The 57420-nt window shown below is 65.7% G+C and carries 51 protein-coding genes and 1 pseudogene (2 of these 52 cut by a window edge); 30 read left to right on the forward strand and 22 right to left on the reverse strand.

The window, feature by feature from the left end; translation table 11 throughout:
- The 8 genes from AC3RCC_RS23650 to AC3RCC_RS23685 form a co-directional block, all read right to left on the reverse strand.
- Positions 1–314, reverse strand: the 5' portion of a protein-coding gene (locus AC3RCC_RS23650; RefSeq protein WP_452116829.1) for an RraA family protein. 361 nt of this gene lie to the left of the window's left edge; the window shows 314 of its 675 coding nt (coding positions 1–314); the start codon lies at positions 312–314; its stop codon lies off the left edge, out of view.
- 53 nt (positions 315–367) lie between these two features.
- Positions 368–1018: an RraA family protein gene (locus tag AC3RCC_RS23655; protein WP_492256797.1), complete on the reverse strand. Its 651-nt coding sequence runs from the start codon at positions 1016–1018 to the stop codon at positions 368–370.
- 57 nt (positions 1019–1075) lie between these two features.
- On the reverse strand, positions 1076–2143 hold the full coding sequence (locus AC3RCC_RS23660; protein WP_291636733.1) for an ABC transporter substrate-binding protein: 1068 nt from the start codon (positions 2141–2143) through the stop codon (positions 1076–1078).
- 65 nt (positions 2144–2208) lie between these two features.
- Positions 2209–4008: an ABC transporter permease subunit gene (locus AC3RCC_RS23665; RefSeq protein ID WP_492256798.1), complete on the reverse strand. Its 1800-nt coding sequence runs from the start codon at positions 4006–4008 to the stop codon at positions 2209–2211.
- Positions 4005–5123 (reverse strand): ABC transporter ATP-binding protein, encoded by a 1119-nt coding sequence (locus tag AC3RCC_RS23670; RefSeq protein ID WP_492256799.1) that lies wholly within the window; start codon positions 5121–5123, stop codon positions 4005–4007. Before AC3RCC_RS23670 ends, AC3RCC_RS23665 begins: the two co-directional genes overlap by 4 nt.
- Positions 5124–5132: 9 nt before the next feature.
- Complete coding sequence (locus AC3RCC_RS23675; protein WP_291636739.1) at positions 5133–5927, reverse strand: HpcH/HpaI aldolase family protein; 795 nt, start codon at positions 5925–5927, stop codon at positions 5133–5135.
- 39 nt (positions 5928–5966) lie between these two features.
- On the reverse strand, positions 5967–6980 hold the full coding sequence (locus AC3RCC_RS23680; RefSeq protein ID WP_492256800.1) for a hydroxyacid dehydrogenase: 1014 nt from the start codon (positions 6978–6980) through the stop codon (positions 5967–5969).
- A gap of 45 nt (positions 6981–7025) precedes the next feature.
- Entirely contained in the window at positions 7026–8474 is a 1449-nt protein-coding gene (locus AC3RCC_RS23685; RefSeq protein ID WP_492256801.1) for an FAD-binding oxidoreductase, read from the reverse strand.
- 255 nt (positions 8475–8729) lie between these two features.
- On the opposite strand from AC3RCC_RS23685, the gene AC3RCC_RS23690 reads away from it, so the two are divergent.
- Positions 8730–9461, forward strand: coding sequence for an IclR family transcriptional regulator (locus AC3RCC_RS23690; RefSeq protein ID WP_492256802.1), 732 nt, complete (start codon positions 8730–8732; stop codon positions 9459–9461).
- Positions 9462–9557: 96 nt separating this feature from the next.
- A pseudogene (locus AC3RCC_RS23695) lies at positions 9558–9725 on the forward strand (IS630 family transposase); the annotation flags it as partial.
- Between the two features lie 140 nt (positions 9726–9865).
- On the opposite strand, the gene AC3RCC_RS23700 reads toward AC3RCC_RS23695, so the two are convergent.
- The gene (locus AC3RCC_RS23700; protein ID WP_492256803.1) at positions 9866–10969 is read right to left on the reverse strand and encodes a LysR substrate-binding domain-containing protein; all 1104 of its coding nucleotides are present in this window, start codon (positions 10967–10969) and stop codon (positions 9866–9868) included.
- A gap of 29 nt (positions 10970–10998) precedes the next feature.
- Between AC3RCC_RS23700 and AC3RCC_RS23705 the strand changes: the two genes are divergently transcribed.
- From AC3RCC_RS23705 to AC3RCC_RS23735, 7 genes are all read left to right on the forward strand, one after another.
- Positions 10999–12006, forward strand: a complete 1008-nt coding sequence (locus AC3RCC_RS23705; RefSeq protein ID WP_492256804.1) for an ABC transporter substrate-binding protein — start codon at positions 10999–11001, stop codon at positions 12004–12006.
- Between the two features lie 60 nt (positions 12007–12066).
- Positions 12067–13140, forward strand: coding sequence for an ABC transporter ATP-binding protein (locus tag AC3RCC_RS23710; protein WP_291636751.1), 1074 nt, complete (start codon positions 12067–12069; stop codon positions 13138–13140).
- A complete protein-coding gene (locus tag AC3RCC_RS23715) occupies positions 13106–13993 on the forward strand; it encodes an ABC transporter permease (protein WP_492256805.1) in 888 nt (295 codons plus the stop codon). Before AC3RCC_RS23710 ends, AC3RCC_RS23715 begins: the two co-directional genes overlap by 35 nt.
- On the forward strand, positions 13990–14784 hold the full coding sequence (locus tag AC3RCC_RS23720) for an ABC transporter permease (protein WP_291636754.1): 795 nt from the start codon (positions 13990–13992) through the stop codon (positions 14782–14784). Before AC3RCC_RS23715 ends, AC3RCC_RS23720 begins: the two co-directional genes overlap by 4 nt.
- Before the next feature lie 40 nt (positions 14785–14824).
- Positions 14825–15946, forward strand: coding sequence for an NAD(P)/FAD-dependent oxidoreductase (locus tag AC3RCC_RS23725; protein ID WP_492256806.1), 1122 nt, complete (start codon positions 14825–14827; stop codon positions 15944–15946).
- A 10-nt stretch (positions 15947–15956) separates the two neighbouring features.
- Entirely contained in the window at positions 15957–17009 is a 1053-nt protein-coding gene (locus AC3RCC_RS23730; protein WP_492258824.1) for an NAD/NADP octopine/nopaline dehydrogenase family protein, read from the forward strand.
- 326 nt (positions 17010–17335) lie between these two features.
- Positions 17336–18700: an FGGY-family carbohydrate kinase gene (locus AC3RCC_RS23735; protein WP_492256807.1), complete on the forward strand. Its 1365-nt coding sequence runs from the start codon at positions 17336–17338 to the stop codon at positions 18698–18700.
- Here the strand turns inward: AC3RCC_RS23735 and AC3RCC_RS23740 are convergent.
- Positions 18689–19504: a DeoR/GlpR family DNA-binding transcription regulator gene (locus AC3RCC_RS23740; protein ID WP_291636762.1), complete on the reverse strand. Its 816-nt coding sequence runs from the start codon at positions 19502–19504 to the stop codon at positions 18689–18691. The genes AC3RCC_RS23735 and AC3RCC_RS23740 overlap by 12 nt on opposite strands.
- A gap of 198 nt (positions 19505–19702) precedes the next feature.
- On the opposite strand from AC3RCC_RS23740, the gene AC3RCC_RS23745 reads away from it, so the two are divergent.
- The 5 genes from AC3RCC_RS23745 to AC3RCC_RS23765 all read left to right on the forward strand — a co-directional run bounded on the left by AC3RCC_RS23745 (position 19703) and on the right by AC3RCC_RS23765 (position 27068).
- The gene (locus AC3RCC_RS23745) at positions 19703–21817 is read left to right on the forward strand and encodes a bifunctional rhamnulose-1-phosphate aldolase/short-chain dehydrogenase (RefSeq protein WP_492256808.1); all 2115 of its coding nucleotides are present in this window, start codon (positions 19703–19705) and stop codon (positions 21815–21817) included.
- 3 nt (positions 21818–21820) lie between these two features.
- Positions 21821–23119 (forward strand): L-rhamnose catabolism isomerase, encoded by a 1299-nt coding sequence (gene rhaI / locus AC3RCC_RS23750; protein ID WP_492256809.1) that lies wholly within the window; start codon positions 21821–21823, stop codon positions 23117–23119.
- Positions 23120–23197: 78 nt separating this feature from the next.
- A complete protein-coding gene (locus AC3RCC_RS23755) occupies positions 23198–24208 on the forward strand; it encodes an extracellular solute-binding protein (RefSeq protein ID WP_291636767.1) in 1011 nt (336 codons plus the stop codon).
- Positions 24209–24291: 83 nt separating this feature from the next.
- Positions 24292–25374, forward strand: a complete 1083-nt coding sequence (locus AC3RCC_RS23760; RefSeq protein WP_291636768.1) for an ABC transporter ATP-binding protein — start codon at positions 24292–24294, stop codon at positions 25372–25374.
- On the forward strand, positions 25374–27068 hold the full coding sequence (locus AC3RCC_RS23765; protein ID WP_492256810.1) for an ABC transporter permease: 1695 nt from the start codon (positions 25374–25376) through the stop codon (positions 27066–27068). Before AC3RCC_RS23760 ends, AC3RCC_RS23765 begins: the two co-directional genes overlap by 1 nt.
- A 109-nt stretch (positions 27069–27177) precedes the next feature.
- On the opposite strand, the gene AC3RCC_RS23770 is transcribed toward AC3RCC_RS23765, so the two are convergent.
- A complete protein-coding gene (locus AC3RCC_RS23770) occupies positions 27178–28362 on the reverse strand; it encodes an MFS transporter (RefSeq protein WP_492256811.1) in 1185 nt (394 codons plus the stop codon).
- Between the two features lie 9 nt (positions 28363–28371).
- A complete protein-coding gene (locus AC3RCC_RS23775) occupies positions 28372–29406 on the reverse strand; it encodes an aldo/keto reductase (protein WP_492256812.1) in 1035 nt (344 codons plus the stop codon).
- Positions 29407–29493: 87 nt separating this feature from the next.
- On the opposite strand from AC3RCC_RS23775, the gene AC3RCC_RS23780 reads away from it, so the two are divergent.
- Complete coding sequence (locus AC3RCC_RS23780; protein WP_492256813.1) at positions 29494–30396, forward strand: LysR family transcriptional regulator; 903 nt, start codon at positions 29494–29496, stop codon at positions 30394–30396.
- Positions 30397–30588: 192 nt separating this feature from the next.
- Here the strand turns inward: AC3RCC_RS23780 and AC3RCC_RS23785 are convergent, their stop codons facing one another.
- The 7 genes from AC3RCC_RS23785 to AC3RCC_RS23815 form a co-directional block, all read right to left on the reverse strand.
- Positions 30589–31170: an amino acid synthesis family protein gene (locus AC3RCC_RS23785; protein ID WP_492256814.1), complete on the reverse strand. Its 582-nt coding sequence runs from the start codon at positions 31168–31170 to the stop codon at positions 30589–30591.
- Between the two features lie 33 nt (positions 31171–31203).
- Positions 31204–32118 (reverse strand): NAD(P)-dependent oxidoreductase, encoded by a 915-nt coding sequence (locus AC3RCC_RS23790; protein WP_291636780.1) that lies wholly within the window; start codon positions 32116–32118, stop codon positions 31204–31206.
- 18 nt (positions 32119–32136) lie between these two features.
- Positions 32137–32877 carry a branched-chain amino acid ABC transporter ATP-binding protein gene (locus tag AC3RCC_RS23795; RefSeq protein WP_291636782.1) on the reverse strand — a complete coding sequence of 247 codons (741 nt, stop codon included), beginning with the start codon at positions 32875–32877 and terminating at the stop codon, positions 32137–32139.
- A gap of 1 nt (position 32878) precedes the next feature.
- A complete protein-coding gene (locus AC3RCC_RS23800) occupies positions 32879–33586 on the reverse strand; it encodes an ABC transporter ATP-binding protein (RefSeq protein ID WP_291636783.1) in 708 nt (235 codons plus the stop codon).
- A 13-nt stretch (positions 33587–33599) separates the two neighbouring features.
- A complete protein-coding gene (locus AC3RCC_RS23805; RefSeq protein ID WP_291646487.1) occupies positions 33600–34481 on the reverse strand; it encodes a branched-chain amino acid ABC transporter permease in 882 nt (293 codons plus the stop codon).
- 11 nt (positions 34482–34492) lie between these two features.
- On the reverse strand, positions 34493–35482 hold the full coding sequence (locus AC3RCC_RS23810; RefSeq protein WP_291640433.1) for a branched-chain amino acid ABC transporter permease: 990 nt from the start codon (positions 35480–35482) through the stop codon (positions 34493–34495).
- A 162-nt stretch (positions 35483–35644) separates the two neighbouring features.
- A complete protein-coding gene (locus AC3RCC_RS23815; RefSeq protein ID WP_291640435.1) occupies positions 35645–36520 on the reverse strand; it encodes a LysR family transcriptional regulator in 876 nt (291 codons plus the stop codon).
- 114 nt (positions 36521–36634) lie between these two features.
- Here AC3RCC_RS23815 and AC3RCC_RS23820 point away from each other — a divergent pair, with 114 nt between their 5' ends.
- Both AC3RCC_RS23820 and AC3RCC_RS23825 read left to right on the forward strand, forming a co-directional pair.
- The gene (locus AC3RCC_RS23820) at positions 36635–37858 is read left to right on the forward strand and encodes an amino acid ABC transporter substrate-binding protein (protein ID WP_492256815.1); all 1224 of its coding nucleotides are present in this window, start codon (positions 36635–36637) and stop codon (positions 37856–37858) included.
- Between the two features lie 54 nt (positions 37859–37912).
- Positions 37913–39307, forward strand: coding sequence for an amidase (locus AC3RCC_RS23825; protein WP_492256816.1), 1395 nt, complete (start codon positions 37913–37915; stop codon positions 39305–39307).
- 378 nt (positions 39308–39685) lie between these two features.
- Here AC3RCC_RS23825 and AC3RCC_RS23830 read toward each other — a convergent pair whose 3' ends face one another.
- Positions 39686–40414 (reverse strand): IclR family transcriptional regulator, encoded by a 729-nt coding sequence (locus AC3RCC_RS23830; protein WP_492256817.1) that lies wholly within the window; start codon positions 40412–40414, stop codon positions 39686–39688.
- A 245-nt stretch (positions 40415–40659) separates the two neighbouring features.
- Here AC3RCC_RS23830 and AC3RCC_RS23835 point away from each other — a divergent pair, with 245 nt between their 5' ends.
- The 8 genes from AC3RCC_RS23835 (at position 40660) to AC3RCC_RS23870 (ending at position 49291) form a co-directional block, all read left to right on the forward strand.
- Positions 40660–41955, forward strand: a complete 1296-nt coding sequence (locus AC3RCC_RS23835) for an ArgE/DapE family deacylase (RefSeq protein WP_492256818.1) — start codon at positions 40660–40662, stop codon at positions 41953–41955.
- Between the two features lie 57 nt (positions 41956–42012).
- On the forward strand, positions 42013–43257 hold the full coding sequence (locus AC3RCC_RS23840; RefSeq protein WP_291640444.1) for an ABC transporter substrate-binding protein: 1245 nt from the start codon (positions 42013–42015) through the stop codon (positions 43255–43257).
- A gap of 109 nt (positions 43258–43366) precedes the next feature.
- Complete coding sequence (locus tag AC3RCC_RS23845) at positions 43367–44095, forward strand: ABC transporter ATP-binding protein (RefSeq protein ID WP_492256819.1); 729 nt, start codon at positions 43367–43369, stop codon at positions 44093–44095.
- Entirely contained in the window at positions 44088–44807 is a 720-nt protein-coding gene (locus tag AC3RCC_RS23850) for an ABC transporter ATP-binding protein (RefSeq protein WP_291646493.1), read from the forward strand. The genes AC3RCC_RS23845 and AC3RCC_RS23850 overlap by 8 nt, the downstream gene beginning before the upstream one ends.
- A 10-nt stretch (positions 44808–44817) precedes the next feature.
- Entirely contained in the window at positions 44818–45693 is an 876-nt protein-coding gene (locus tag AC3RCC_RS23855) for a branched-chain amino acid ABC transporter permease (protein ID WP_291640449.1), read from the forward strand.
- Positions 45694–45742: 49 nt separating this feature from the next.
- Positions 45743–46735, forward strand: a complete 993-nt coding sequence (locus AC3RCC_RS23860; RefSeq protein WP_291640451.1) for a branched-chain amino acid ABC transporter permease — start codon at positions 45743–45745, stop codon at positions 46733–46735.
- A gap of 17 nt (positions 46736–46752) precedes the next feature.
- Positions 46753–48042, forward strand: a complete 1290-nt coding sequence (locus tag AC3RCC_RS23865; protein ID WP_291640453.1) for an ArgE/DapE family deacylase — start codon at positions 46753–46755, stop codon at positions 48040–48042.
- Between the two features lie 25 nt (positions 48043–48067).
- The gene (locus tag AC3RCC_RS23870; protein WP_492258825.1) at positions 48068–49291 is read left to right on the forward strand and encodes a Zn-dependent hydrolase; all 1224 of its coding nucleotides are present in this window, start codon (positions 48068–48070) and stop codon (positions 49289–49291) included.
- 2 nt (positions 49292–49293) lie between these two features.
- Here AC3RCC_RS23870 and ggt read toward each other — a convergent pair whose 3' ends face one another.
- Positions 49294–51012 carry a gamma-glutamyltransferase gene (gene ggt / locus AC3RCC_RS23875; RefSeq protein ID WP_492256820.1) on the reverse strand — a complete coding sequence of 573 codons (1719 nt, stop codon included), beginning with the start codon at positions 51010–51012 and terminating at the stop codon, positions 49294–49296.
- Between the two features lie 551 nt (positions 51013–51563).
- On the opposite strand from ggt, the gene AC3RCC_RS23880 reads away from it, so the two are divergent.
- The 3 genes from AC3RCC_RS23880 (at position 51564) to AC3RCC_RS23890 (ending at position 54559) form a co-directional block, all read left to right on the forward strand.
- Entirely contained in the window at positions 51564–52532 is a 969-nt protein-coding gene (locus AC3RCC_RS23880) for a tripartite tricarboxylate transporter substrate binding protein (RefSeq protein ID WP_492256821.1), read from the forward strand.
- 61 nt (positions 52533–52593) lie between these two features.
- Positions 52594–53064, forward strand: a complete 471-nt coding sequence (locus AC3RCC_RS23885) for a tripartite tricarboxylate transporter TctB family protein (protein WP_291640457.1) — start codon at positions 52594–52596, stop codon at positions 53062–53064.
- Positions 53065–53068: 4 nt separating this feature from the next.
- Positions 53069–54559 (forward strand): tripartite tricarboxylate transporter permease, encoded by a 1491-nt coding sequence (locus AC3RCC_RS23890; RefSeq protein ID WP_465247535.1) that lies wholly within the window; start codon positions 53069–53071, stop codon positions 54557–54559.
- A gap of 102 nt (positions 54560–54661) precedes the next feature.
- Here the strand turns inward: AC3RCC_RS23890 and AC3RCC_RS23895 are convergent, their stop codons facing one another.
- Positions 54662–55771: a mandelate racemase/muconate lactonizing enzyme family protein gene (locus tag AC3RCC_RS23895; protein ID WP_291640459.1), complete on the reverse strand. Its 1110-nt coding sequence runs from the start codon at positions 55769–55771 to the stop codon at positions 54662–54664.
- 92 nt (positions 55772–55863) lie between these two features.
- Between AC3RCC_RS23895 and AC3RCC_RS23900 the strand changes: the two genes are divergently transcribed.
- Both AC3RCC_RS23900 and AC3RCC_RS23905 read left to right on the forward strand, forming a co-directional pair.
- Positions 55864–56820, forward strand: coding sequence for an NAD(P)-dependent oxidoreductase (locus AC3RCC_RS23900; RefSeq protein WP_492256822.1), 957 nt, complete (start codon positions 55864–55866; stop codon positions 56818–56820).
- Between the two features lie 8 nt (positions 56821–56828).
- Positions 56829–57420, forward strand: the 5' portion of a protein-coding gene (locus tag AC3RCC_RS23905) for a mandelate racemase/muconate lactonizing enzyme family protein (protein WP_291640463.1). 524 nt of this gene lie beyond the right edge of the window; 592 of the gene's 1116 nt are visible here — the first part of the coding sequence; it begins with the start codon at positions 56829–56831; its stop codon lies beyond the right edge, outside the window.

Genomic DNA, 57420 nt, shown 5'->3' on the forward strand with positions numbered 1-57420 from the left:
TGGGCGACCAGGTCGCCCATGGCACAGCCACCGATATCGGTCTGCACCTCGACCACGACGACCGCGCCTTCCGGAGCCTCGTCATAGGCCCGCAGGAAATCCTCGCGGTTGCTGGTCGAGCTGTCGCTCGCCCGGCGCAGCCGGATCGTATAGGCCGGGCCGATCGCATGATCGTCCGGGCGCAGCGCGCGCACGCTTTCGACAGTGCGATGGGCCAGTGTCCACGGCCCGTGAATCTTCTCGGCGGCATCCCAGAACACGGCGGTGCCGATCTCCGCGGACATCGCCGCAGCTGCATTCTTCTCGCTCGACATGGATCCTGTCTCGTTTGTGGGGGAATATGGAGCGGCTCGGTGCAGCCGCCTGCTCAGTTCGTGGGCGCGCGCAGGGTCTCAAGGAGCGATCGGCCCTCGGCGAGGCTGCGATGCCACTGCTCTTCACGCGCCGTGACGCCGGCGGCGATCGGCGTAAGCGCGGCCATCGTCGCCTCCGGTACGACGAAGGCCCCGTCGATATCGGCGAAGACGAGATCGCCCGGCGCGACGCGCGTCCCACCGACCGAAAGCTCGATCTGCACCTCGGTGGCGGTTTCCGCCATTTCGAGGCCGAGCATCGTCGCCTGCGCGTACCAGATCGGCGGGCCGAACTCCTCGAGGCCGATGAGGTCCCGCACCGGCCCGGCAACCACGACCCCGGCCACGCCGATCGCCTTCAGGCGATGGGCGATGATGTCGCCGAGTACCGCGCCACCGACCTCGTCGACAACGTCGACCACCACGACGGAACCGGCGGGTGCGTCGTCATAGGCCTTGAGCAGTGCCTCGACATTCGTCGAGGCCTGCTTCGCGGCGCGCCGTAGCCTGATGGTGTAGGCCGGGCCCCGTACTGCATCGCCGCGCCGGAGCGGCACCATGCCGTGCAGGGCATGGGCACCCGGCGACCAGGGGCCTTCGAGGCGCTCCACCGCATTTGAAAGCACCGGCGTCGCAATCGTCGCCATCGACTCGTCTTCAGCCATATCCATCGTCCCGGTCAGGAAAAGCCCGCGGCACGAGCACGCCGCGGGCGGGAAGCATCAGCTCAGCAACCACTTGTTGAAGCGGTCGGCGATCGCATCGCGATTGGCCGCCCAGAACTCGTCGTTGATCTCGATTCCGGTCGCTTGATAGGGCGGGTTGGTCGCGAGGACGGTGGCCCGCTCAGGGCTGATGAACTTGAAGGCGTTCGGATTGGTCGGCGCGATCGCAACCTGCCGGCCGACGGCCGCCTGACGCTCGCCTTGCAAACAGAACAGGATGAATTGCCGGCAGGTTTCGAAATTGTCGGTGCCCTTGAGGATCGTGAACATGTCCGTCCCCCAGATGTTATTCTGCCAGGCGAGCGCGAGTGGCGCCCCCTGCTCGGCAGCGGCCGTGGGGAAGTTCGACCAGACCGGCACCATGTCGACCTCGCCATTGGTGATGAGCTGGATCGCCTGGACCGGACTCGTCCACCAATGGGCGACATGCGGCTTGATCCGGTCGAGGGACTTGAAGGCGCGATCGACATCGAGCGGATAGAGATCCTTGGGCGCGACGCCGTCGGCGAAGAGCGCGATCTCCAGGGTGTCGACCGGGTTCTTGCGCATCGCCCGGCGTCCCGGGAAGGTCTTGACGTCGAAGAAGTCCTTCCAGTTCTTCGGCGGTTCCTTGAACTTGTCCTTGCGATAGGTCAGCGGCGTCGCGTAAACGCCGTGGCCGATCGCATATTCGTTGCGGAACGAAGCCGGGATCTCCTTGACCACCGCCTCGTTTTCGAGGCCGTGCTTCAGCAGGAAGTCGCCATCCTTGAGCAGCTGGCGAATGGCAGCGCGCGACAGCGATGCCGCCATGTCCCAGGTCTTGGACTTCGACTCGACGATGGCCTTGATCTGGCTGACCGGCTCGTTGTTCGAGGTCGCAGGCACGATCTCGATGCCGGTCGCGGCCTGGAACGGCTCATAATAGGCCTTCTTCATCGCCTCGGCGGTCGGGCCGCCCGGCGTGCGAACGATGAGCCGCTTGGTCTGAGCGCGGGCACTGGTCCAGATGCTCGGAGCCGCGACGGCGCTGGCGCCGATCAGCAGCGTTCTGCGGGAGATGGCCGACTTCCTCGTATCGCTCATGGTGATATCCCCAATGTCCTGTTCTTCTGGTGGGTGTCGCTTTCAGGGATCGAGTGTTCCTCGATTCATTTTTGCTCTTTGGTCTGCAGGCGGTGGATCAGCAGGGTGATCACCGCGACGAAGACGAGCAGCAGCGTGGAGGCCGCTGCCAGGATCGGCGTCGCAACGTTGATCGCGTCGTCCCACATCTGCTTGGGTAGGGTGGTGGTCAGCCCGCCGGTCACGAACAGTGCGATGGTCAGTTCGTCGAAAGAGGTGATCAGGGCGAAGAGGAAGGCCGAGATCAGCCCGCCCTTGATCAGCGGCAGCGTGACGAAGCGCAGCGTCTGGGTCGGCCGCGCCCCGAGATTCCAGGCGGCCTGATCATAGCGGGTGTCGTAGGACTTCAGCACCGCCATGACGGTGATCACGACATAGGGGATCGCCAGCACCGCATGGCCGACGATCAGGCCCGCATAGCTGCCGACCAGCCCGATCTGCGCGTAGAAGTAGAACAGCGCCACCGCGATCACCATGCGCGGGATGATCAGCGGCGAAAGCACCAGCGACAGGATCAGGGTACGGCCCGGCAGCTTCTGGCGCGCGATCGCGAAAGCTGCCGGCGTGCCGATCAGCATTGCCAGCGCGGCTGCGCCCAGCGCGACGATCACCGAGCGCGTCGCGGCCTGCAGCCAGACCGGCGAAGCCAGCAGGCTCTCGTACCAGCGCAGGCTGAACCCCTCCGGCGGCCAGTTGATCCGCGAGCCGGCGGTGAAGGAGACCGGCACCATGATCAGCGCCGGCAGGATGAGGAAGGCCAGGATTGCGAGCACGACGGCCCATTCCAGCCCTCGCCCGCTGCGACGCGGCTTCCCGGTCCCGCGATCGCCCAGGACACGATTAAAGACGCTGAACAGCATATCCGAGACATGGCCGAGCCCGGCGCAGATCTTGAGCCCGAGCAGGCCCACCCAACCGGGGCCGCCCCCCGCCTTCGCGCTGCGATCGACACTGCCGGTCAGGGTCGAGATGCCGAGCAAGCGGTCATAGATCGTGAAGATGACCAGTGCTGCGACGAGCAGCAGCAGCGAAAGCGCGCCGGCGAACCCCCAGTTCAGATATTCCTGCACCTGCTCGATGATCAGCTGCGTGATCATCGTCTCATGGCGCGAGCCGAGGAAGGCCGGCACGATGAAGAAGCCGAGCGAGGTGATGAAGACGAGCAGGGCTCCTGCCGTCACGCCGGGCAGCGAAAGCGGGAAATAGATGCGCCAGAACACGCTGCCCGGGCGGCCGCCGAGCGTCATCCCGGCCTTGGAGAGGTTCTCATCGATCCCCTCCATCACCGGCACCATGGTCAGGATGCAGAGCGGCACCATGGCATGGGTCATGCCGACGATGACGCTGGGCGCTGAATAGAGAAGGTCGATCGGCCCGTCGACGATCTGCAGATACTGCAGGGTCTGGCTGATGAAGCCGTTGCGGTTGAGCAGGACCATCCAGCCAAAGGTGCGGATCAGGAAGCTGCACCAGAACGAGAGCTGGACCCAGAACATCAGGCGGTTGCGGGTCGCACCGGGCAGCCGCGCGATGGCCCGCGCCACCGGATAGCTGATCGCCACAGTCGCGAGCGTCGTCCAGAATGAGATCTTGAGCGTCACGACCATGACCTGGACGTAGACGGATGAGGCGAACAGGCGCTCATAGGCCTGCAGGCTGAAAACGCCGCCTGGCCCCTGGAAGCTCAGCGAGAGCAGCTTGCCGACGGGATAGAGGATCAGCACCAGGAGGAAGAGGAGCGCTGGCGTCAGCTTGCCCCAACGCCCGGCGAAACGCTGGAACCAACCTGGCCGGGCAGCGTCCCGTGTGGAAACGGCGAGGCTCATGGCGCGCTGCCTGCGCCGGCTGCGAGAACCGCGGTGGCCTGGACCGGCCAGGTCGCGAAGACCCGCTGACCCTGCGCGGGAGGCGGCGTCTTCCGATCGGTCAGCTCGAGCGCAACGATGCTGCCCCCCGCGGCGAGGTCGATATAGTGGCGGGTGACACCGCCCACGAAGATCGTCTCCCTCACCGTGCCTGGCACGGCGTTCCAGCCCTCGCTCGGGGCATGAGCGGTCCTGATGCTCTCGGGTCTGACCATGAGCTTGACCTCCGTGCCCGTCGCGAAGGCTCCAGCGCCGCGGATCGAGCCGCCGCCGGCATCGATCGTCAGTCCATCCGCCGAAGCGGAGCGGACCGTGCCGTCCAGGAAGTTCGACTCGCCAAGGAAATCGGCAGCAAAGACGGTGGCCGGCTCGAAATAGAGCTCGGAGGGCGTGCCGAGCTGCTCGATGCGTCCGCCATTCATCAGGCAGATGCGGTCCGACATCGTCAGCGCTTCCTCCTGGTCGTGCGTGACGTAGAGGATCGTGATGCCGAGCGACTTGTGCAGATGCTTGATCTCGAGCTGCAGCTGGTCGCGCAGCTTCTTGTCGAGCGCCCCGAGAGGCTCGTCCATCAGGATCAGGCTCGGCTGGAAGACGAAGCAGCGGGCGAGCGCGATGCGCTGCTGCTGCCCGCCCGACAGCGCCCGGGGCAGGCGCTGCGCCGTATGCGGCAGCTGCACGATGTCGAGCACCCGCATGACTTCGCGCTTGATCTCCGCCTCCGGCCGGCGCCGCATCCGCAGCGGGAAGGCGATGTTCTCGAACACGGTTAGATGCGGGAACAGGGCGTAGTTCTGGAAGACCATGCCGATGTCGCGCTCCCAGGGCGGCGCGTAGGTCGCCTTGCGGCCATCGATCGCGAGTTCACCGCCATCGGCCTGCAACAGGCCGGCGACCATCATCAAGAGCGTCGTCTTGCCCGAGCCGGAAGGCCCGAGCAGCGTCATGAACTCACCCGAGCGGAGCGTCAGATCGGTCGGATGCAGCGCCACCGTGGTGCCATAGGTCTTGCGCAGCCCCGAGACGACAAGCTTGGGGGGAGTGCCGGCAGTCTGTTGCAGGGTGAGGTCCGTCATGCCGCTACCTCAGGCAATCTTCCGGCCGAGAGCCGGCATCAGGTTGTGGATGGCGTCGAGTTCGTTGCCGATGCGGTTGGCCAGCATCGCCGCGTCCGAGCCGATGGCGAGGAAGCGGAAGCCCTGCTCGCTGCGCGAGCGGACGTCGTCCGGCCCGACGCCATAGGTCCCGAGCGTGACGTTCGCCGTCCTGGCGCTTTCGACGATCTGCCGGATCTTGTCCGAGACACCCGGTCCCTCCCAGGCTCCGATATGGCCGAGGCTGGCCGACAGGTCGCCCGGACCGACAAAGGCGAATTCGAGGCCGGAGACGGCGCAGATCTCGTCGATGGCTGCGGCCGCCTCGGCGGTCTCGATCATCGGGATGACCATGATCTCTTCATTGGCGGTCGCGATGTAGTCCGCGACGCGCAAGCCCCAGCGCTGCGCCCGCTCGCCGCCGAGTCCGCGCTTGCCGGCCATGGGATAGCGGGCGAAGTCCAGCGCAGCCTCGACATCCCGCGCCGAGCGCACGAGCGGCACCACGATCCCATCGGCCCCGAGGTCGAGGCAGCGCTTGATCGAGTCAATCGCGATCGAGGGCACGCGCACCAGCACGGCGAGGTCGCTGCCGCGGGCCGCCCGGGCGTGCTCGACGACATCACGGTAGTCGGTCGCGCCGTGCTCCATGTCGATGCACACCCAGTCGAGGCCCGCCTCGATCGCCAGCTCGGTCATCGTCGCCGTGGCGAGCGTCACCCAGAGCCCGAAGGTCGTCCTGCCTTCGGCGAGCTTGCGGCGGAGAGGATTCTTGTAGCTTTTCATCTGCTGTTTTCCGTTGTCGCTCGCGCCTTGACCGGGCCGTCAGCCGGCTTGCGAAAGGGCTTTGCCGAGCCGGTAGTTCGGCCGGGTCAAGACTTCCGGATTGACGATTCCGGCCAACTCCCCGCCTGCCAGCGCCGCCAGCACGCTGCCGGCGATCGTCTCCGAGCAACGCGCCCGGGCCGCGACCGTGTCGCCGGCATAGTGCGGTGAAAGAACGAGGTTCGGCGTGGTGTTGATCGGGTCGTCCGCCGGCACCGGTTCGGGGTCGAGCACGTCGAGGCCAGCCCCGAGCAGATGGCCCGAGCGTAGCGCTTCGATCAGCGCGCTCTGCACCACGACGGGTCCGCGCGAGGCATTGATGAAGACGCTGCCCGGCTTCATCCGCGCGAAGGCGGCCGCGTTCATCATGCCGCGCGTATCGGCCTTCAGCGGCACATGGATGGTGACGAAATCGGCCTCGGCCAGGCCCTGCTCGAAGGAGACACGTTCGATGCCGCGCGCCGCCATCGCGGCCTCATCATAGACCGGATCATAACTCATGATGCGCATGCCGAACGCCGCCTGGCATTTGCGCGCCATCTCGGAACCGATCCGCCCGAGGCCGACGACGAAGAGCGAGCGGCCCTCGAGTTCCATCGGCAACTGGCTGTTGCGGAACTCCGTGAAGCGCCCGTCGCGGACGGCGCGGTCGCCCGACATGATGTTCTTGGTGACCGCCATCAGCAGCGCCAAGGCGTGCTCCGAGGTCGACTTGAAATTGACGAAGGGCGTGTTGAGCACGACGATCCCGTGCTCGGTCGCCGCGTCCAGGTCGATCGCATCCGTGCCGACGCCGTGCATCCCGACGACCTTGAGCGCAGGCGCCTCGGCAAACATGCGGCGCGTCGCGGCCTCGACGCGCACGATGATCGCGTCGGCGCCGGAAGTGTTGAGCTGCTCGACCAGCGTGTCCTCGCAGCCATCCGGCGCGAGCGTGATTTCGGCCCGTGCTTTCAGAATGTCGACGCCGACCGGGCGGATGGTCGGATGGATCAGGAGGATGTTGGGCCGCATATCGGCGTCCTTGTCGTGAATTGGCAGGGTGGCGCGGGCGCGCTGCTAGAGCAGGACGCCAGGGTTCATCAGGCCAGCGGGATCGAAGACGCGTTTGATCTGGCGCATGAATTCGAGCTCGACCGGGTCCTTGTGGCGCTGCAGGCGGGCTCGGTTGCTGCGACCGATGCCGTGCTCCGCGCTGACGCTGCCGCCGAGCGAGACGGTGACCTCGTCGACGAGCGCATTCACCTCGCCCGCCAGCTCGGCAAAGCGCAGCGGATCTGAGAATTTCTCCCGCGGAAAGATCGCGATCGCGTGGATGTTGCCGTCGCCGATATGGCCGACGAAGTAGCTCTTCGCGTCGGGGAACTGCGTCCTGATACCGTCCTCGACACCGGCCACGAACTCCGGGACACGGGAAACCGGAACCGATGTGTCATGCGACACCGCCGCACCGGCCTTCAGATTGGCCTCGGTGACCGAATGGCGGATGTGCCAGATGTTCTCCGCCTGGGCGCCACTCTCGGCCAGCGTCGCATCCGTGATGCCGCCTGCTTCCATGACCTCGCCAAGTATTTCGGCCAGCGCCGTCTGCAGGTCGAGCGTTTCGATCGCATCGGTGAGCTCGATGAACGCGTACCAGGGCGCCTGCCCGGCCAGCGGGCTGCGCAACTCGGTGCGCAAGGCCAGGACGAGCTGGTATTCGCTGTCCGACATGATTTCGAAGGTGGTGACGCGTTCGCCGAAGTCGCGGCGAATCCGCTCCAGCAAGGAGAGCGCTGCGCGGACATCGGGTAGCGCGACCAGGGCGACCGCGCTCACCGCCGGTTGCGAGAACAGCTTCAACACCGCGCCGGTGACGATGCCGAGCGTTCCCTCCGAACCGATGAGGAGCTGCTTCAGGTCGTAGCCGGTATTGTCCTTGCGCAAGCCGCGCAGCCCGTTCCAGATCCGGCCGTCCGGCAGCACCGCCTCGATCCCCATGACCAGATCGCGCATCGGCCCGTAGCGCAGCACGGCCGTGCCGCCGGCATTGGTCGCGATGTTCCCGCCTATCTGGCAGGCTCCTTCGCTGCCGAGCGAGAGCGGGAAGAGCTTGCCGATCGCGCTTGCCGCCTCCTGCACCGCCGCCAGCGGGCAGCCGGCATCGACCGTCATCGTGCTGTTGGCCGGGTCGACCTCGCGGATGCCACGCATCCGCTCGAGGCTGATCACGATAGAGCGCCCCTGCGCGCCCGGCGTCGCGCCACCGCACATGCCGGTGTTTCCGCCCTGCGGGACGATCGCGATCCCGGCGCGAGCGCAGATCGCGACGGTGGCGGCGACCTCGGCCGTATTGGCCGGGCGGACCACGCACAGCGCCGCTCCCCGATAGCGGCCGCGAGCATCGACGAGATAGCGCGCCATGTCCTCCGGCGCAGCCAGCAGGTTGGCGGCACCGACGACTCCCTCGATCGCGTTGAGGGCTGGGTCGGATTCCGGGGCGTGACGGTGGCTAGCGTCTTGGCTCATGTTGCGATAATTGATACTTTGGTGTGAAAGATGATAGACTGTTGCGCCCGCGACGGAGGTTGTCAATCCGCTTCGAACCTGTGACGAGATTCACCGGGGCGTACGGCGAGGCTGTTCGTCGGAAGAAAGCGGCTGCGGCCTGCGGGAGAAGCGTGCGATGCCGCGCTCCCGTCAGCAGCGATGTGCGAAACCGGAAGGCAGGAGCCGATGACTGAGACGCGCCCGAAACTTTTCAGCACATCGCTGGAAAGAGGCTTGCTGGTTCTGGCGGCGTTCGATCAGGGCGAGCAGACGCTCGGCCTGACGCAGCTCGTCGAGCGCACCGGGATCGAGAAGACCGCGGCCCAGCGCTTCCTCTCGACCCTGGTCGCCATGGGCTATCTGCTGAAGGATCCGGTCACCAGGCGCTACAGCCTGACCGCCCGGATGCTGCATCTGGGCTCGAGCTTCCTGCGCGGCAACCCGCTGATCGAGCGCGCGACGCCCTATATGCTGAACTGCAACAAGGAGCTCGGCGAGACGGTGAATCTCGGCGTGCTGGACGACGACGAGGTCATTCTCGTCGCCCGCATCCCGAGCCGCGAAGTGGTCAGTCCCAATGTCGGCCTCGGCTCGAGCTTCCCCTGGCACGTATCCGGGCTGGGGCAGTCAATCGTCGCCTATCTGCCGGATGAGCGGAGGCAGGCGCTCGTCAGCCAGGTGAATTTCGTCCGCCGGGCCAGCAACACGATCATGGATGCCGAGGCTCTGCATGCCCGCCTCGACCAGATCCGCAGTTCGGGCTCAGTGCTGGTCGTCAACGAGAACTTCGACGGCGACATCACGGTCGCGGCGCCGGTCTTCGATGCAACCGGCGAGGTCACTGCAGCCGTCAACATCGTCGTGACGCCCCAGCGCTGGTCGACCGACAAGGCGGAATCCCTCCGGCCAACCGTCGTGGTCCTGGCCAGCGCCCTCTCGTCTCACTATCCCAGTCGCGCGAAGTAGGTCGCAGGACTGGGCATCATCGGACGTGATGTCTGACCGACGGGCAAGCGCAGCGGCGAAAGCGCGCAAGTTCAGGCTGTCCATGGCCTCTTCTGGAAGATCGCACAGCTTCCAGAAGAGGATCGCCCCAACATCCTGAAGCGCCGGCAGGGCTGGTTTGAGAGCCAGCCCGATCTCGTTTCGGAATTCCTCGGCTTCATCGACGGAACCTGGGCCTCGACCAACATGGCGCGCCGCAATGGCCGCGGTTTGCGTGGCGAGCGCCAAAACCCAAGAGGCAACTCCGCCACCCTTGGCGGGAGCTAGTCGGTCAGCACCGGCACGTGAGCGCTTGCACTCCGCAAGGCCAAACTCAGGGAGCCGGTGACTGCTTCTCGGCCGCAGCCCTGCTCCCGCTCTTGGCGCTATGCGGGCCTCCAATTCAGGCTTTCGCTTCGCAGAAAGTGCATGAACGCCTCGACGAGATCGGTCCGTTGGCTGTGGGAGGGAAACAGCACGCCGAAATTATAGGGCACATCCGGCTCGAAACGGCGCCAGACGAGGCCTCGCGAAGTAAAGGCACCCGCAGTGAAGCGATCGGTGATCGTCACCCCGACGCCATTGGCGACCAACTCGCAAGCTACGGCGGCGATGGGAGTGTCGACGCGAATGTCCGGCATGGAGCCGGCATCATCCAGAGCGCGCTGCAGCGGCAGATGGGCAAAGCTGTCCCGTCCCTTTCCGACGAAAGCCAGCCCGTGCAGGTCTCGCGGAGTGACGACGTCGCGCGCCGCAAGCGGATGGTCGGGGAGCATCACGCAAACCCCGATCGCCGGATCGAACAGCTCGATATCGACCCCCGGCTTCTCCATCGGCAGCATCGCGAAGCCGATGTCGAATTGGCGGGTCGAGACCCAGGATGCGATCGTCTCTGAGCGCTGGACCTGAAGGGCGGCCGCGACACCGCGGTGCTCCTTCAGGAAGCGAGCGAGCGCCGCCGGGAGGAACTGGTGGGCGAGCGCCGGCATGCTGACGATCCTGAGCTGCTCGACACGCTGGTCCTTGATCTGGGCGGCCCGCTCAGCGATGCGCTCCAGCCCGACGAAGCTGCGCTCGACCTCATCGTGCAGGGCCAGTGCCTCAGCCGTCGGCCAGCTGCGTCCATCCGCCCGCGTGAAAAGGGCGAAGCCCAGGCGCTCCTGCAGTTCCTTCAACAGCCGGGAAATTGAGGGCTGCGAGGTACGCAGCAGCCGCGCCGCCTGCGTGAAGCTGCCGACATGCAGGACGGCATTGAAGGCTTCCCAGTGCTTGTGGCCTATTTGCGACAAATCAAAGTACTCCGGGACGGAACGCCTCATAGTCCGGTCGAAGGGCGCTCGGCGAACGGCAACGTTCGCCGGACGAAAAGTTGCGCCCATATCAAATCCGGATCGACCGATCCATACTTCGTCAATTGACAGATAGCCCCTCCAATCGGAACCCTGACGGCAATCAGGAAAAGAGAGGGGTTGCCGACATGAAGTCTCCACATCATGGAATCTGCTCGATAGCACTGGGCATGGCCCTGTCGGCGACGGGCTGGATGGCGCCCGGCGCCCTTGCGCAGGACACCATGTATGTCGCCGGCTATGGCGGGTCGTTCGAGCGCCTCATGCGGAACTCCGTGATCCCGCCTTTCGAGAAGGCCAACAACGTCAAGATCGAATATGTCGCCGGGCAGTCGACAGCGACGCTCGCGAAGTTGCAGGCTCAGCGCAGCAAGCAGGAGATCGACGTCGCGATCGTCGATGACGGACCGATGTATCAGGCCGTGCAGTTCGGCTTCTGCGCGCCGATCCAGAAGGCGCCGGTCCTGGATGACATCTATCCGATCGCAAAACTCGCCGATCAGGCGATGGCGTTCGGCATCGGTGTCACGGCGCCGGTCTATAACACCAAGATTTTCAAGGAGAAGGGACTGCCCGTCCCGACATCCTGGGGCGACCTCGGCAACAGCGCCTATAAGGGCCAGCTGGCTCTTCTGGGTGCCGCGAGCACGACCGGTCTGCATGGACTGATCATGGTCGCGCGGGCCAAGGGCGGCGGAGAGGCCGCCATCGACCCCGGCTTCAAGGCCTTCAAGGACGAGATCCGCCCGAACATCGTGACCTTCGCCCCCTCTGCACCGAAGCTGGAGGAACTCCTGCAGAGCGGCGAGATCGCGATGACGGTGGTTGCGCGCTCACGCGCCGTCGCACTGAAGAAGGAGGGGCTGCCGCTGCAGGCCGTCGAGCCCAAGGAAGGTGCGGCGGCGCTGATGGTGTCGATGTGCCCGGTCGTCGACAGCGACGTGTCGGCACAGGCGCAGAAATTCATCCAGCACATGCTGTCGCCCGAGATCCAGAAGATCTTCGCGCAGGCGGGCTACGGTCCCGTCAATCGAAAGACCGAGCTGAGCGAAGCCGAGAAGGAAGGGCTCGCCGTCGGTGACGAGGCTGTGGGCAAGCTTGCCAGGATCGACTGGCCGACCGTCAACCAGAACCGTGCAGCCTGGACGCAGCGCTGGAATCGCGAAGTCGAACGCTGAGCCATCCTGATCCGGCCGGTCTTGCCCGGCCGGACACCTCCCGAACGAGTTCTCCTATCAATGGCCAAAATCGTGCTCGAGGCGCTGACCAAGCGCTTCGCAAGCTTCACGGCGCTCTCCGGCATCGACCTTTCGATCGAGCCGGGCGAGTTCGTCGGGCTTCTCGGGCCCTCCGGCTGCGGCAAGACCACGACTCTGAACATCGTTGCCGGCTTCGAGGAGCCGAGCGGCGGGCGCGTCCTGCTCGACGGCCGCGACCTTGCGGGTGTGCCGGCGAACCGGCGCGGCATGGGCATCGTCTTCCAGAGCTACGCGCTCTTTCCGCACATGACCGTGGCGGAGAACATCTCCTTTGGGCTGGAGATGCGCGGAATGGGCCGCGCCGAGCGGGATCAGACGATCCGCCGGGCGCTGGACCTCGTGCACCTATCGGCCATGAGCGAGCGCTATCCACGCCAGCTCTCCGGCGGCCAGCAGCAGCGCGTTGCGCTGGCGCGGGCGCTCGCCATAGAACCCGCTCTGCTCCTGCTCGATGAACCCTTGTCGAACCTCGACGCCAAGCTGCGCGAAGAGATGCAGGTCGAGATTCGTGCGATCCAGCGTCGCGTCGGCACCACGACGATCATGGTCACGCATGACCAGGCGGAAGCGCTCGCGACCTGCGACAAGATCGCCGTGATGGATGCCGGCCGCATCGTGCAGCTCGCCGACCCGCTGACGCTTTACGATGCCCCTGCGAGCCGGTTTGCAGCGGCCTTCGTCGGGCGTTCCTCGCAATTGCCGGCCACGGTCACTGCGGTGGACGGCTCGATCGCGCGCATGCGCATCGACGGACTCGCGGCCGAGGTTGGCGGGCGGCTTCATCGTCCCGTGCCGGTCGGCCAGGCCGTGCTGATCGCGCTGCGCCCGGAGAAGGTTCAGCTCGGGGCTCCGGGTACGGGCGCGGTCGACGGCCGTCTGCAATCGCGCGTCTTCCAGGGCAGTTCCTGGCTGTTCTCGATCCAGACGGAGCTCGGCAGCGTGCTGGTCTCCGAGCCGCATCGCGGCATACCCCATTTCCGGGAAGGCGACGCCGTCTCGATCGCCTGGATGCCGGAAGATGCCGCCGTGGTTCCGGAGGCGCCCCGTGGCTAGCCGCAAGCGCCGCGCTCCCTATCTGTTGAGCCTGCCCGCGCTGCTCGTCTTCGCAGCGCTGCTGGTGACGCCTCTCGCCATGATCGCGGGTCTGAGTTTCCAGGCCTTCGACCTGAACACTGGACAGATCGGCGGCCTGACACTCGGCAATTACGCCGACACCCTGGGCGATCCCTACTACCATGCGATCTTCCTGCGCACGGTCGGCATCGCGCTGGCGACGACGGCAATCTGCATCCTGATCGGCGCACCGGAAGCCTATTTCCTGTCGCGCATGCGCGCCCCATGGCGCTCGATCTTCCTGATCGTCACCTTGAGCCCGCTGCTGATCTCGGTGGTGGTCCGCACGCTGGGCTGGGCCCTGCTGTTCGGCCGCAACGGCGTGATCAACCAGGTCCTGGCGGCGCTCGGCCTCGCCTCGGGCCCGATACCGATGCTCTATACGGTCCAGGGCGTCGTCATCGCGCTGGTCCATGTCGCGGTGCCGTTCATGGTGATCTCGGTCTGGGCCGCGCTCCAGCGCCTCGACCCCAAGGTTATCCGCGCCGCGAGCTCGCTCGGAGCGAGCGAGTTCACGATCTTCCGCCGCATCGTGCTGCCGCAGATCATCCCCGGCATCCTCTCGGGCTCGCTGATCGTCTTCGCTCTCGCCGCCAGCGCTTTCGCGACGCCGGCGATCATCGGCGGGCGCCAGCTCAAGGTGGTCGCGACCGCGACCTATGACGAGTTCCTGGGCACGCTGAACTGGCCGCTGGGCGCCGCCATCGCCATCGTCCTGCTGATCGTCAACGCGGCCATCATGCTGACCTACAACCGTATCGTCGAGCGGCGCTATGCGAGGTTCGCACAATGAGCCGAAACGGAACCTTCGCGATCGCGTTCCACACAGTGTTCGTCGCCTTCATGCTGGCGCCGCTGGTGGTGGTGATGTGGATGTCGCTGACGCCCTCGAACCTCTTGTCGCTGCCGACGACCTCGTTCTCGCTGCGCTGGTTCTGGGCGATCCTGCGCCACAGCCAGTTCATCGACGCCTTCTGGTTCAGCATCCTGCTCGGCGTCCTCTCGGCAAGCCTGGCGATGGTACTGGCCGTGCCCGCAGCGCTCGCCTTGGCGCGCTACCGTTTCCCGGGGCGGGACGGCTTCGTCGCGCTCTTCCTGTCGCCGCTGATCATCCCGCATGTCGTGCTCGGCGTGGCATTCCTGCGCTTCTTCACCCAGATCGGCACGACCGGGACCTTCATCGGGCTGCTCGGCGCCCATGTGCTGGTGATCTTCCCCTATGGGCTGCGGCTGGTGCTGGCGGCGCTGACGACGAGCGATCCGGCGATCGAGCGGGCGGCGATCTCGCTCGGAGCCTCGCAATGGACTGTGTTCCGGCGCGTGCTCTTCCCGCTGATGATCCCAGGCGTCGCCGGCGGCTGGGTCATCTCCTTCATCCAGAGCTTCGACGAGGTGACGATGACCGTGTTCGTCGCGACCCCATCCTCGATGACGCTGCCGGTGCGCATGTACCACTACATCGAGGAGTCGATCGATCCGCTGGTGGCCTCGGTCTCGACCGTCGTCATCCTCCTCACCTTCCTGCTCATGGCCATCGTGGACCGCATCTACGGGCTGGACCGCATCCTGGTCGGCAAGGGCTGAACGCCCGGCCGGCGCATCCTGACCTTTCGGGGATTGGACAATGAAAGCAATCGTTGTGGGGGCCGGCGTCGTCGGCTCATCGGTGGCCTATCGCCTGGCGCAGGCCGGAGCCGAGGTCACCATCGTCGAGGAAAGGCGGCCGGGCGGCGGCACCTCCAGCGTGACCTATGCCTGGGTCAATGCCTGCGAGAAGCTGACCTCGGAGGCCTATTTCCGGCTGAACTTCGCCGGCCGCCAGGCGCATGAGGACATCCTGGCCGAGTTTCCGGGCGCGGACTGGTACCACCGGCCCGGCGTGCTGCAATGGCAGGACGCGGAAGCCGAAGCCGGCGGCCGCGACGGCACCGATCCGCTCGCCAAGCTGCAGCAGCTGATCGCCTGGGGCTATCCGGCCGAGGTCCTCAGCCTCGACGACGTCCGCAAGCTCGAACCCGAGATCAATCCCGACGCGATCGGGAACGCCCCGGTCATCCACTATCCCCAGGACGGCTGGCTCGACCCTGTTCCCTATTCCGGCGCGTTGATCGCTGCTGCCGTGGAGCGGCATGACGCAACCGTCATCGAGGCCCGCGTCGACCGCCTCGCGCTGGCCGGCGAGCGCTGCACCGGCATCGTGCTGGCCGATGGCCGGACGATCGAGGCAGACGTCGTGGTGAATTGCGCCGGCCGCTGGCTCAACGACGTCGTCCAGACGCCCCAGCATCGCATCCCGCTGGCGCCGACACTCGGCATCGTCGCCTATACCCCGCCGGCGGGCACGCCGCTCAGAAGCGCGCTGCGTACGCCCCTGGTGAACATGCGGCCCGATGGCGGCGGACGCTTCCTGTTGCGCTCGAACGAGCTCGATCGCCTGCTGACCTCCGACGAAGGCGCCGTGCCGTCCCACCCGCAGGCGCAGGAGCTGATGCGCCGCGCCATCAAGACCGTTCCGGCGCTGAAGCATGTCGAGGTCGAGGCAGTCCGGATCGCGACGCGGCCGATCCCGAAGGACTCCTATTCCGCCGTCGGCCCGGTGCCCGGCCTGTCCGGCTATTATGCCGTGGTCAGCCATAGCGGTGTCACGCTCGGCGCCTTCCTCGGCGAGGTCGTCGCCGACGAGCTCGTCCATGGGCGTGAGCGCGACGAGCTTATCGAATTCCGCCCGAGCCGCTTCTTCAACTGAGGATACCCCGATGCGTGTCGCCATCATGGGCGCGGGCGCAGCCGCCTTCGCCGCCACCGCATTTCTCGCCGAGAACGGGCATGAGGCCGTGCTCTGGTCGCCCTCGGGCAAGAGCACGGAGGCGCTTGCCGCCGGCGCTCCGCTTGTCAGTGAAGGCAAGATCGCAGGAGAGTTCCGGCCCAACGTGGCGCCGAGCTGCGAGGCTGCTGTGATTGGTGCCGACGCCGTCCTGATCGCCCTACCGGCGAACGGGCACAAGCATGTCATGGATGCGATGGCGCCGCTGCTGTCGCCCGGGCAGCCGGTCATCATCTCCTCGCACGCCTCGCTCGGTGCCTTCTACCTGTCGCGTTTGCTCACCGCGCGCGGCGTGGAAGTGCCGATCATCGCGCTCAGCACGACGATCCTGCGCTCGCGCCGTACCGGACCGAACACGGTCAAGATCGCAACCATCCGCAGCAAGGTCGACATCGCCACCTTGCCGCGACGGCTCGCCGATCAGGGCCTAGATCTCTGCCGCACGTTGTTCGGCGATCGTTTCCGTGTCGTGGATGGCTTGCTCGCCGTCTCCCTGAGCAACGTCAATCCGCAAAGCCACATGGCTCTAGCGCTTGCCAACTTCACTCGGATGGAGAAGGGCGAAGCCTGGGGGCAGAGCGAGAATCTGACCATGGCGGTCGGCCGGTTGCTCGAAGCCATCGACGCCGAGCGGCTGGCTCTGTCCGCCGCGTTCGGCCTCAAGGTGCGGACGATGCGCGAGCACTATTCGCTGACCTATGGCGTGCCGGACGCACCGCTCGGCGAGACCTCGCGGATGCTGGCGGAGACCCAGCCGACAACGCTCGGCCCGGCCACCATCGACACACGCTACACGCTGGAAGACGTCCCGTTCGGGCTCTTGCCGCTCGCCGAGCTCGGACGGCTGGCCGGCGTGCCGATGCCGCTGCATGAGGCCGGGCTTGCCATCTTCTCGGCGCTCTATGGCCGTGATCTAGCGCAGGACAATGACATTCTGCCCGAACTTACAAGGAACGGTCTTTCGCGCGAGCAGTTGCTGGCATGAGCTTCATGGCATTCGAGGCCCGGATCGAGGTCGAGGCTGGCAAGATCCGCTTTCGATGAACGTCCGTTTCCGACTTCGCGGACTGTCGGATGCTCCGTTTTCGGACGAGCTGATCGATCGACGCCAAGGCGAAACTCGCTAGCGCGTTTCAATCCTAGATCGCGGCGCGCCCGTTCGGACGCGGTCACGATGATCTATCTCATTGTTGCCGCATCGGAGTTCTCCGAAAACCGGAGTTCACTTTTCGGAAAACTCCGATGCTATGGGAATAGCCTTCGCAGCATGGATGGTGCGATGTTCGTCTCGATGTCGCGGGGGGAACGACGATGACTTCCGGTGTCACCGCCGTGTTGGATATAGGCAAGACCAACAGCAAGATCCTCGCTGTCGATCGCGATCTGAACGTCGTCGCCACTCATGGCATGGCGTCCATCAGTGATGGCCGGCACCTCGACACGATGCGCTGCTGGACGTTCATTCTGGCCAGCCTGAAGCAGATCGCGAGGCGCTTCGACCTTTCCGCCATCGTGCCGACCACACATGGAGCTGCCTTCGCCATCATGGGCGAAAGCGGGCTTGCCCATGGGATCGTCGACTACGAACAGCGTGTGCCTGACACCATTTCGGCCGAGTACGACATTCTGCGGCCGGATTTCACGGAGAGCTTTTCGCCGAATCTGCCTTTGGGTCTCAATGCCGGACGGCAGCTCTTCGCGCTCGATCGTTCCACGCCGCGTCTCTTCGACGAGGCTCGGGCGCTGATCGCCTATCCGCAGTACTGGGCCTGGAAGCTCAGCGGCGAGTTGGTCTCGGAAGTCTCATCGCTCGGCTGCCACACCGACCTCTGGGCGCCCTTGAAAGCCGGCCCCTCCTCGCTGTCCAGCGCAATGGGCTGGGACCGCCTGTTGCCGCCGATCGCCCCCGCCTGGGCGGTGCTCGGCAAGGCCGCGCCTGCGCTCGGCCTGCCCGCCGCATGCCGGGTCCTGGCCGGCGCGCATGACAGCAACGCCGCCTTCCTGCGCTATCTCGCCGGCTCGCGGGACCCCTTCGCGCTCGTCAGCACAGGCACCTGGTTCGTCTGCTTCAACACCCAGGGTAATGTCCCCGGCCTTTCGGCCGAGCGCGATACGCTGGCGAATATCGATGTGCTCGGGCGCCCCGTGGCCTCGGCTCGCTTCATGGGCGGGCGGGAATATGCCGCGCTGGCAGAGTTCAGCGAGCAAGCGGATCTCGAGGATCTGCGCGCGGTCGTGGCGGCGCAGATCTTCGCGCTGCCTTCCTTTGCGGCGGGCGGGCCGTTCGGTGGAAGAAGCGGGGCTATTCGCGGAACACCATCCGGGCCGGCGCAGAACGCGGCGCTGGCGGCGCTCTATTGCGCTCTGATGACCTGCGAAAGCCTCGCCCTCACCGGCCGCGTTTCCAAGCTCTATGTCGACGGGCCCTTCGCCACCAATCCGCTCTATCTCGGGGCGCTCGCCACGCTTCTGCCGGACGTGCGCGTCCTCGCCTCGCGGGACCAGCACGGAACCGGCGTCGGCGCGGCGCTGCTCGCGCATTGGCCGTCGCAGGCCGGGCAGCTGCCGGACTACGCGCTCGCCGCGCAGGAGATCGCCGCGCTCGACCTGAATCTAGAAGGCTATCGCAACACCTGGCAGGAGATGATCGCCGAAGCCCAGGATTCAGGACGCTGAGCGCAGGCTCGGCGGCTTGGTCGCAGTCGCTGCTTCCATGACACGGACATCGGGGCACAGACTGCGGAGCAGCTCGATCTCGGCCGCGCCGGCACCGCTATCGGTGATGATGATGTCGATCTCCTCGAGCGGAGCGACGATCATGGAAGAACGGACCTTGAGCTTCGCGCTGTCCGCCAGCACTACGACGCGCTCGGCCCGATGCGCCAGCTTCTGCGCCGCGCGGGCGATGAGCGGATCCCTCTCGGTCGCTCCAGCGCGGCCAAGCCCGTAGCAGCTCGTGAACAGCACCTCGCCGGCGAAGCTCTCGGTGCCGTCATGCTCGAAGGAACTCAGGATGATGTTGTGCTCGGGATAGACCGTCCCGCTCGGAATCGTCACGCGGCAGCCCGGGCGCACCGAGAGCAGTTCGCCTGCGATCGAGAATGAATTGGTCAGGACGTCGAGGTTGCGCCCGCGCAACAGGCGCGCCAGTTCGAAGGTCGTCGAGCCGGCATTGAGGATGACGCTCATGCCGTCCTCGACCAGCCGGGCCGCCTCGCGCGCGATCGCCTGCTTTTGCGCGACATTGACGTCGCGGCTCATGGCGAAGGGCACGCCCGCGAGCTGGTGCTGATGGCGCGGCCGCAGCGCCTCCGCCCCGCCGCGAACCCGGCGCAGCTCGCCATTGCGGTCGAGCGCCGCGATATCCCGCCGGATCGTCGCCTCCGATGCATCCAGCATGTCGACGAGATCGGAGAGCGCGATGATCGAGCGCTCGTTGGTCAGCTTGACGATTAGCCGGTGCCGTTCGCGTTCGAGCATCTGTTTCCGTTTCCCCGCCTTGGCCCGGCGCCGGTCGCTGCCGGCTGCATCCTTCATTTTTTCAGGCGCATCGCAATGCCGCTTGCAAGAAAATGACAGAACTTGATCGAACTTGACAATGATTGAGAGTTCGCGATGAATTTATGAAAAGGCGGTCGATACGAGCCGCTCGCCGGAAACGCCGAAGTCGAGGATCTCATGGCCGATCACGCCGTTGCGGGCGGTTTGTCGCGTCTGCTCACCAGCTCATGGGATGAGAGGCTGGCGGAGACGCTCTCGCCACAGGATCTGCTGGTCTATCGCTCGAACCTGCTCGGCGCCGACAAGCGCATCACGAATTTCGGCGGCGGCAACACCTCCTCCAAGTTCGACATGCCCGATCCCCTGACCGGCGCCCCGGTCGAGGTGATGTGGGTCAAGGGCTCGGGCGGCGATCTCGGCTCGATCCGGCTCGACGGTTTCGCGACGCTCGACATGGCGCGTTTTCGCAGCGTCCGGCAGGCCTATACCGGTCCGGAAATGGAGGACGATGCCGTCGCCCTCTATCCGCACTGCACCTTCGGCCTGAACCCGCGCGCCGCCAGCATCGACACCCCGCTTCACGGCCTGATCGACCGTCCGCATGTCGACCATGTCCACCCCGATGCGATCATCGCCATCGCCGCCTCGGTCGATGGCGAGGCGATCGCGCGCGAGATCTACGGCGACGAGATCGGCTGGCTGCCCTGGCGGCGGCCGGGCTTCGAACTCGGGCTGATGCTGGAGCGCTTCGTGCGCGACAATCCCCGCGCGCGCGGCGTCATTCTCGGCAGCCACGGGCTCTTTACCTGGGGCGATACCCAGCGTGGCTGTTATGAGACCACGGTCGAGGTGATCAATCGCGCGATCACCTGGCTGGTCGAGCAAGAGGCTGGCAAGCCGGCTTTCGGCGGTGCAGCCGTGGACATGTTGGCACCCGAGCAGCGCCGCATGACGGCGGCCCGCCTGATGCCGATCCTGCGCGGCCTCGTCTCGGAAGGGCGCGCGAAGGTCGGCCATTTCGACGATCAGGCGGCGGTACTCGATTTCGTCTGCAGCCGCGACCTCGCCGCATTGGCGCCGCTCGGAACCTCCTGCCCCGATCATTTCCTGCGCACCAAGATCCGCCCGCTGGTGCTGGAGATCGATGCCTCGCGCCTCGATGGCGAGGAACTGCTGCCGACGCTACGACAGGCGATCGCAGCCTATCGCACCGACTATCTCGGCTATTACGAGCGCTGCAGGCGCCCGGACTCGCCGCCTGTGCGCGATACCAACCCTGTCGTCATCCTCGTGCCTGGGATCGGCATGTTCACCTTCGCCGCCGACAAGGCGACGGCACGGATCGCCGGCGAGTTCTACGTCAACGCCATCAACGTGATGCGCGGCGCCAGCGCGGCCTCGACCTATGTCGGGCTGCCGGAGCAGGAAGCCTTCGACATCGAATACTGGCTGCTCGAGGAAGCCAAGCTGCAGCGGCTGCCGAAGGGCAAGCCGCTCGAGGGACGGATCGCACTGGTCACTGGCGGGGCCGGCGGCATCGGCCTCGCCACGGCCCGAAGGCTGCTCGGCGAAGGCGCCTGCGTCGTGATCTGCGACATCGACAGGGCGGCGCTGCGCGAGGCCGAAGCTGCGCTGGTCAAGAGCCACGGCCGTGACCGTGTCGCGGCCTTTCCCGTCGACGTGACCGATGAGCGGACCGTCATCGCCCTGTTCGGCGAGGCGGCGCTCGCCTTCGGCGGGCTCGACATCCTCGTATCGAATGCCGGAATCGCTTCGGCCGCGCCGCTCGAGGAAACCAGCCTCGAACTCTGGCAGCGCAATATCGACATTCTCGCGACCGGTTACTTTCTGGTCTCTCGCGAGGCGTTCCGGCTGATGAGGGCGCAGGCGCGCGGCGGCTCCATCGTCTTCATCGCCTCGAAGAACGCGCTGGTCGCCTCGCCCAACGCTTCGGCCTATTGCACGGCGAAGGCTGCCGAGATCCAGTTGGCCCGCTGCCTCGCCCTGGAAGGCGCGCCGCATGGCATCCGCGCCAATGTCGTCAACCCCGATGCCGTGCTGCGCGGCTCGCGCATCTGGGAAGGCGAATGGCGTGCGCAACGCGCAGGGGCCTACAATGTCGCCCCCGATGCTCTGGACGAGGTCTACCGCCAGCGCAGCATGCTGAAGCTCAACGTCTTCCCCGAGGACATTGCCGAAGCCGTCTATTTCTTCGCCTCGGACCTCTCCGCGAAGTCGACCGGCAACATTCTCAATGTCGATGCCGGGCACGCGCCCGCCTTCACGAGATAGATCATGGCAGAGCTCCTGATCGATCCCGGCATCATCGAAGCGCATAACCGGCAGGAGGCCGGCGGGCTCGCGCAGGATTACGAGGCGCTTTCGCGCTCGCTGGCGCGACGGGGCATCGATTGCGAAGCGCTGCTGCACAAGGTCTCGGCGCTGGAGATCGCGGTCCCGTCATGGGGCGTCGGCACCGGCGGCACGCGTTTCGCGCGCTTCCCGGGACCGGGCGAGCCCGCCGACATCTTCGACAAGCTCGAGGATTGTGCCGTCATCCAGCAGCTCGGCCGGGCGACGCCACGCGTCTCGCTGCATTTCCCCTGGGACGCGGTCGCCGACATGGCGACGGTCAGGGCGCGTGGGCAGGAGCTCGGCCTCGGCTTCGATGCGGTGAACTCCAACACCTTCCAGGACCAGCCCGGCCAGGCGCTCTCCTACAAGTTCGGCAGCCTGTCGCATGCCGACGCCGAGGTGCGGGCGCAGGCCATCGCGCATAATATCGACTGCATCCGCCAGGGCGCGGTGCTGGGTGCACGGGCGCTGACGATCTGGCTGGCCGATGGCAGCAACTTCGCCGGCCAGTCCCATCTGGCGCGCGCCTTCGAGCGCTATGTCGAATCCGTCTCCGCGATCGAGGCGGCTTTGCCCAATGAAAGCTGGCGGCTGCTCCTCGAGTACAAAAATTTCGAGCCCGCCTTCTATGCGACGGTGGTGCAGGATTGGGGCTCCTGCCTTCTGGCGGCCCAGGCCGTCGGCCACCGGGCGCGCTGCCTCGTCGATCTCGGCCATCACGCCCCCTCGACCAATATCGAGCTGATCGTCGCGCGCCTGATCTCGGCCGGAAAGCTCGGCGGCTTCCATCTCAACGATTCCCGCTTCGGCGACGATGATCTCGATGCCGGCTCGGTCGATCCGTTCCGGCTCTTCTTGGTCTTCAACGAACTGGTCGATGCCGAGCAGCGCCGGGCCTGGGACGAGGCTCCGGCGTTGATGCTCGACCAGTCGCATAATCTCACCGACCCGATCGAAAGCCTGATGCTCAGCGCCGATGCCACCAGGCGTGCCCATGCGCAGGCGCTGCTCGTCGACCGGGCGCAACTCGCGGAGCTACAGGCGCGCAACGATGCCGCCATGGCCGCGGAGACCCTGCGCCGCGCCTTCCGCACCGATGTGACGCCGCTGCTCGCCGAGGCACGGCGCCGGGCCGGGGGGGCGATCGAACCGGTCGGCGCCTATCGCCTATCCGGCTACCGGAAGCGCGTCGCCGCGCGTCGCCCGCTCAGCACGGGAAGCGGTGGCGGCATCGTCTGAGCCTCGAAGACCGAAAGCGCCGTCGGATCGTTCGGCCGGCAGGCGCAAAACGCAGAACGAACGCAGCGGAGGGAACCCATGAAGACACTCTTCAAATCACTGATGACCGGGGCCATGGCCTCGCTCGCCTTGGGAGCGGCGGCTTTCGCGCAGGCTCCGGCCCATGAGGGCAAGCTCGTCGTCTATGCCTCCCACCCGTCCGAAATGGTCGACCATTTCACCAAGATGTTCGGCGACAAATACGGCATTCGCGTCACGACCGTGAAGGCTGGCACCGGCGAGCTGCTGAACCGCATCCGCGCCGAGCGCAACCGCCCGGCCGCCGACGTCATGTGGGGTGGCTTCTCCGATACCGGCGCCTCGGCGCCCGATCTCTTCGACAAGTACAGCTCGCCCGAGCTCGCCAAGGTCGAGCCCAAAATGCTCGATGCCAACGGCTACAACACGCCGTTCGCCGCCAGCACCATGGTGATGATGTACAATAAGAGCCAGGTGAAGCCGGACCAGGCGCCCAAAACCTGGGCCGATCTCGCCAAGCCGGAATGGAAGGGCAAGATCGTCCATGCCGACCCGTCGAAGTCGAGCTCGGCACTGGCCGCGCTCAACACCTGGCTGCTGATCTACGGCCGCGACGACAAGGGCTGGACGATGGTCGAGAACATGACCAAGAACATGAACATCATCCTCAAATCGAGCCTGGTGTTCCAGCAGGTCGGCCGCGGCGAATACCCGATCGGCGTCACCTATGAGGAAGCTGCGATCAACTACGTCCTCGCCGGTACCGCCGGCATCGTCTACCCCGCCGACGGCACGCTGCTGGAGCCGGAGGGCATGTTCATCGTCAAGGGTGCGCCGAACCCGCAGGCCTCGAAGCTGTTCGCCGACTTCCTGCTCTCCGAGGAGGCTCAGAAGGAACTCACCGCGAAGTTCCCGGGCCGCCGGCCGACCCGCCAGGGCGTCCAGACCCATCCAGAGATGAAACCGGCAGGCGAGCTCAAGCTGATCGACTACGATGCGAAATGGGCTGCCACCAGCCGGGCCGAAGTGCTCGACAGGATGCAGAAGATCATCGTCAAGACGCAGCAGTAGGCGCTCCCGCCGAGCCGATCGCGGGCGAGAGCGCGACCTCTCGCCCGTCCCTCCGTGACAAGCGCGACCGACCGGGTTTCCAGATGGCCTCCACTTCCGTCCATATCGATCAGGTGACGAAACGCTATGGCGATTCCATCGCTGTCGACGGCGTCTCCCTCGATATCGCCAAGGGCGAGTTCTTCACCCTGCTCGGCTCGTCCGGCTGCGGGAAGACGACGCTGCTGCGCATTATCGCCGGCTTTCTGAAGCAGACGAGCGGACGCATCCTGTTCGGCAACAGCTGCATCGACGATCTGGCGCCGCAGCACCGCAATACGGGTATGGTGTTCCAGAGCTACGCGATCTTTCCGCATCTCAGCGTCGTCGACAACATCGCCTACGGCTTACGGGCCCGCGGCCTGAAGGCCGCCGAGGTCAAGCAGAAGGTCGACACCTATCTGGCGCTGACCCGTCTCTCCCATCTCGGCCACCGCAAGCCCCGCGAACTCTCCGGCGGACAGCAGCAGCGCGTCGTGCTCGCACGGGCCATGGTGATCGAGCCCGACGTGCTGCTCATGGACGAACCGCTCTCCAATCTCGACACCGAGATGCGCATGCATCTGCGCACCGAGATCCGCGCGCTGCAGCGCAAGATCGGCGTGACCACGATCTATGTCACGCATGATCAGGAGGAAGCCCTGCTGATGTCGGATCGGATCGCGGTGATGCGCGGCGGCCGACTGGAGCAGGTCGCCAGCCCGCACGACATCTACAACAAGCCGAGCACGCGCTTCGTTGCGAGCTTCATCGGCGAGAACAATTTCCTGCCGGCGGTCCATCGCGGCAATGCCGAGGCCGGTTTCGTCCGGATCGAGCTGCCGGGCGGCCAGTTCACGGCGAAGCTGCGCGGCGAGCTGCCGCAAGGCGCCCTCGAAGCCGCCTTCCGCCCGCAGGACATCGAATTGCGCCCGCTCGACGGCGATGGTGACGGGCTCGTCGGGACGCTGACCGACATTCAGTTCCTCGGCGGGACCGTGCGCTATGCCATCGATCTCGGTGGTGGCCATCTCGTCCAGGTCGCGGGGGCGAGCCGGACCGGCGTCATGCTGCCCGAGATCGGAACCCGGCACCGCCTCGGCGTGTCGCCAGCTGCCATCGCCCTGTTCGCGCCCGAGGCTGCCTGATGAGCGCCGTCACCGACACGGAGACCCCGCTGCGGCGCGGCGGCGGGCTCGCCCGTCATTTCGGCTTCTGGCCGGTGGTCACGGCCATCGTCCTCGTCCTCATCGTCGGGCTCCTGCTGGTGCCCGTCGCGAACATCGTCGGCGTCAGCCTCTCGGCCGGGGCCAAGACCGGCAGCATCTTCGAGAACTACGTCAACTTCTTCTCCGAACGCTTCTACTACCAGACGCTGATCAACAGCTTCTGGGTCAGCATCTGGGCGATGATCTTCGCCGTCTGCCTCGGCGTTCCCGCAGCCTATTTCGTCAATCGCTACGAGATCTGGGGGCGCGGCTTCGTGCGCGCCGCCGTCGTCCTGACTTTCGTCTCTCCACCCTTCATCGGTTCCTATTCCTGGGTCGTCCTGTTCGGGCGCAGCGGCGTCCTGACCCAGTTCTTCAATTCGATCGGCGTCTCGCTGCCCTCGATCTACGGGGCCTCGGGGATCATCTTCGTCTTCACGCTGCAGTTCTTCCCCTTCGTCTTCCTGCTCGTCTCCTCGGGCCTGAAGTCGATCGACCAGAGCGTCGAGGATGCCGCCCGCAATCTCGGCTCCAGCGAGTTCCGCACCTTCCGTACCGCGATCGCCCCCTTGCTTGTGCCCTCGATCACCACGAGCGCCCTGCTGGTCTTCATCGCCTCCTTCACCGATCTCGGCACGCCGATCATTCTCGGCGAACGCTTCCGGGTCCTGCCCGTCCTGATCTATGGCGAGTTCGTCAACGAGTTCGGTGGCCGCCCGGTCCTTGCAAGCGCGCTCTCGGTGCTGCTCCTGTCGGTCACAACGGGGGCGCTCCTGCTGCAACGCTGGCTTTCGGCGCGGTTTTCCTACGCGACCTCGGCGATCCGCCCTCTGCAGGTCCAGGAACAGCCGTTGGGCAAGCGCATCGCCGCGACGGCCTTCGTCTTCCTGCTGATCGGCTTCGCGCTCCTGCCGCTGGTGAACATCGTCGTCTCGTCATTCCTGCAGTCGAACGGGCCGGTCCTGGTCGCGAGCTTCACGCTCGACAATTACGCGCGCATCCTCGACCGGATCACGCTGCCGCTCTGGAACACGCTGTTCTACACCACGGTCGCGACGCTGCTCTGCGCTATCATCGGGACGGCGATCGCCTACATCATCGTGCGCCGGCCGGGGCCGGTTTCGAGCCTGCTCGATACCGTGGTGATGTTCTCCTATGCGGTTCCGGGGATCGTGCTGGGCGTCGGCCTGGTCGTGACCTATCATGAACCGCCCTTCGCCCTGACCGGCACCGCGGCCATCATCATCCTGGCTTATTTCATCCGCCGGCTGCCCTTCTCGGTCCGGTCCTCGGTCAGCATGCTGCAGCAGATCTCGCGCGATACCGAGGATGCCTCGATCAATCTCGGTGCGGGGCCGGGGCGAACCTTCGCCAAGATCACCGTGCCCTTGCTGGCGACGGCGATCCTTTCGGGCGCGCTGCTGACCTGGTCGAATACCATCCGCGAACTCAGTGCGACGCTGATCCTGCAGTCGGGAACGACGACGACGGTCGCGATCGAGATCTTCAACGAGGTCGTGAACGGCAATTTCGGCGTCGCATCGGCGCTGGGCACGGTGCTCATCCTGCTGACCTTCCTGCCGCTGGTCGTGCTGTTCACGCTGCTCGGCAAGAAGGAGGAGGCCCTTGTCTGAGGCATGGCCTGAGATCGGGAAAGGAGCCAGTACCAGCCCCTGACGCACAGCGATCGTTCGATGATGGGTTGGGCGCCAGAAGCTCGGCTGCTCCTGGCACCCAGGACGCCTACCGACCAGTTTGCATACCGAGCCGCAGCCTATCGCTTCGCGCAGCGTGTCCCACGCTGATGATGACCGCCACCAGACCGGCTGCCGAGGTCAGGGCCCCGGCCAGCGCGACCATCGGATAGCCAAGCCCGGCGGCAATGACGCCGCCTCCAAGCGCAGCCCCAAATGCGTTGCCGAGGTTGAAGGCACCGATGTTCACGGCCGATGCGAGGTTCGGCGCGTCGGAGGCCGCCGACATCACCCGCACCTGCAGCGGTGGGACCAGCGCGAAGCTCGCGATACCCCAAAGGAAGATCAGCACGGCACTCGCAGCCGCATGCCCCATCAGGATCGCGAAACCGACGAGAACGGCCGATAGCGACGCCAGCGTCACGATCAGCGTCCGGTCGACCGAGCGGTCGGCGAAGCGGCCGCCCAGCCAATTGCCGATGGTGAGGCCCACGCCATAGGTGAACAGCATCGCCGTCACGAAGGCGGACGAGGCCTGCGTCGCCTCCTGCAGGATCGGAGCGATATAGGTAAAGACGGTGAACATGGCGCTCGACGCGATCACCGTCAGGGCCAGAGCGCCGAGCACGGCACCGCGTGTCAGCGCGCGCAACTCCGCCATTGCCTTCGCGTTCTTCGGTGCCGGCAGCGGCGGCAGGGTCAGCCGTAGCGCCGCCATGGTCGCCACGCCCAGTGCCGCGATACCCCAGAATGCCGCACGCCAGCCGAGATGCTCACCGGCCCAGCTGGCTAGCGGCACGCCGACGACATTGGCAATGGTCAGGCCCATGAACATTGCCGCTACCGCGCCCGCCTGTCGCTGCGGCGGAACAAGCCCGGCCGCGACGATCGAGCCCACGCCGAAGAAGGCGCCATGGTTGAAGGAGGTCAGGATGCGCGCGGCCAGCAGCATCCCGTAACTGTCCGAGACGGCTGCGAGCAAATTGCCGGCCGTGAAGATGCCGGCAAGGCCGATCAAGAGTGTGCGACGCGGCACACGGCCCGTCGTCAGGGTCATCAACGGGGCGCCGATCATCACGCCCAGCGCATAGGCGCTGATCAGCAGCCCCGCGCTGGGGATCGAAACGCCCAGATCGTTGGCGATGACGGGGAGCAGCCCCATCGGTGCGAACTCGGTGACGCCGATGCCGAAGGCGCCTACCGACAGCGCGATCAAGCCGGGATTGAGGTTCATGGCGACACCTCAGACAGCGCGCGGCGCCAGGCGGGCGAAGCCCTCCTGCTGCCGATAGGGCGTGTGAGGATAGGGTGGGAGCACCTCGCTCGCGGCATCGAGCGCCGCGACCTGTTCGGCGGTCAGCGACCAGCCGATGGCGCCGAGATTCTGGCGTAATTGCTCCTCGTTGCGCGCGCCGATGATCACCGACGCGACGGTCGGACGCTGGAGAAGCCAGTTCAGCGCGATCTGCGGCACTGTGCGGCCGGTCTCGCCGGCGACGACCTCGATTGCGTCGATGACGCGATAGAGAAGCTCGGTCTCGACGGGCGGAGCGAACTGCTCGGTTTCGTGCAGGCGACTGCCTTCGGGCACCGGCCGGTCGCGGCCGATCCTGCCCGTCAGGCGTCCCCACCCTAGCGGGCTCCAGACCAGCGCTCCGATGCCCTGGTCGAGGCCGAGCGGCATCAACTCGGTCTCATAGGCGCGCCCGATCAGCGAGTAATAGACCTGATGCGCGACGAGGCGCGGCCAGCCATGGCGATCGGCGACGGCCTGCGCCTTCATCAACTGCCATCCGGGGTAGTTTGAGACACCGGCATAGCGCAGCTTGCCATCGACGATCAGCCGGTCGAGCGTGCCCATCAGCTCCTCGACCGGCGTCGACGCATCGAAGGCGTGAAGCTGGAGCAGGTCGATATGGTCGGTGCCGAGGCGCTTCAGCGAGGCTTCGACCGCGCGGACGAGCCGCGACCGCGACGCGCCCCAGTCCTGGGGGCCGTCGCCCATCGGCAGTCCGGTCTTGGTCGAGATCAGGACGTCGCCGCGCCGGCCGCGCACCGCCTCTCCGAGGATTTCCTCCGAGGCGCCGTTTGAATAGACGTCCGCGGTGTCGAACAGCGTGACGCCGGCCTCCAAGCAGATGTCGATCAGCCGCCGCGCCTCGCGAATGTCACTCTGTCCCCAGGCGCTGAACAGCGGGCCTTTGCCGCCGAAGGTGCCAGTTCCGAAACTCAAGGCCGGAACGCGCAGCCCCGACGACCCCAGTTGACGATAGTCCATGGCTCTCTCTTCTGTTGCTATGTTGATGCACAGATAGAGGTGAGGCAGGCACGGGATTACCCGGGTTGGCCGGCGAGGATATCTGCGATGGACGCAAAGACACCACCGAGCGCCGATCGGGCGCATTCGTTGGCGATGTTCGTAGCCGTGGTCGAGCAGGGCAGTTTTTCGGCGGCGGCGCGACTGCTGGGCCTGAGCCCTTCAGCGGTGAGTCGGACAATCGACCGCATCGAGGTCCGGCTCGGCGTGCGGCTGCTGCTGCGCTCGACGCGAGCGCTCTCGATCACCGCCGAGGGACAGGCCTATCTGCAGGCGGCACGGCGGATCCTCGCCGATCTCGACGATGCCGAGCAGCAGATCGCCGATCAGGGCGCCCCGCGCGGCCGCCTGCGGGTCAGCGCCGCACTGTCGCATGGGCGGCTCTGCGTCGTGCCGCTGCTCGGCGAGTTTGCGGCGCTCTATCCGCATATCCTTGTCGACATCGCGCTGACCGACACGCTGGCGGACATCGCCGCCGGCCAGGCCGATGTCGCGATCCGCTTCGGACCGCTCGCTGACAGCGCGCTGACGGCGCGCAAGCTGGGCGAGACCCGGCGGATCATCGTGGCCTCGCCCGATTATCTGTCCCGCTTCGGCACGCCGCAGGTGCCGGAGGACCTTCACCATCACAACTGCCTGAACTTCAACTTCCGTCGCGTCGAGCCGGTCTGGCCCTTCTCTCGTGCCGGCCGCGACGTCGCCCTGACAGTGAAAGGCAGCATCGAAGCCAATAATGGCGAGACACTGGGCCAACTCGCGGCGATCGGCGTCGGCATCGCCCGCGTGGGCGCTTTCAGCGTCGTGCAGGAGATCGCCGATGGGCGGCTGGTCCCGATCCTGGAGGAGTTCAACCCGGGCGATGTGGAGGTGATCCACGCCGTGTTCGTCGGCGGCGCCACCACGCCAGCGCGCATCAGAGCCTTTGTCGACTTCATGGCGGGACGGCTATAGCGAGCCATGCCCGCATGCGAACAGCCGGCGGCACGCAGGCCCCCCGTGACCGGCATCGCACCGGTCACGGGGGTCGCATCGATCTGTAGGCTCAGCACGCTACCCTCGCGACAAGGGGCGGGGCCGATGCCCGGCTTCAGAAGCCGCTGCGCGACCCGACCGGATTGTCGAGCAATCCGGTCGCTGCGCGTGTCAGCGCTGGCCGTCGCCGACGCTGACCTTCTCCTTGAGCAGGCCGCCAAGGCGCGAATGGACGCGCCCGCCGGTGCCCATGACCAGCGAGAACAGGATCTCGCGCGGCTTCGGCGCATCCTGGATGCCGATCTCGATGCTGTTGAAGTGGCTGCGCACGTAGGAAGCGTGGATATAGTGCACCGGCACCATCATGCGATAGCCGGCCGAGGCCACGGCCTTGACGGCCGGAACCATCGCCTTGGGCTCGCCGAGGACGGTGCGCATCGCCCAGCCGCCGGCCTCGTGCCAGACCGCGCCATGCTCCATCTCGCCATCGATGCCGACGATCGCGGCCTTGCTGTAGACCTCGATGTTCTCCTTGCCAGCCAGCGTCTCGACGAGCTCGGTCGCCAGCAAGGTGCCGAGCGAGCGCAGTTCGGCCATGAAGGGCATGAGATCCGGCTCATAGCGGCCGGCATAGGGGTTGGCGATCACCGCGCTCGCGGCGGCGAGCTTGAGCGGCTTCTCCGGGGCCGGCCCGCCCTCGTGATAGATCGTCTCGACGATCAGGCTGCGCTTGCGAATGGCGATGAGCGACATGGTCTATCTCCGATTGGCGTCGTGCGGTACGTTTCAGGAGCGGGTCGCGGCGCTTCGCCGTGCGACATGCCGGTAGATGCTGGTATTGTCAGCGCCCGGCTCGGCCTCGTCGACAGCTTCTTTCCAGACGCTGTCACACAGCCGCAGCAGCCGCCCGTCGACGCCGGTGACGCCCTGCAGCTTGGCGGCGGTCGCGATGTCCTTGGCCTGCAGCGCGAGCGCGAAGCCACCGGCGAAATCGCGCGGGATGATAAATTGCTTGAGCTTGGTCTCGCTGGCGACGTTACGGCCGCTCGAGGCGTTCAGCACATCGGCGAAGATGCCGGGATCGAGTTCCATGCGCTCGGCGATCGCCAGCGCTTCCGAGACCGCGAGCAGCCCGGCGGCGTAGACGTAGTTGTTGAGCGCTTTCATCGCATGGGCGGAGCCGATGGCGCCGGTGCGGATCAATGTCGCGCCCATCCGCGCCAGGATCGGCTCGATGCGCGCGAAAGTCGCCTCGTCAGTGCCGGCCATGATCGCCAGCGTTCCCGCACGCGCCTTGGCGACAGCGCCGGAGACGGGGGCATCGACGAAGCCGATGCCCGCCGCTGCCAGGACCGGCGCCAGGCGGATGGTCTCGGTCGGGTCGGACGAGCCCATGTCGATGATGGTGCTGCCCCGCCGCAGGATCCGGACCAGGCCGGGCTCGCCGTCAGCACCCTCGATCACGCGCGAGGTGATCGCGCTGTTCGGCAACATGGTGATCACGACGTCGCAGCCGGTGAGATCCTCCAACCTGGTGCTCGTCGATAATGCGTTGCCGTATGAGGGCAGGCTCGTCAGGGCCTCAAGCGCCGCGGGTGCGCGGTCGAAGGCGATGACGGCGAGCCCGTCGCGGCTCGCCAGATTCTCGACCATCGGACGTCCCATCATCCCGAGGCCGATAAAACCGATCGTGGTGGTCACCTGTCACGCGCTCCCGGGTCAGTCGATCTTGTAGTCCATCCAGGCTGCGACCATGTCGCGCAGCGCGGAGCCTTCCTGGAACTGTTCGCGGCTGCCGTCAGCCTTGTTGCGTCCCAGTTCGAGGATGTAGAGGTGGTCGGAAACCTCGGCGCAGCGACGCACGTTCTGGTCGACGAGGATGACCGTCATCCCCTCATCCGCGAAGGAGCGGATCAAGGTGTAGAACTCGCGCGAGATCTTCGGTGCCAGCATCGCCGTCGGCTCGTCGAGCAAGATGACCGAGGGCTCGAGCAGAAGTGCGCGACCAAACTCGACGAAACGCTGCTGGCCGCCGCTCATGCTGGAAACCGGATCGTTGCGCTTGTCCCTGAGGATCGGGAAACGGTCGTAGATCGCATCGATGCGCCGCCGGACGCGCGCCTTGTCGTGGCGGAACACCCAGCAGCCCAGCACGAGATTGTCCTCGACCGAGAGATCGGCGAACAGGCTGCGATGCTGCGGGACGAAGGCGACGCCTTCTCCGGCGCGGTCATGCGGCTTCTGCCGGCTGATATCGCGCCCGTGCAGGGTGACCGAGCCCGAGCGCAAGGGCAGCAGACCGAAGAAGGTCTTCAGCGCGGTCGACTTGCCGGCGCCGTTGGGGCCGATGATGCCGGTAACCTGTCCGGCCCGCGCTTCGATGCTGACCTTGTTCAGGATGGTGATGTCACCGTGATAGGCGACGGTGACGTCCTTGATGGCCATGGTGGGGCTGGACATGTCAGGCTCCCAGATAGGCTTCGATCACAGCAGGATCGTTGCGCACCGTGTTGGCGTCCCCCTCGCAGAGCAGGGTCCCCTCGTTGAGTACGATCACATGGCCCGAAAGCTGGTAGATCGAGGTCAGGTCGTGGGAGACCAGAACCACCGAGCAGTCGTGCTCGCGCGGCAGCTCGGCGATGATCGCGATCAGAAGCTGGGCGAGGCCGGGGTTCACGCCGGCGAAGGGCTCGTCGAGCAGGATGACCTTCGGCTTCGCGACCATGATCCGGGCGAGCTCCAGCAATTTCTGCTGTCCGCCCGACAGTTCCTCGGCGAAATTATGCCTCAGCCCGAAGAGCTGGACCTTGTTCAGCCAGTAGGAGGATGCCTCGTAGCGCTCCGCCGCGCTCAAGCCCATCTGGCCCTGCGCGACATCGAGATTGTCGAGCAGCGACAGGTGCGAGAAGACGCGCGGCACCTGGAAGGTACGCCCGATACCTCGCCGGGCGATGGTGTGGACCGGCAGGCCCCCGATCTCCTTGCCGTCGAGCCGGATGCTGCCGCTATCGGGCTGGTAGATGCCGTTGATGCAGTTCAGCATCGTGGTCTTGCCCGAGCCATTCATGCCGATCACGCCCAGGATCGCGCGGCGCGGCAGATGGAAACCGACGCCGCGCAGCGCGGCGACGCCGCCAAAGCGCTTCTGAAGTCCTTCAACCTTCAACATGACGATGCCCCGGTCAGCGCAGCGCCTGCCGGCCGAGCAGGCCGGTCGGGCGGACGAAGATGGTCGCGACCATCAGTACGAAGCCGCAGATCGTCGCGATCGACGGGTTGAAATAGATCGACGCGACCTGCTCGGTGACGGCGAAGAGAATGGCGCCGAGCATCGCCCCGATCGGATGGCCAAGACCGCCGAGCACGATGACGACGAAGCCGATCAGCGTGTAGTCCGCACCGACGAAAGGCGAGAAGGACGGGAAGACGAGCGCCGTCAGGATGCCGGTCACGCCGGCGAGGCCGATGCCGAGGCCGAAGGCGATCGCCGAAAGCTGTTCGACCTTGATCCCGACGATGCGCACAGCGTCGCGATTCATGATGATCGCTCGCAGAGCCTTGCCCGTATGGGTCCGGTACAGGAAATAGGCCAGCCCGGCGACGATCATCAACGCGGCGGCGAGCGCGACCAGCCTTACGGTCGGCACGACGACCGGTCCGAACGTCAGGAAGACCGGCTCCATTTCGAAGGACAGCGAGCGGGCATCGGCGTCGAAGACGAGCAGCATCAGAGCGCCCATGGAGATCGAGACACCGAACATCAGCAGAAGCGACGAGATCTCTGGGTCGTCAGCCTTGGCCAAGGGCGGGATCAGCACGAAATAGAGCAGGTAGCTGACACCGAAGAACACGGCGAAGGTCAGAGGCATCGCCAGGAAGGGCTGGATGCCGAGCGCCTGCAACAGGAACCAGGCGAAATAGGCGCCCAGGATGACGAACTCGCCATGGGCGAAGTTCACGACGCGCAGCACGCCGAATACGATGTTCAGGCCGGCGCCGATCAGACCGTAGATCACGCCCATGATCAGGCCGTTGATGATGCCTTGAAGGAGAAGTCCGCTCACGATGTTTCCCCTCAGGCGATGAAGCGCCGCAGCTGCGGCCGCCGCTTCAGCACGGTTCCGACGATCCCGCGCGGCAGGAAGAGCATCAGCGCGATGATGACGAGACCGAGCAGGAGCAGGTTGATCAGCGGGAATTTCTGCCAGATCACATGGTCGATCCCGAGCAGCACTGCGGCGCCGACCACCGGGCCGATGATCGTGCCGAAACCGCCCGCCATCGCGTAGACGATGCTCTTCGCGGTGATCAGCACGTGGAAGGCGTATTCGGGATCGATGATATTGGTGTGCCAGGCCTCGACGCCCCCGGCGAGCGCCGGGAACAGCGCCGCAAGCAGCCAGGCCACGAGGCGGGTACGCGGCACGTCGATGCCGATGCAGGCGGCCGCTCCATCGTCGTCACGGATCGCCTTGAGCGCCTTGCCGAGCGCCGACTGCGCCAGCCAGAGCACGCTGAGCAGCGTCGCCGCCATGACGAGGAGCATGGCATAGTAGCTGGCGAAGGGGTTGTTCGAGGAGGACAGGATCAGCCCCATGCTGCCGCCGGTGATGTCGGAGGGCAGGTTGGCGATGATCAGACGCATGATCGTGGCCAGCGCCAGGCTGACGATGCCGAAATAGACGCCCTTGAGCCGCAGCGTCGGCGCGAGCAGGAGCGCCAGGCAGATGCCGGCGACCCCGGATGCCACGAGAGCCAGCGGGATCGGCCAACCGAGGACCTTGTAGCAGATGCCGGCCGCATAGGCGCCAACGCCGTAGAAGACGACATAGCCAAAGGGCAGGTAGCCGGTGAAACCGACCACGATGTTGAGCGCGCTCGCCATCGTGATCCACAGCATGAGGTAGAAGGCGAAGGAGGTATTGCCGGTCAGCACCGGCACGAGCGCAAGCGCCGCAATGACCGCAGCAAAGAACGCTGCCGCCATGCGCGCGCGCAGTCGCTCGCCACCCTCATCCTGTCTGCGACTGGCCTCGACCGCCGCCGCGTGATCCGCCGACTGCATGTCACCTCCCTGATGGCCGAGCGCGAGCTGCCCGACTCCTTATCCGGAGGCATCATAACTACAGGTTACTCCCTGTGTCCATTTTCTTTGCAGAGCCTCGGCCGAAAATTGCGCCCATGCCCGGCGAGGAGAGCCGGCCGACCCCGCGACAGGCTCCGCGGATCACTGGCGGAGCAAGGCGATGAACCGCTTCGCCAACGGCCCCGGCGGCCGATTACGGCTGTGGACAATGCTGGTCCGCAGCGAGATTTTTTCCTTGAGCGGCCGGGTCACGACATTCAGCCAGGACAGGTTCCGCGCCGTGAACTCGTCAACGAGCGCGACACCAACGCCTGCATCGACCAGCGCACAGGCCTGCAGGCTGTTCGTCACGTCGGCGCAGACCCGGCAGGGCAAGCCGGCCTGCTCGAAGGCGCTGCTCGTGAGCATGCCGAACGGCATGCGGCTGCCGACGAGAATATGCGGATAAGGAGACAGATCCGCGAGCGATACCAACGGCTTGACGGCCAGTGGATGATTCCGCGGAAGCGCCGCGAGCATACGCCCTTCGAACAGCGGCAGAACGGTCAGGAGCGGATGATCCGTCAACATGACCAGAAGGCCAAGCTCAGCCTCGCCCTGAAGCACGCTCTCGATCATCTCCGGCACGGCGCCGGTTTCCAAGCGCACGACAATTTCGGGGTTTTCCAGCCGGAAACGCGCGATAACGCCGGGAACAATGGCGTAGGCCAGGCTGGGAATCGATGCCAGGGACAGCGCGCCGCCGCCCTCTTTCGTCAGACTGTCGGCGATATCGTTGACGCGGCGCATAATCTTCTGCGCCTTGGCGATCTCGTCGAAAAGCAGCCGCACCTGCTCGGTCGGCTGCAACTTGCCGCGCACGCGCTCGAACAAGCTGCTGCCGAGCTGGGCCTCGATTTGCGAGAGCATCTTGCTGACGGCGGGCTGGCTGACATTCAGCAGCCGGGCAGCCCCGCTTGATGACCCGGCCATGACGATGGCCCACAGGATTTCCGTCTGCCTGAAATTCAGCGCCATGGCCCGCTCGCCTGTTACTTGACGTTATAGGTGGATTGGATCAGCTTGCGGATCAAGCCATGAAGGCTCGCGCCGGCGGACGCTGGCGTCACGCGATAGCAGGGAGGAATGTTCATGAGGTCAACACTGTTTCGGACGGTGAGCGTCGGTGCACTTGGCGCGCTCATCATGGCCGGCGCGGCCGAGGCCGCCGAAAAGCTCCGCGTCGGCATGACCGTCTCGTCGACCGGCAGCTTCGCGCTCGCCTCGCAGTCAGGCGCACGCGGCATCGATATCTGGGTGGACGACGTCAACAAGCGCGGCGGCATCGAGATCGGCGGCAAGAAGGTCCCGGTCGAGATCGTCAAGCTGGACGATCGCAGCGACAAGCAGATGGTCACGCGCGTCTACGAGAACCTGATCTCCGACGAGAAGGTGGATTTGGTCTTCGCGCCGTTCGGCTCGACGCTGACCGCTGCGGCCGCGACCGTGACCGAGCGTCACGGGAAATACATGATGGTCTGGTCGGCCGCCAGCAATGATCTCTATCGCCAGGGCTTCAAATATATGGTGTCCGGCACGCAGATGCCGGTGTCGGCCATCCTGCGGGCGTCGACGGAACTGGCCAAGGATCTCGGCGTCAGGAAGGTCGCGATCATCCACTCCGACGAACCCTATCCGGCCGGCGAGGCGGAAGGCGGGCGCGAGCTCGTCAAGGAGGCGGGCATGGAGCTCGTCCTGCTCGAGAAATTCCCCAAGGGACAGAAGGACTTCAGCACGATCCTGCAGAAGGTCCGCGCCAGCGGTGCCGAAGCGCTGTTCCCGGCGGCCTATGAGGGCGACCAGATCAGCATTCTGCGCCAGATGAAGCAGCTCAACATCCATTTCCCGTTCGTGTTCATGGAATATGCCTCGACGCCGCAGTTCGCGGCCGCCGTGGGCAAGGATGGCGCCTATATCTTCAGCCACACCAACTACCATCCGGCGATCAACTGGGCGGTCACCGCCGGGCTGAACCGCCAGCAGTTCGCCGACGCCTACAAGGCGAAGTTCCCGAACGCCGAGTTCGCGCCGGACTATCAGACCGTCCTGGCCTATGGCGCGGGCGTGCTGACCGAGGAAATCATCAAGAAGGCCGGGAGCACCGATGCGGCGGCCCTGAAGAAGGCCTCGCTCGATCTCTCCGACAAGGTGACGGTCCTCGCCGGCCCCTATGCGATCGACGAGACCGGCAAGCAGCTGAAGATGCCTTTCCCGGTCCTCCAGGCGCAGACCGACGGGCGGCTCGAAACCGTCTGGCCGAAGGATGTCGCCACCGTGAAGCCGGTCTTCCCGATCCCGGCCTGGAACAAGCGCTGATCCTGAACGGGACCGGCTCCGCGATGGAGCCGGTCCCCAATTTTTGAGTCATTCATGCCCGACCTGACCTCGGCCACGCTTTCGACGCTGGCCGCCGGCCTCGAAGCCGGAACCCATTCAAGCCGCTCCCTGACCGAATATTATCTCGATCGCATCCGGCGGCTCGATGGAGCGCTGAACGCCTTCGCCTCGGTCGACGAGGTGGCCGCGCTCGATCTGGCCGATGCAGCCGACCGGCGTCGCGCGGCGGCCTACGGGCTGGGCCCGCTGGATGGCCTGCCGATTGCGGTCAAGGATCTCTGCGACATCAAGGGACGTGTCACCACAGCCGGTTCGCGTGTCTGGAGCGAGCGTCGCGCAGATGCGACAGCGCCGGTGGTCCAGCGCCTGATCGAGGCCGGCATGGTGGTTCTCGGCAAGACGCAGATGGTCGAATTCGCCTTTGGCGGCTGGGGAACCAACCCGCATCTCGGCACGCCGCTCAATCCGTGGGATCTGAGCGAACCGCGGATTCCGGGTGGCTCGTCGAGCGGATCCGGTGTCGCGGTGGCCGCAGGCCTCGTTCCTGCCGCGCTCGGCTCGGATACAGGCGGGTCCGTGCGAATCCCGGCTGCGGCGAATGGCGTGACCGGCCTGAAGACCTCGCGCGGCCGGATCGATCTGGCCGGCACTGTCCCGCTGTCCTCGACGCTCGACACGATCGGGTTTCTCGCCCGGACCGCCGAGGATGCGCTTCTCCTGACCCGGGCCGTCGGCGACGCCCCCCGGCATGGCGATCAGGCCAGCTGGCCCGGGACGGAACGTGCACGCCCGCTCGCAGGCATCCGCATCGCGACCATGGACCCGCGCCATTATCCCGTGCCGGTTGCCGACGATGTCCAAATGGCAACGGAAGCGGCGATCGCAACCTTTCGCGAGCTGGGCGCCACCATCGAGATGGCGACCGTCCCCTTCGATTTCATGCGCCTCATGCAGGCGAACGGGGTGATCATCGCCTCGGAGGCCTATGCCTATCACCGCCACCATATCGAGGATGAGGCACTCCCCTTCGGGCCAGGCGTCCGGAGCCGCGTGCTCAGCGGCAAGGCGATCTCCGCTTCGGCCTATCTCGACGCGCTGGGCTATCATCGTGAGATGCAGCTGGTCTGGCAGCGCTGGAGCAGGGAATATCACGCGCTGCTGACGCCCTGCCTGGCGGATCCTGCCATCCCCGTGTCGGAGGTTACCGAGGACTTCTCCTCGCCCGCGGTCTTCACCCGCGCCGGAAACTTCGTCGATGCGACGGGCCTTGCCCTTCCCGCCGGCTTTTCGGGTTCCGGGCTGCCGGTCGGGATCCAGCTGCTTTCGGCCCCCGCTTCGGAGGCGTTCATTGCCCGCCTTGGCGCTGTCTTCCAGCGGGTGACGGAATGGCACAATTGCGCGCCGGATCTTTCAGCCCTCGATTCGTAGAGCATTTCCGGGCGAAGCGGATACCGCCCCCTCCCCCGCGGCGGGGGCGCGGAGGCTCGCGCCAACCGCATCGGCCGGGTCCGCACGCGGCAACTGACGATCCTCTGGTTCTCGTTCTTTTCGATGCTCTACGGAGTTGGAATTGGCCCGCTTCCGTAACAGTCGACGGAAGCGGATCAACTCCATGCCGTCACTGCCGCGAGCCCCGACGCTTCAGGATCGCCGGGGTGCAGGGCGCGCCGAGCCAGCCGACAACCACACATGTGCGGTTCGGCAGCGCAGCCGAGCCCAATGTCCGCGCATGCCATGTCAGCTATGGCGGCCCGCATCGTCCCTTCATCCGCTCCAAGCCTTCCCGAAACGGCAACCCAAGCAATATCAACGCCCGAGCCGCGCGCTGATTTCGGCAGCGGCCTCCAGTACCAGCGGAAGATCGCGCGGCTTGCCATCCTGCATGACGAATTGCGGGGTCAGGGCGGTGATGCTGATGCTGCCGGCGAGTGCGCCTGCATGGTCGAAGACTGGTGCACCGAGGCCCGACAGGCCGAGCGTGTAGTCATCCACGGCGAATTCCCAGCCGCGCTGCCTGATATCGTCCGCGGCAGCCTCAAGCGCAGCCGGATCCGTCACGGTATGCACGGTGTGGCGCGGCAGCGGCCCGCTCAACACATGCGCACGCTCCTCGCGCGGCAGGAAGGCGAGCAGGACGCGTGGGCCGCCGGCGCAGTTCATGGCGATGCGGGTACCGATGGCGGACCAGGGCGTGACGATATGGAGATCGGGCCCTTTGACACGGTCGAGGCACAGGGCAAAGCCGCGAAAATACGTCCAGATGAACGAGGTCGCCCCGGTCCGTTCGGAGAGACGGGCCAGAATCGGCGCCGCGATATCGCGCAGGTCGCTGCCATAGCGTACGCCCGGAACGAGCAGGAGAATGCCCGGCCCAAGGGCGTAGGTCTTGGTGCTGTCGTCAAACTCGATGAACTCGGCCGTGGCGAGTGTCTGCAGCAGCCGCCGCGTAGTGCTCTTGTCGAGGCCAGTATGTCGCGTCAGCTCCGCAAGCGACAGCCGTGAGGCGGCAGGGCTGAAGGCGCGCAGAATCGCCATGGCCCGCTCGACGGCACGCACTTTGGACAGTCCGTCTCTTGCTTCCATCGCAGCCTCTTTCACGACCTGTTTCGCGAACGGGCAAGCCTGCTAATGCTCACGACGACGTATCGCCTGATGATACCTCGTGACACAGCTTGACACCATCGCAAAGTGCTTTTCCTATTGCAGCGTCGAACCGAAGCTCGCTCATAAGAAGCGCGCCGGAAGCTCAGGCGGGCAACCTGCCAGGGCGAGGAGGGATGATGGCACTGGCGCCCGAACTGCAGAACGCCATTATTGCGTCGGTCGAGAAGGGTTTCGACGACCAGACCGCCTATACTCGCAAGCTGGTCTCGTTTGCCTCGGTGCGTGGCGCAGAACATGCCGTGCAGGATTTCACCTATCGCGAATTGAGCAGCCGCGGCTACGTCATGGACCGATTCGCGATGGACCGAGCGGCGATCGAAGCCCATCCCGGCGGCTCGCCCTGGTCGGAACACCATTCGAAGGCGCCGATCGTCGTCGCGATCCATCATCCGCGCAAGGAAACCGGGCGGTCGCTGATCCTCCAGTCGCATCTCGACGTGGTGCCGCCTGGGCCCGAAGCGATGTGGCAGCACAAGCCGTATGGCGGCGAAATCGTGGGCGACTGGATGTTCGGCCGCGGCGCGGGCGACATGAAGGCAGGCGCTGCCGCCAATGTCTTCGCGCTCGATGCGCTGCGTCGTCTCGGCCTGCAGCCGGCGGCGACGGTTTACGTGCAGTCGGTCGTCGAGGAAGAATCGACCGGAAACGGCGCCCTGATGACGCATCTGCGCGGCTACAAGGCCGATGCGGTGCTGATCCCCGAGCCGGAGGACAACAAGCTGGTCCGGGCCAATGCCGGCGTGATCTGGTTCCAGGTCGAGGTGCGCGGCGTGCCGGTGCATGTGCGTGAGATGGGCCAGGGCGCCAATGCCATCGATGCCGCCTACCGGGTGATCGGCCGGTTGCGCCAACTCGAAGCAGAATGGAACACACGCAAGGCACAGCATCCGCATTTCGAGAATGAGGCGCACCCGATCAACCTGAACATCGGCAAGATCGAGGGCGGCGACTGGGCCTCCTCGGTGCCGTGCTGGTGCGTGTTCGATTGCCGGATCGCGATTTACCCTGGCGTGCGCGCCGCCGACGCCGCCAGAGAAATTCGCGAAACGATCGAGAACTTCGCCCGTGGCGATGCATATTTCTCCAATAACGCGCCGCGCATCACCTTCAACGGCTTCCACACCGAAGGCTCTGTGCTGGAGCCGGGCTCGGATGCGGAAGCCGTGCTCGGCCGGGCCCACGAAGCGGTTTTCGCGGCCCCGCTCGAGACCTTCATGACGCCCGCCTATCTCGATACGCGGGTTTACGCGCTGTACGATCAGATTCCGTCACTGTGCTACGGGCCGATTTCCAAAAACATTCATGGCTTCGACGAATGCGTCAGCCTGTCGTCGGTGAAAAGCATCACCAAGGCCATGGCGCTGTTCATCGCGGAGTGGTGCGGAACCGAGCCGCTGGCCGAACCGGCCTAGAAGCGTCGCAGCCGTGTGGCGGCTCCCGATAAGCAAACCAGGAACAGGGGGAATATCATGGCAGTCACAGACAAGATCCTCCGCTATTCGTTTGCGGCAACGCTCATCGGCGCCACGACCGCAGGCATGGCGGGGAGCGCTTCGGCGCGCGACATCACCATCGGCGTGATCGGCCCCCTGAGCGGCCCGGCGGCGAATTCCGGCATTTCGATGCGGCAGGCCTATGAGGTCGCGGCCGAGCAGGCCAACAAGGCCGGCGGCATCGAGATCGGCGGCGCGAAGAGCAAGATCAAGCTGATCTTCGAGGACAGTGCCTCGCGTCCGGAGGTCGGCGTCAGCGCGGCGCAGAAGCTCCTGACCCGCGACAATGTCGATATCCTGGTCGGCGATACGATCGCGAGCTCGGTCACTTTGGCGCTGATGGAAGTCGCGCCAAGCTTCGGCAAGTTCATGATGAGCGGACAGCCCGTCTCCATCGAAATCGCCAAGAAGATCAAGAGCGATCCGGCGCGGTTCGGCAATTTCTGGAAGGCGAGCTTCAACAGCGATGCCTATGCCGATGCGCTGTTCAGCTCGGTGCAGGACCTGATCAAGCAGGGCGCCGTCAAGGCCGACAAGAAGAAGGTCGCCTTCATCGTCGAGGACACCGACTACGGCAAATCGAACGTCGAATATACCGAGCCGCTGTTCAAAAAGGACGGCTGGTCGGTGTCGTCGAGCGAGACCGTGCCGCTCGGCTATGCCGATTTCTATCCTCAGCTCTCCAAGCTGCGTGGCAACGAGCCCGACGTGCTGATCTCGATCTTCACCTCGGTCAATTCCGGCATCGCGCTGGTCAAGCAGATCAAGGAGCAGGGCCTCAAATCGCTCCACCTGGCGGTCTACTATCCGATCCGCCCGGAATTCCTGAAGGGCGCGGGTGCCGCCGCCAACGGGCTGTTGTGGACGCCGCTGTTCTTCGACCCCGTCAACAACCCGAAGCACAAGGGCTTCGCGGAGATGTTCAAGACGGAGGCCAAGGTCGAGGGCAATGGCGACCACGCCCAAGGCTATTGCCAGATGACGATGCTCCTCGACAACATCAAGAAGGCCGGCTCGATCGAACCCGCCAAGCTGTCGGAAGCCTTCGCCAAGACGGATTCGCAATGCGTCATCGCCCGGCTGGTCTATGATACCGAAATCCATACGCCCAAGACCGGCGCGGATTATTTCCCGGTGCCGATCGCCCAGATCCAGGATGGCGTGAGCCGCGCGATCTGGCCCTCGACCGCTGCGACGTCCACGTTCAAGCCGGCCAAATAGGACACGGCAGGCGCGTCGGGACCAGTCAACGGTACCCCGGCGCGCCGTTTCATTGCGTGATCGTTTCGTGGCAGCGGCGGGGTCCGACTCTATGCAAAATCCGGCGCCCGTGACGCCCTTGTTGAAGGTCGAGGGCATCACGATGGCTTTCGGCGGCATCGTCGCCGTCGATAATCTGAGCTTTTCCGTGCAACCTGGCGAGATCCTCGCGCTGATGGGGCCAAACGGGGCCGGCAAGACCACGACCTTCCACGTCATCGCCGGGGTGCACGCGCCGACCAAGGGCAGGATCACCTTCGATGGGCAGGAGATCACGGACACCAGGCCCGATCGGCGCTGCCGGGCAGGCCTGGCGCGCACCTTCCAGATCACCCAGCCCTTCGACGAACTCACCGTCGTCGAGAATGTCATGGTCGGCGCCATCGCCCATCACCGTTCCATGGCCGATGCGCGCGTCGAGGCCCGGCGCTATGTGGACATGGTTGGCTTGAGCGAACGGGCCGACATTCTCGCCAAGGGGCTGAGTACCGGCCAGCGCAAGCGGCTGGAAATGGCGCGCGCCATGGCGACGCGGCCGAAGCTGCTGCTTCTCGACGAGGTGACGGGCGGCGTCGACATGGCGAGCGTGCCCGGGCTGATCGAACTGGTGAAGCGACTGCGCGGCGAAGGGCTGACGCTGATCATCATCGAGCACAACATGAAGGTGATCACCGAGCTTGCCGACCGCGCGATCTTCATGAATCGCGGCGTGCGCATGGCCGAGGGCACGCCGGCCGAGATCGCGCGTCACCCGGAGGTCATCGAACTCTATCTCGGCGACGGTGACGGGCATGGCTGATACCCCCATACTGACGGTCGAGGGCCTCAACGTCCTTTATGGCGACTACCAGGTCCTGTGGGACGTCTCCATGCAGGTCGGCCAGAGCGAGGTGGTCGCCGTGCTCGGCCCCAACGGCTCGGGCAAAAGCACCGTGCTCAAGGCGATCATGGGCCTGGCGCCGGCCAAATCCGGCAAGGTGATGTTCGAGGGCCAGGACATCACCCGCGTGCCGACGCATGAGATGGTGGGCCTCGGCATCGCGATGGTGCTGGAGCGCCGCCGCCTGTTTTCGGCGATGACCGTGCGCGAGAACGTGCTGCTGGGCGCCTATCACCGCAGCGTCAGCAAGGAGGCGCGCAACCGGCTCGAATGGGTGGAGAGCCTGTTTCCGATCCTGGCGGAGCGGCGCGACCAGATCGCCGGCAAGATGAGCGGCGGCGAACAGCAGATGGTCGCGATCGCCCGCAGCCTGATGTCGAAGCCGCGTCTGCTGCTGATGGACGAGCCTTATCTCGGCCTCTCGCCGCGGGTCGTCAAACAGATCGGCGAGATCATCAAGCGCATCAACCAGGACGGCGTCGCGGTGATCTTCAACGAGCAGAATGTGCAGCTCTCCTTCGGCCTGTCCAACCATGGCTACCTGCTCGAAGGCGGGCGCGTCGTGCTGTCGGGGACAGGAGACGAGATGATCCATTCCGATGTGATCCGCCGCGTCTATCTCGGCGTTTGAGGGGAAGCCTGTGACCTTCGCGATCTTCCTCGAACAGATCATCAACGGCCTGATCATCGGCTCGATGTACGCGCTGATCGGCAGCGGCATCGCGTTGGTCTACGGCACGATGCGCGTGCTGAACCTCGCCCATGGCGAGTTCTACATGCTCGGCGGCTATTTCGTGTTCTTCCTGGCGGTGACCTATGGGGTGCCGTCCTATCTCGCCATTCCGGTGGCGGTCGTCGCGACCTTCATCCTCGGCATGCTGATCCAGCGCCTGACGGTCCATTACCTGATGGGCAAGGAAGCCTGGATGTTCTCGACGATCGCAGCGACATTGGGACTGTCGATCTTCCTGCAGAACGCCGCATTGCTGACCTTCGGCGAGCAGTTCCAGAGCGTGCCCTATTATCTCGACGGCATGATCGAGATCGGCAGCGTCCGCCTGCCGCTGCAGCGCCTGCTGATCCTCGTGGTCGCCATCGTGACGATCGGGGCGATGACCTTCATCCTGAAGAAGACGCGGCTGGGCTGGGCGATCCGCGCCACTGCGCAGGACCGCGACGCGGCTGCCGTCGTCGGCATTCCGGCGCAGCACATCTACCTGATCACCTTCGGCATCGCCGGTGCGCTCGGCGCGGTCGCGGCCGCCATGCTGGCGCCGATCTATGCGATCAACCCGTGGAGCGGCATGCCGATCCTACTCAAGGGGTTCGTCGTGGTCATTCTCGGCGGGCTCGGCAGTTTCCCGGGCGCGATCGCCGGCGGCCTGCTGCTCGGTGTCGTCGAGGCGATCGGCGTGCAGCTGACCTCGTCGGAATGGCGCGACGTCATCGGCTTCGCGATGATGATCGCCGTGATCTGGTGGCGGCCATGGGGCCTGTTCGGCAAGAAGCCGTCATGAGAGCCAGCACCGCCATGCCAACACTCCCGCCGACCGTTTGGAGAGACGCATGTTCCAACCGGTAAAGCCGGCGCAATGGCTGATCATCGCAGTCGCCATCCTGGCGATGGTCGCGGTGCCGCTGGTCACGCGCAATCCCTACCTGCTGCATGTGCTGATCCTGTCGATGATCTTCGGCATCTTCGCCTCGGCCTGGAATCTGGTGGCGGGATTTGGCGGGATGAAGACCTTCGGCCATCACGCCTTTTTCGGCATCGGGGCCTATGTCTCGGCGCTGCTCAGCATCAAGCTGGGCCTGAGCCCCTGGCTGACGATCTGGCTCGGCGCGCTGGCTGCGACCGCAACGGGCCTGTTCATCGGGCTGCCGATCCTGCGGATCCGATCGATGGCGCATGTCGCGATCGTGACGCTGGGCTTTGCCGAGATTGTGCGCATCGTGATCTCGAACCTGCAGACGATCACGCGCGGCGAGCTCGGCCTGTGGGGCATCCGGCCGTTCGAAGGCTTCACCCTGCCGCTGCTCGGCAAGGTCGTGTTCTCACCGGCCGACAAGGTACCGTACTACTATCTCATCCTGCTGCTGCTGATCGCCTCGACCGCGGTGATCATGCTGCTGATGCGCTCGCGGACGGGGCTCTCGATCATCGCGATGCGCGATGCCGAGGATGCCGCGGAGAGCCTCGGCGTCAACCTCACCCGCCAGAAGCTGCTGGTCTTCGGGATCAGCGCCTTCCTGGTCGGCATCTCCGGCGCCTTCTACGCGCATTACATCAGCATCCTCACGCCGACGGCGGCGGTCGGCATCGACCTGATGATCCTGGTGATCGCGATGGCGCTGGTCGGCGGGCTCAGCACCTTCAGCGGCCCGCTGATCGGGGCGCTGATCCTGACCGGCATCGTCGAGCTGCTGCGCGATCTCGATCAGTACCGGCTGCTGGTCTATGGCGCGATCATCATCCTCATCGTGATGTTCCTGCCCAAGGGACTGACCACGCTCGGTCCGGTGTTCAGGCGGCGCTTCGCGTCGCGCTCCTCGTCCTGAGGTCAAAGGGAACGATCATGCTGGATAAGGATATCGTCGCCGCGATCACGGCGGCAGTCGATCGTGGTTTCGACGAGCAGGTCCGCTTCACCCAGGAGATGGTGCGCTGCCCGTCGGTGCGCGGTCATGAGCATACCGTGCAGGACCTGATGGCGAGCGCGATGGCCGAGCGCGGCTTGGCGGTCGACCACTGGAAGGTCAAGGTCGAGGACATCAAGGATCTGCCCGGCTTCGCGCCCGTGGTCGATGCAAGCTATGAGAACGCCTACAATGTGGTCGGTACCTATCGTCCGGCACAGCGCAAGGGCCGCTCGCTGATCTTCAACGGCCATATCGACGTGGTGCCGACGGGCGCCTGGGAACGCTGGACGACACCGCCCTTCGAGCCGCGCATCGATGGCAAATGGATGTATGGCCGCGGCGCCGGCGACATGAAATCAGGCCTGGCGGGCACGCTGTTCGCGTTCGATGCCGTGCGCGCGGCGGGCTTTGCGCCGACGGCGCCGATCCATTTCCAGTCGGTCGTCGAAGAGGAATGCACCGGCAACGGCACGCTTGCCTGCCTGCAACGCGGCTACCGCGCCGATTGCGCCTTCGTGCCGGAGCCGCTGGAACCGAAGCTGATGCGAGCCGAGGTCGGCCTGATCTGGTTCCGGGTCCATGTCGAGGGCGATCCGCAGCATGCTTCGGCGGGCTTCAACAATGTCGGTTCCAACGCCATCGAGAAGGCGCTCCTGCTGTGGCCGCCGATCAAGCGGCTCGAGGATGAGTGGAACGCGCGCAAGGCTCACCACCCGCTCTACAAGGACCACCCGCATCCGATCCGGGTCAATCTCGGCGAGATCTCGGGCGGCGAGTGGACCTCGAGCGTCCCGTCCAAGGCCGTGCTCAACATCCGGGTCGGCGTGCTGCCCGGCGTGAAGCTCTCCGATATCCAGCGCGAGATCGAGGCGCGGGTGCACGAGGCGGCGCTGGCCGATCCCTATCTGTCGAACCACCAGCCGCGCATCGAGTATCACGGCCATATGGCGGAAGGGTATGTGCTGGAGAATGCGGAGGGCCCGGAAGCCGTACTCGGTCGCGCCCATCAGGCGGTATTCAATGCGGTCCTGCAGGAGGAGATCACCTCGGCGGCGACCGATGCCCGCTTCTTCGGCCTCTACCAGAATACGCCCGGCCTGGTTTACGGGCCGATCTGCGAAAGGCCTCATGGCTTCGATGAGCGGGTCGACCTCGACTCGGTCAAGGCCGTGACCAAGACCATGGCGCTGTTCCTGGCGGAATGGTGCGGAATCGAGCGCCTGTAGGCCTTTGGGAGTTTGTGCCGTGAGCATGCTGCGCGTGAATGGCGACCGGCTGTGGTCCGCATTGATGGAGATCGGCGAGATCGGCGGAACGCCCGGAGGCGGGTGTCGCCGTCTGGCATTGTCGGAAGAAGACGGGCGCGCCCGCGACCTGTTCCGCAAATGGGCGGAGGAGGCCGGCTGTAGCGTCACGGTGGACGGCATCGGCAACATCTTCGCCCGCCGCGAGGGTACGGACCACGCCGCCGCGCCGGTGGCAATCGGCAGTCACCTCGACACCGTGCCGACGGGCGGAAAGTTCGATGGCGTCTATGGCGTAATGGCCGGCCTCGAGGTGCTGCGCCGGCTGCGCGACCTGGATCTGCAGACGCGCCTGCCGATCGAAGTGATCGCCTGGACCAACGAGGAGGGCGCGCGCTTCTCGCCGATGACCATGGGCTCCTCGGTGTTCACCGGCGACATGACGCTCGACTTCGCCCTGTCGCGGCAGGACCCGTCAGGCCTGAGTGTCGGCGAGGCGCTGAAGCGCATCGGATATGCCGGCAACATGGCAGTCGGGGGGCGCCCCTTCACGGCTTATCTCGAGGTTCATGTCGAGCAAGGGCCGCTGCTGAAGGAAGGCGGCGAACAGATCGGCGTGGTGACCGGCTCGTTCAAGGCGCGCTATTTCGTGGCGACGATCAAGGGTCAGGCGGCGCATGTCGGGCCGACTTTGATGGAGCAGCGCCATGATGCGCTGGTCGGCGCGGCGGCGCTGACGCTGGAGATCGACCGGATCGGCCGGTCGCGCGGGCGTGACGGGCGCTCGAACGCGCCATATCTTGAAGTTTATCCCAATGTACGCGGCGTCATTCCCCAAGAGGTCCGGCTGAGCTGCGACGTGCGCCACCCGGATGCCGACATGGCGCTCGCCATGGAAATGGAATTGCGCGACGCCTGCCGCCGCATTGCGCAGGAGCGCGGCGTATCGATCGATCTTGAGCAATATTTCGAGTTCGGCCCGATCAACTGCGATCCGGCGATGAGCACCCTGATCCGCGACACGGCCGAAGGACTGGGCTTTTCCCAGCGCGATATTCTCACCGTGGCCAGCCATGACGCGGTGCCGATGATGGATTATTGCCCTTCAGCGCTGTTCTTCGTCCCGAGCGATACAGGCATCAGCCACAACGAGACGGAATACAGCACGCCCGAGCAATGCCGGGATGGCGCGGACGTGCTGCTCAATGCGGTGCTGAAACTGGCCGCCTGAGGTCAATCCGCCTCCAGCGTGACATTCGGTGCGTCGGGCCAGAAGCGCGTGCCGGCCCGCGCCAGGCCGCCGCCGAGGCCCATGGCCAAACCGTCCGCACGCCAGCAGGCCGCGCCCGTGGTGGCGCCACCCGGGCCGAAGGCGATGGCCGTCATGCCACCACCGACATGGGCGACCGGCAGCACATTCCAGCCGCGCGCGGCGAGCCCGTCACGCTGGGCAGCGGGTACGGCCTCTTCCACCTCCAGCGCCTCGCCTTGCGTCCATAGCCTGGGCGCCTCGACCGCTTCCTGCAGGCTCATGCCATGATCGATCAGGTTGACGAGGGCCTGCATCACCGAGCCGAATATCCGCAAGCCCCCCGGCAGCCCGAGCGCGAAAGCGGGTTGGCCGTCGCGGAAGACGATGGTCGGCGCCATCGAGGTGGTGACGCGCTTGCCCGGCGCGATCGACAACGCGTGGCCGGGATGGGGATCGAACAGCGCCATGTAGTTGTTCGGCACGATGCCGGTACCGGGAATGATGAAGCGGGCGCCGAACAATCCGTTGATCGTCTGCGTGCTGGCGACGATGTTGCCCTCGGCATCTGCCACGGTGACATGCGTGGTATTGGCCGATTCCGATGAGACCACGCCGGGGGCCCAACTGGCGGTGCGCCTGGTGTCGATGCGGCCACGTCGCTCCCCGGCATAGACTTTCGACATGAGCTGCTCGACCGGTACCTGAACGAAAGCGGGATCGGCAGTGGCTGCGGCGCGATCGGCGAAGGCGATCTTCAGGGCCTCGCCGAGCAGATGCATGCTCTCGACCGACCCGAAGCCGAGACCGGCCATGTCGTAGTGCTCGAGTATGTTGAGCATCTGCGCGACATGCACGCCACCGGCCGAAGGCGGCGGCGGCCCGTAAATGTCGAAGCCGCGATAACTGCCGTGAACCGGAGGGCGATCGATCGTCCTGACGGCCATGAGATCGTCGAGCCCGATCAGGCCGCCGGCCCTGGCCATGTGATCGTTGATATGCCGGCCGAGCGCACCGCCATAGAGGGCATCCGGTCCCTCGGCGGCGATGCTGGCGAGCGTGTCCGCGTAATCGCCCGTTACCAGGCGGTGGCCGGCGGCGAGCGGCGTGCCGCCGGGCAGGTACAGGCGTGCAATTTCGGGGTCCCCGGCCAGATCGGCGGCAGCCTCCGCGATGCAGGCGGCGAGATAGGGCGTGACGGCAAAGCCGCGCCGGGCATGGCGGATCGCCGGCTCCATGACGTCGGCAAGCGAGAGCCGTCCGAAGCGCCGGCTCGCGTCGCACCAACCGCGCAGCGTGCCGGGCGTCGCGACCGCCTTTGCGCCGATCGTGTTCTCGCGATTCACCGTCTCCATATAGGCGGGCATGCGGTCCGAGACCGGCCGATACATATCGGGCGTGGCGGCGCGCGGCGCCGCGCTCAGACCGTCAAGCACGACATGGGTGCCGTCATGCAGGCGGATATGGGAGAGACCGCCGCCGAAAATGCCAACCATCATCGGCTCGACGACCGTAAGCGTGAACAGGGCCGCGATCGCCGCATCGACGGCGTTTCCGCCGGCCGCCAGCATTTCGGCACCGGCCGCCGAGGCAAGCGGATGGTTGGTGACGACCATGCCGCGCGAGCCATGCGCCGGCTGCTTTTCCGCGGTGAAACTCACCGCCGCCCTGTCGCGCCAGCCCTGCATCTGTCTCGCCGTCATCGCTTCCCCCAATTGCCCAAGAGATCCGTTTCCCACCGACCATAGGCCGAGCCACAATCTGAGCAATGCGATAGCGCTGTCGCAGTCTGGACTTCTGCCCTCCCAACCCTTGGAGCGATAGCGGCTTTATCGCCATGCCGAAGTCGGCCTGATGGCCGTAGCTCTCGTGGCGGCGAAGAGGTCGCAGCGCGGCTTGATCAGGGTCAGGATGACATCGTCCTGCAAGCGCGCATGGCTCAACCGGCGGACCTACCAGGACCTCGCTGACCTGGTTGCGCTCATACATCGCAACCTCGATCGAAGCCGCAATGCTCAGCTTCACGATTGAAGCGTCAAGCTCGGCTTCCTTTCGTCCTCGCGAATGGCGGCCGCCAATTCTCGGAGCGCCCTCCGCTTCCGCAGCCGACATCCAGGCGAAGGCCCTCACGGCCACCCCCAGTAATCGCATTCTCCATGCAATATGCATTGACGTTACAAGGGGCCGTTTGTAGCTTCGCGGAAACCGGGCGCGGCTCGCCGACCCGAACAATCACGCCGTCAGGGAGGTACAAATGCTCAAACGAATGACACTGGCCGCCGTCGCGCTCGCCGCCTCGGTCCTCGCCGTCCAGGCCAAATATCCGGAACGTCCCATCACGCTGATCGTGCCTTGGGCGGCGGGCGGCGGCACCGATGCGGTGGCGCGGCTGATCGCGGGAGGGCTGGAACAGGAGCTCGGCACGCCCGTCAACGTCGTCAACCGCGTCGGCGCGGGCGGCGTCATCGCTCATGCCGAAATCGCGAAGGCGGCACCGGACGGCTACACCATCGGTCTCGCGACGACCGAACTCTCGACCTATTACTGGGGCGCCACCGGCGACATCACCTGGAAGAATTTCACGCCGATCGCGCTGGTGAACTTCGACCCGAGCGCCATTCACGTGAATGCGACCTCGCAATGGAAAGCGGCGAAGGAGGTCGTCGAGGCGATCCGCGCCGGCCAGCCCGGCTCCTACAAGATGTCGGGAGTGCCGATCGGCGGCGCCGCCCATCTCGCCTTCGGCGGGCTGCTGCACTCGATTGGCATCGACCCCAACAAGGTGACGCTCGTCCCGACGCAAGGCGCCGCGCCGGGCTTCCAGCAGCTGGCCGCCGGCGGCGTCCATATCGTTGCCTCCTCGCTGCCCGAGGGTGCCTCGATGGTCGAAGCCGGCAAGGTGCGCGCGCTCGCGACCATCGGCAACGAGCGCACGGCAGCCTTTCCGAACGTGCCGACGGCGAACGAGGCACTCGGCGCCAATTACAGCGCGGGCGCCTGGCGCGGCATCGTCGCCCCTCCCAAGCTGCCGGCGGATGTCCGTGAGCGGCTGACGAGCAGCCTGAAGAAAGTCTATGAATCCGAGAACTTCACCAAGACGATGAAGGGCCGCGGCTTCGGCCTGGTCTGGGCCGCCGGTGACGATTTCGCCGCCTATCTCGATAAGGACTTCACGCAGACCGGCGACGTCATGAAGGCGATCGGCATCCGACAGCGCGATTGAACCCGATCTCGGCCGCGCCGGTCCAATCGCCGGCGCGGCCCGCCGCCGCGCGGAGTGTGCGATGAAGGTGAATAATCTAGGCCTCGGAATCATCGCCGCATTTGCGGCTCTGTGCCTGGGGATCGCCGGGATACAACTGCCCAATCCCAGCAAGCAGATCTATGGCCCGGGCTTTTTTCCGCTGCTTCTGGCCGTTCTGCTCGGCGTGACCGCAGTCGCACTGGTCGTCGAGGGTGGCCGCCAGCGCGCGGCGCCGCTCATCAGCCTCCAGCCCTGGACCCGCAATCCGGTGTTCCTGCTGCGCTTCGCCGCGATCCCGGCCGGCGTGGCCTTCTATGTGCTCTGCGTCGGCACGCTCGGCTTCCTGCCGACCGTCTCAGTGCTGCTGCTGGCGCTGTTCCTTTCGCTCGGGGTGCGCTGGCAACTGGCCCTCGCTGTCGCCGTCGGCGCCGCACTGCTCATGCACAGCCTGTTCCAACTCGGCCTGAGGGTGCAACTGCCCTGGGGCCTGCTCGAACCGATCCGCTGGTGACCCCGTGCTCGATGCTTACCTCACCGCACTCGAGATGGTGCTCGCCCCGAGCGTCCTTCTCGTCATCATCGCCTCGGCGGCCTATGGCCTCCTGGTCGGAGCGATCCCCGGACTCTCAGCGACCATGGCGGTCGCCCTTCTCGTCCCGCTGACGTTCTTCATGCCGGCGGTGCCGGCGGTGGCCGCCATCGTTACCGCGTCCTCGATGGCGATCTTCGCCGGCGATATCCCCGGCTGCCTGCTGCGCATCCCCGGTACGCCCGCCTCGGCGGCCTATGTCGAGGATTCCTATCGGATGAGCCTGAAGGGCGAGCCGGAGAAGGCGCTCGGCATCAGCCTCGTCTTCTCGGTGATGGGCGGCCTCTTCGGGAGCGCCGTGCTGATGGCGGCCGCGCCGGCGATCGCCGATTACGCCCTCAAATTCGGGGCGGTCGAGTTCTTCTGGATTTCGCTGCTCGGCCTGAGCGCGGCCGTATTCATCGGCTCGTCCAGTCCGAGCAAGGGCGTGCTGTCGCTCTTGCTCGGGCTCATCGTGGCAATGGTGGGCATGAACAATCCGGGCGCGGTGCCGCGGCTGACCTTCGGCTCCACCGACCTGATGGCCGGCATTTCGTTGATCCCGGTCATCGTCGGCATGTTCGCCCTGTCCGAGGTGCTGCGCCACATGATCAGCCCCTCGGGGTCGCTCGAGATCGTGCAGAAGAAGATCGGCGGCATCTTCGCCAGCATGTGGCGCCTCACCAAGCAGTATCCCTGGCAGATACTTCGCGGCAGCACGCTCGGCACCGCGGTCGGGATCCTGCCGGGCGCGGGAGCCGACATGGCGGCCTGGCTGTCCTATGCCATGAGCAAGCGCTTTTCGAAGGAGCCGGAGAAGTTCGGCACGGGCCATCCCGAAGGCCTGATCGAGGCCGGCGCCTCCAACAACAGCGCGGTATCGGGCGCCTGGATCCCGGCACTGGTCTTTGGAATTCCCGGCGACTCCATCACCGCGATCGCCATTGGCGTGCTCTTCATGAAGAATATGAACCCGGGCCCGACGATCTTCCTCAATTCGCCGGAGAACGTCTATGCGCTGTTCATCGTCTTCATCCTCGCCAATCTGATCATGCTTCCGCTCGGCTGGGCCTTGATCAAGATCTCGGCGAAGATCCTCAAAGCGCCGCGCGACCTGCTCATGCCCGTGATCCTGGTTCTGTCGATCCTGGGAGCCTATGCGATCAACAACTCGCTTTTCGACATCTGGGTGATGCTCGGCTTCGGCGTGCTCGCCTTCTTCATGGAGGAGAACGACATCCCGCTCGCGCCGGCCATTCTCGGGCTCGTCCTCGGGCCGATGATCGAGGAGAACTTCGTGAACTCCATGATCATGTCGGGCGGCAGCTTCGTCGGCCTTGTCGACCGGCCGATCGCGGGCACGCTCGCGCTGGTGACCGGTACCGTCATCCTGTGGCCGATCGTGGCCGGGCTGCGCAGCCGCAGCCAGCCGGCCTGAGCGCTCGGCGCGCAGGCTATATCCCGAATCCCAATGAAGAAGGCCGGCATCGATGATGCCGGCCTTCTTCATTGTCCGCAGTTCGCGCAGGGACGCGATCCGTCACCAGTTGCCGTGGGCCTGCCTTGCGCTCACCGTGCGGTCAAGCGCTTCCCAGTTCCAGTCGATGCCCAGCCCTGGCTGCTCGGACGGGAAGGCGACCCCGTTCTCGATACGGATGCCGGTATGGGTCACGAGATCGAGCTGCGGGATGAACTCCAGCCAGCGGCTGTTGGGCACGGCGCAGCACAGGCCGAGGTGGATCTCCATCAGAAAGTGCGGACAAACCGGGATGTTGAAGCCCTCGGCCATATGCGCGACCTTCAGCCAGGGCGTGATGCCGCCGATACGCGCGACATCGGTCTGCACGATCGAACAGGCACCCGCCTGCATGTAGTCCTTGAACTGCGACAGGCTGTACATCGATTCGCCGACCGCGATCGGGATCGAGGTCGACTGGCAGAGCCGGCGATGCGCGGCGACGTCATCGGCATGGATAGGCTCCTCGAACCAAGCGATATCGAAGGGCTCGAACGCCTTCGCCCGCCGGATCGCCTCGTCCATATGGAACCCTTGGTTGGCATCGGTCATGATGTCCCATTCGGCTCCGACCGCCTCGCGCACCGCGGCGATGCGGCGCGCATCTTCAGCCGCGTGCGGGCGCCCGAGCTTCAGCTTGGAAGCGCCGAAACCGTCCTCCTTGGCGCGGATCGCCTCCTCGACCAATTCGGACTGGTCAAGATGCAGCCAGCCATTCTCGGTGTTGTAGAGCTTGATCCGGTCCTTGGCGCCACCGGCCAGGCGGTGCAATGGCAGGCCGGTCCGGCGCCCGCGCAGGTCCCAGAGCGCGGTGTCGACTGCCGCAAGCGCGAGCGAGGTCACGGGCCCCACGGTGGTTGCATGGACGCGATACATCAGGTCGCGCCAGATCGCTTCGATGTCGTCGGCCTCGCGGCCGAGCAGCACGGGGACGAGGTGGTCATTCAGCATGTGGATCACCGACGAGCCGCCGGTGCCGATCGTGTAGCTGTAGCCGGTCCCGATCACGCCGTCGGCGTCCCGGATACGAACGATCGGGGTCTCCTGCAGCTCGAAGCTCTGGACCGCATCGGTCCGCTTCACCTTGGGCTTCAGGTCCGCCTGCAGCACCTGCACTCCGACGATCTTAGCCATTCCGCAACAGCCTCCCATTGACTTCTTGCGCCGAGTCCCGGCTTGGAATAATGAACTTCGTATGCATTAAGCGTTTTTGGGAGGAGCGCGCAATGACTAATCGAGAGGTGAAGGTCGCGCTGTGCGGCGATTGGCCCGACGCCCTGGTCGATCGGCTTGAGCGGCTACTGCCGGACTGCCGGATCGTGAACCGCGCCCATCTCGATCACACCGCGGCGCGCGCTTGCGAGGTGCTGATTCCGCTGGGCATGGCCGTCACCGAGGAGTTGCTCGCCGGCAGCGCGATCAAGCTCGTCCACCAGTTCGGCGTCGGCTACGACAAGGTCGACACCGCCGCCGCCAAGCGCCATGGCGTGCAGGTCGCCAACGCGCCCTCGGAGTTCTCGGGAATGGCCGCCTCCGTGGCCGAGCACGCAGTGATGCTCGTCCTGGCCTGCGCGCGCCTGCCTTCCGAGTCGGCCGAGAAGATCGAGACCCGGCGCTGGGTCTGGACCGAGCACCTCAATCTCGGCCTGGCCGGCAAATGCGCCGGGCTGATCGGCCTCGGAAACATCGGCTCGGCCGTGGCGCAGCGGCTGCGCGCCTTCGACATGAGGCTCGTCGGCGTCAAGCGGACCGCGCCGGAGACGACGCCTGACGGCTTCGCCTGGGTCGGCGGGCTAGATCGGCTCGACGCCCTCTGCGCGGAAGCGGACTTCATCGTCGTGACGGCGCCCCACAACGCCCAGTCGGACGCTCTGGTCGATGCCGCCTTCCTCGCCCGGATGAAGCCGAACGCCTCCCTGATCAATGTCGGCCGGGGTGCGATCATCGACGAAGAGGCCTTGATCGGCGCCCTCGATCAGGGGCGCATCCGCGCGGCCGGTCTCGACACCGTACGCCAGGAGCCTCCGGCCGAAGGCAGCCGCCTCGTCGGCCATCCGCGCATCGTGCTGACGCCGCACATCGCCGGCGTGACAGAAATTGCCTTCGACGGCACCACTGCGATGATCGGCGAGAATATTCGCAGGCTTCGCGCCGGCGAAGCACTCCGCTTCCGCGTCGCCTGAGGCAAACCATGAAGATCACCAAGGTCGAGCCCTTTATCCTGCATATCCCGGTCACGAGCGGGCAGATCTCCGATTCGACCCATACGATCTCGCATTGGGGCGTGGTCGGCTGCCGCATCGAGACGGAGACCGGCCTTTCCGGCTACGGCTTCACCGGAACTCATGCGCATCTGCCGTCGGACAGGCTGATCACCGCCTGCATACGCGACTGCTATGCACCGCTGCTGCTCGGCGAGGACGCCGGCGAAATCACGCGGCTCTGGCACCGTCTGGCCCGATCGCCGGCACTGCAGTGGATCGGCCGCGCCGGCATCACCCAGCTCGCCCTTGCGGCGGTCGACGTGGCGCTCTGGGATCTCAAGGCGAAGGCGGCGGAGCAGCCGCTCTGGCATGTCCTCGGCGGCGCGACCAGTACGGTCCTCGACGCCTACAACACCGACATCGGCTGGCTCTCGATTCCGGACGACGCATTGGTCGCGGGCAGCGTCGCCGCCGTCGAAAAAGGCGGTTTCCGGCGCATCAAGCTCAAGGTCGGCCATGCCGACCCGAACACCGACCTCGCCCGCATCGAGAAGGTGCGCAGGGCGGTTGGCGACAGCG

It is taken from the genome of Allobosea sp. GW823-FHT01F03, from assembly GCF_058798075.1.

Coding starts and splice junctions, on each gene's coding strand:
- AC3RCC_RS23655 (WP_492256797.1), bottom strand. CDS start 1,018: ATGGCTGAAGACGAGTCGATGGCGACGATTGCGACGCCGGTGCTTTCA.
- AC3RCC_RS23660 (WP_291636733.1), bottom strand. CDS start 2,143: ATGAGCGATACGAGGAAGTCGGCCATCTCCCGCAGAACGCTGCTGATC.
- AC3RCC_RS23665 (WP_492256798.1), bottom strand. CDS start 4,008: ATGAGCCTCGCCGTTTCCACACGGGACGCTGCCCGGCCAGGTTGGTTC.
- AC3RCC_RS23670 (WP_492256799.1), bottom strand. CDS start 5,123: ATGACGGACCTCACCCTGCAACAGACTGCCGGCACTCCCCCCAAGCTT.
- AC3RCC_RS23675 (WP_291636739.1), bottom strand. CDS start 5,927: ATGAAAAGCTACAAGAATCCTCTCCGCCGCAAGCTCGCCGAAGGCAGG.
- AC3RCC_RS23680 (WP_492256800.1), bottom strand. CDS start 6,980: ATGCGGCCCAACATCCTCCTGATCCATCCGACCATCCGCCCGGTCGGC.
- AC3RCC_RS23685 (WP_492256801.1), bottom strand. CDS start 8,474: ATGAGCCAAGACGCTAGCCACCGTCACGCCCCGGAATCCGACCCAGCC.
- AC3RCC_RS23705 (WP_492256804.1), top strand. CDS start 10,999: ATGGCCCTGTCGGCGACGGGCTGGATGGCGCCCGGCGCCCTTGCGCAG.
- AC3RCC_RS23710 (WP_291636751.1), top strand. CDS start 12,067: ATGGCCAAAATCGTGCTCGAGGCGCTGACCAAGCGCTTCGCAAGCTTC.
- AC3RCC_RS23715 (WP_492256805.1), top strand. CDS start 13,106: ATGCCGCCGTGGTTCCGGAGGCGCCCCGTGGCTAGCCGCAAGCGCCGC.
- AC3RCC_RS23720 (WP_291636754.1), top strand. CDS start 13,990: ATGAGCCGAAACGGAACCTTCGCGATCGCGTTCCACACAGTGTTCGTC.
- AC3RCC_RS23725 (WP_492256806.1), top strand. CDS start 14,825: ATGAAAGCAATCGTTGTGGGGGCCGGCGTCGTCGGCTCATCGGTGGCC.
- AC3RCC_RS23730 (WP_492258824.1), top strand. CDS start 15,957: ATGCGTGTCGCCATCATGGGCGCGGGCGCAGCCGCCTTCGCCGCCACC.
- AC3RCC_RS23735 (WP_492256807.1), top strand. CDS start 17,336: ATGACTTCCGGTGTCACCGCCGTGTTGGATATAGGCAAGACCAACAGC.
- AC3RCC_RS23740 (WP_291636762.1), bottom strand. CDS start 19,504: ATGCTCGAACGCGAACGGCACCGGCTAATCGTCAAGCTGACCAACGAG.
- AC3RCC_RS23745 (WP_492256808.1), top strand. CDS start 19,703: ATGGCCGATCACGCCGTTGCGGGCGGTTTGTCGCGTCTGCTCACCAGC.
- rhaI (WP_492256809.1), top strand. CDS start 21,821: ATGGCAGAGCTCCTGATCGATCCCGGCATCATCGAAGCGCATAACCGG.
- AC3RCC_RS23755 (WP_291636767.1), top strand. CDS start 23,198: ATGAAGACACTCTTCAAATCACTGATGACCGGGGCCATGGCCTCGCTC.
- AC3RCC_RS23760 (WP_291636768.1), top strand. CDS start 24,292: ATGGCCTCCACTTCCGTCCATATCGATCAGGTGACGAAACGCTATGGC.
- AC3RCC_RS23765 (WP_492256810.1), top strand. CDS start 25,374: ATGAGCGCCGTCACCGACACGGAGACCCCGCTGCGGCGCGGCGGCGGG.
- AC3RCC_RS23770 (WP_492256811.1), bottom strand. CDS start 28,362: ATGAACCTCAATCCCGGCTTGATCGCGCTGTCGGTAGGCGCCTTCGGC.
- AC3RCC_RS23775 (WP_492256812.1), bottom strand. CDS start 29,406: ATGGACTATCGTCAACTGGGGTCGTCGGGGCTGCGCGTTCCGGCCTTG.
- AC3RCC_RS23780 (WP_492256813.1), top strand. CDS start 29,494: ATGGACGCAAAGACACCACCGAGCGCCGATCGGGCGCATTCGTTGGCG.
- AC3RCC_RS23785 (WP_492256814.1), bottom strand. CDS start 31,170: ATGTCGCTCATCGCCATTCGCAAGCGCAGCCTGATCGTCGAGACGATC.
- AC3RCC_RS23795 (WP_291636782.1), bottom strand. CDS start 32,877: ATGTCCAGCCCCACCATGGCCATCAAGGACGTCACCGTCGCCTATCAC.
- AC3RCC_RS23800 (WP_291636783.1), bottom strand. CDS start 33,586: ATGTTGAAGGTTGAAGGACTTCAGAAGCGCTTTGGCGGCGTCGCCGCG.
- AC3RCC_RS23810 (WP_291640433.1), bottom strand. CDS start 35,482: ATGCAGTCGGCGGATCACGCGGCGGCGGTCGAGGCCAGTCGCAGACAG.
- AC3RCC_RS23815 (WP_291640435.1), bottom strand. CDS start 36,520: ATGGCGCTGAATTTCAGGCAGACGGAAATCCTGTGGGCCATCGTCATG.
- AC3RCC_RS23820 (WP_492256815.1), top strand. CDS start 36,635: ATGAGGTCAACACTGTTTCGGACGGTGAGCGTCGGTGCACTTGGCGCG.
- AC3RCC_RS23825 (WP_492256816.1), top strand. CDS start 37,913: ATGCCCGACCTGACCTCGGCCACGCTTTCGACGCTGGCCGCCGGCCTC.
- AC3RCC_RS23830 (WP_492256817.1), bottom strand. CDS start 40,414: ATGGCGATTCTGCGCGCCTTCAGCCCTGCCGCCTCACGGCTGTCGCTT.
- AC3RCC_RS23835 (WP_492256818.1), top strand. CDS start 40,660: ATGGCACTGGCGCCCGAACTGCAGAACGCCATTATTGCGTCGGTCGAG.
- AC3RCC_RS23840 (WP_291640444.1), top strand. CDS start 42,013: ATGGCAGTCACAGACAAGATCCTCCGCTATTCGTTTGCGGCAACGCTC.
- AC3RCC_RS23850 (WP_291646493.1), top strand. CDS start 44,088: ATGGCTGATACCCCCATACTGACGGTCGAGGGCCTCAACGTCCTTTAT.
- AC3RCC_RS23860 (WP_291640451.1), top strand. CDS start 45,743: ATGTTCCAACCGGTAAAGCCGGCGCAATGGCTGATCATCGCAGTCGCC.
- AC3RCC_RS23865 (WP_291640453.1), top strand. CDS start 46,753: ATGCTGGATAAGGATATCGTCGCCGCGATCACGGCGGCAGTCGATCGT.
- AC3RCC_RS23870 (WP_492258825.1), top strand. CDS start 48,068: ATGCTGCGCGTGAATGGCGACCGGCTGTGGTCCGCATTGATGGAGATC.
- ggt (WP_492256820.1), bottom strand. CDS start 51,012: ATGACGGCGAGACAGATGCAGGGCTGGCGCGACAGGGCGGCGGTGAGT.
- AC3RCC_RS23880 (WP_492256821.1), top strand. CDS start 51,564: ATGCTCAAACGAATGACACTGGCCGCCGTCGCGCTCGCCGCCTCGGTC.
- AC3RCC_RS23885 (WP_291640457.1), top strand. CDS start 52,594: ATGAAGGTGAATAATCTAGGCCTCGGAATCATCGCCGCATTTGCGGCT.
- AC3RCC_RS23895 (WP_291640459.1), bottom strand. CDS start 55,771: ATGGCTAAGATCGTCGGAGTGCAGGTGCTGCAGGCGGACCTGAAGCCC.
- AC3RCC_RS23900 (WP_492256822.1), top strand. CDS start 55,864: ATGACTAATCGAGAGGTGAAGGTCGCGCTGTGCGGCGATTGGCCCGAC.